We start from the raw sequence: 54102 nt of genomic DNA, 5'->3' as shown, positions 1-54102 counted from the left end.
TCGACCCACAGCTCACCGTACCCCACCGCGGCGACGTGGATTCTGGCCGACGCGACCGGCCCGTCGAGGTCGAACTCCCCGCGGAGGAGCGGGGAGGAAGAGGCCATCCGCGACTCGGGCGTGCCGTTCACGAGGTGGTCGCACCCCCAGGTATCAGTCTCGACCGTCGACGAGGCCGAGACGGGTCGCCCCCGGGCGATGTCCGCCCCCTCGTCGTCCCGCACCGAGAGCGCGGCCAGCGCGAAACACGCCCACTCGTCGTGTGACTCGGTCAGTCTGTCGACCTCGCCGACGAACGACGGGGGGTCGGTCGCCGGCGCGACGGTGGCGAGGTCCGTCGCGGTCACCCGGACGTAGCGGCCACTCGCGGCCAGCCCCTCGTGGGTCCGCGCGGTCACCGATTCGTCCGGCTGGCCGTCGGGAGCCTCGCCCTCGCCCGTAGATTCGCCGGTCGCCGTCGCGACGACGGTCGACGTTTCGAACGCGGGGTCGTCCGCCACCTCGACGCGGTAGGCGTCCGGGAACCCGAACTCGGTGAGCGGGTCGTCGGAGAACGACGGCGTGACCGCGTAGTCGTCGGGCGTCCTGACGACGGTGACGGGGTCTGCGGGGTGGAGGGAGATCTCCTCGATAGCTCGGGATTCGTCCAGGTCGACCTGGACCCACGGGTCGCCGTCCGCGTCCGGATCGCGCCACCGGCTCCGCCAGCCGTTCGTGTCGCCCCCCTCGGGCTGGTGGGCGATCCACTCGCCGCGCCAGTCCTCGGGCGCGAGCGCCGTCGAGAACTCGGCGGGGTCGGCCCACGACGATTCGCCCTCGTCGGTCCAGACCTTTACCGACCAGTAGTACGTCTCGTCGGCGGCGAGGTCGGGACCGTCGTACCGCACGTCCGTCGCGCGGTCGCTCTCGACGACGCCGGAGTCCCACAGGGCGCCGCGACCCGCGGCGACCGCCGCCCGGTCGCGGCCGACGACCACGCGGTACGCCGTCTGCCGCGCGCCGCGCCGGCCCGTCGCGACTCGCCACGAGAACCGCGGCGCGTCCGTCGGGTCGACGTTCTCGGGGGCGCGCTCGTACCCGACCGCGAGGTCCGTCGGCGTCGAGTCACCGTCTCCGTCGGGAGATCCGCTCATGCACACTACCGCGCGAGATGGCCCCTAAAACCTGCTGGAGGCGGCAGTCGGGCTCCCGTTCGTGGTGACGGCGCCGTCAGTCGCTTCGACGTCGGCGAGGGGACCACCTCGTCACCCTCCCCGGCGAGGAACCGGAGAACGCGTCGTCGACGCTGTCCGACGAGTGACTCCGATACGGCCGCGGCCGGGGATCGGACCTGTCGTCGGGCGGTCGGTCGCGGCAGACAGGGCCGGGGTTTTGTCCCGTGACCGCGTACGTCCCACTATGTTCGACGACCGATCCGCCGCCGAGCGCCTCGGCGACGCGCTCGAATCGCGCGGCGAGACGCTGGCCGTCGCTGAGTCCTGTACCGGCGGCCTGCTGGGGTCGACGATCACCGGCGTCCCGGGGTCGAGCGCCTACTTCGTCGGCGGTGTCCTCGCCTACACCGACCGGACGAAACGCCAGTTGCTCGCGGTCTCGCGGGAGTCACTGGAGCGCCACGGCGCGGTGAGCGAGACGGTCGCGAGCGCGATGGCCCGCCACGTCCGCGACGAGACCGGGGCGGACTGGGGCGTCTCGACGACCGGCTACGCCGGCCCGACCACCGACGATCCCGAGACCCCCGTCGGCACCGTCTTCATCGGTATCGCCTACGCGGGTCGCGACAGCACCGACGCGAGCGAGGGGGCCGCCGAACCGTTCGCCGTCGTCGAGCACCACCAGTTCGACGGGACCCGGGAAGAAGTGAAAGAGCGCATCGTCGAACAGGCGGTCGCGTCGCTGCTGGAGCGAGTGTAGTCACAGTTCACGGTTCGTTCGACACGAGCGATCCAAGAGAGGATCCTTCCCTCCCCAGAGTTCCGGAGTATCAGACCGAGATACGGACTGAGGCGCGTGATTTTCGTGATTTTGATAGCACCGGAAGATGTGGATCCGGTCGGGATTCGCCCCCCTCCACTGTTTCCGAAGCTTTCTGCGGGAGATGGCAGGGGCGGTCCTACGGAGGAGGTTCGGATCGCGAAGAGAATTTCATTCTGTACTTCTCCCCCGACCTCCAGAGAGAATAGAGCGGTTTTCGATTGGTAAACCACCTCCCCCACACACTCGTCTGAGGTCGTTTGTGCTCTTCGTAATTATCCCTCATCCCGGCAAATCAAACAGTGTCCGACGAGACGAAACGAGGGAAAAGGCCTGTGACACCGCGCTAGCGACGAGAGCTTTCACACCGCCGTTCACTCCGCCTCCGACGACCCCTCGACCGACTCGCCCCGCCGGTGACACGCCGCGTGGTGTCCCGCGGCGGTCGGTTCGAGCGCCGGGTCCGTCCGCTCGCAGACGGTATCGAACGCCCCGAGTCGGTCGGCCGCGGCGTCGAGCTCTCCAGCGGAGACTGCTTCGGCCGCCTCGGTGAGGACCCGCTCGGCGTCGGCATCGGAGAGTTCGTCGACCAGACCGTACTCGGTGCGGACCGCCGAGGAGTCGTCGAACTCGTCGGGGGAGAGGTCCCCGTTCTCGACGGCGAGTCGGAGGTCGAGGACCCGGCGGAAGCGCCCGTCGGCGAACGCGAACGACTCGGGCGGGACGACGCGGTGACAGCGAGGGTGGAACGAACAGCCCGACGGCGGGTTCGACGGGTCGGGCACGTCACCGGTCAGTTCGACGGGAGCCGTCCCGTCCGCGTCGTCACGACCTCGGGGGTCCGGTTCGGGGATCGACGACAGGAGCGCCTCTGTGTAGGGGTGTTGGGGGTCGTCGAACAGCCGGTCGGTCGGTCCGCGCTCGACGATCTCGCCGAGGTACATCACGCAGACGCGGTCACACACCTGCCGGACGACACCCAGGTCGTGGCTGATGAGTACCATCGCCAGCCCCAGATCAGTCTGTAACTCCGCGAGCAGGGAGAGGATCTCTGCCTGGACGCTCACGTCGAGCGCGCTGACGGGTTCGTCGACCACCAGCAGGTCGGGGTCGAGGACGAGCGCGCGAGCGAGGGCGACGCGCTGTTTCTGGCCGCCGGAGAACTCGCGGGGGTACCGGTCGGCGTCGGCCGCCGAGAGCCCGACGCGTTCGAGCGCGTCGACGGCCACCTCCCGGCGGCGGTCCGGGTCGCGGAGGCCGTGGATCGCGAGCGGTTCGGCGACCGATTCGCCGACGGTCAGCCGCGGATCGAACGCCGAGTTCGGGTCCTGAAAGACGATCTGGGCCCGCCGGCGGAACCGCTCGCGCTCGTCGCCGTCGAACGCGGTGATCGGCTCGCCGTCGAATCGAATCTCGCCGCTCGTCGACTCCTCCAGCCCGAGCATCGTCGTCGCGGTCGTCGACTTCCCGCTGCCCGACTCGCCGACGAGTCCGACGGTCTCGCCCTCGTGGACGTCGAAACTCACGCCGTCGACGGCCTCCACGTGACCGGTGACGCGCCGGAGGAGTCCCGACCGAACCGGGTAGTGTTTCTCCAGATCACGGACAATGAGGAGGGGGTCGTCACTCATCGGCCACCCTCCAGATCGCTCGGGACGCCGTGTGTGTCGTCGTACAGAACGCACGACACCCGGTGTTCGACTGGACCGGTTTCGTTCGCACCGTCTCCGTCTGCCTCACCGTCGGCCGGCCCGACCGGCCTGAACCCGGGCTGGTCGCCCCCCTCGCACTCGGGAATCGCGTGGGGGCAGCGAGGACGGAACCGGCAGCCAGCGGGGGGATCGGTCGGGTCCGGGATCGCTCCGCCGATGGTCTCGAACCCCTCGCCGCGACCCGGAAGACAGTCCAGCAGCGCTCGCGTGTAGGGGTGTGCGGGAGCGTCGAACAGTTCGTACACGTCGGCGGTCTCCATCACGTTCCCGGCGTACATGACGACGACGCGGTCGGCGACCTCGGCGACCACGCCGAGGTCGTGAGTGACGAACAGCAGCGCCATCTCGCGCTCTTCCTGCAGGTCGGCGAGGAGTTCGAGCACCTGTCGCTGGATGGTCACGTCGAGCGCGGTGGTCGGTTCGTCGGCGATCAGGATGTCGGGGTCGCAGGCCAGCGCCATCGCGACGACCGCCCGCTGTTTCATCCCGCCGGAGAACTGGTGGGGGTAGTCGTCGAATCGCTCCGTGACGTCCCCGATGCCGACGCGGTCGAGGAGTTCGATCGCCTCCGCGCGGGCCGCCGACTTCGAGACGTCGCGGTGGATCCGGATCGCCTCGACCACCTGCGCGCCGACGGTGTAGACCGGGTCGAGCGCGTCCTGCGGGTTCTGGAACACGTGTCCGATCCGCCCGCCGCGGTACGATTCCAGCGCCGACTCGGAGAGCGCCGTCAGGTCCGTCCCGTCGAAGCGGACCTCGCCGGTGATCTCGGCCGACTCCGTCGAGATCAGGCGCGTGATGGACTCGCAGGCGACGGTCTTCCCGGACCCGGACTCGCCGACGAGACAGACCGTCTCGCCCGTCCGCACGTCGAAGTCGACGCCGTCGACCGCGCGGACGGTCCCGTCGTCGCCGTCGAACCGGACGTGCAGGTCCCGCACGGAGAGCAGCGGGTCGGCCATCTACCGCACCTCCTCGCGGGGGTCGAGCACGTCGCGGACCGTGTCGCCGAAGACGTTGAACGCGACGACGAGCCCGACGAGGATGAGCACCGCCGGGAGCGTCGTCCACCACTTGGCGTGCCAGGGCATGTAGCGCTCGCGGAGGCCGAACCGGATGACGCCGCCCAGCGAGACCGGGCGCGTGCGGTTGAGTTCGAGGTACGCCAGACCGACCTGTGCGAGGATGATCAACGGGATGCGCCGGGTGAGTGCGGTGACGATGGTCGCCGTCGAGTTGGGGACGACGTGGCGGCGGATCACGTGGAGATCGCTGGCGCCGGCGGCCCTGGCGGCGCGGACGTAGCCGGCGGTGCGCCGCTGGATCGCCTCGCCGCGAACGAGCCTCGCGATGCCGCCCCAGTCGAGCAGGCCGAACACGAGCACGAACGCGAACAGGCCGCCGTCGGAGATGTTCTCGACGTTCCCGAGGTACAGCGTCGCGAGGACGATGTAGACGACGATCGCGGGGACCGTCTGCTGGACGTCGACGTAGCGCATCAGCACGTCGTCGACCCAGCCGCCGTAGTAGCCGGCCGTCGTCCCGACGACGACCGCGACGACGGCCATGATGACCCCCGCGGAGACCCCGGCCTTGAACGCGACGTGGATCCCCGAGACGAAGTGTTCGATCACGTTCTCGCCGATGTAGTTGGTCCCGAGCGGGTACTGCCAGGTGCCCTGGCAGTGGCCGTCGACGACGGGGCCGACGCAGGAGTAGCCGTCGGTGACGCTCATGTTCACGCTCGCGAACACCGGCGGCTGGAGGTTGTGCGCGGGCTTCGCGTAGGTGAACTCGAAGGCGTCCGGCCCGAACAGGCCCAGTACCGCGAACGCGGCGAGGTACGCGAGCGCCAGCACGCCGGCCGGTCGCCGCAGAAACGCCTCGACGTGGCGAGCGGTCCGCTCGCGGTCCGCGACCAGCGGAACGAGGACGTACCTGCCCAGGACCACGAGCGAGACGAGCACGAGCCACCCCTCCTTCCGAACGTCCCATTCGAGGGGCGGGATCGTCTTCGCCGGTGCGACGAGCAGATCGTAGGTGAGCAGGGCGCCGATCGCCGCGAGTGCGAGAGCGAACCCGACCGTCCGGGCGGCCGGGCGTCGCCGACCCCCTGCCTCCGTATCCCAGTCGACCCTGGTGAACTCGGGCGAGTCGGAATCGCTGGAGGGCATGACCCCCATTGGAACGGCCGGCCAAATGAAACTTTATTATCTGTTATGACATACCCGGGAACGACCGATGGTTCCCGACGGCACACCGCCGAACCGATCGCGACGGGATCACGGGAGGTCCTCGACGGAGGGGTTACCCCCGACAGACAGATGAGTTACCTCCGTTTTCTCGCCAGGCGCGCGGCCTTCGCCGTCCTGTCCGTGTACGCGGTCGTGACGGCGACGTTCCTGATCGTCAACAGTGTCGCCCTGCTCCCGATGAAGCGACAGGTCGCTCTCGCGGAGTGGGGCGGCGCGTCCGAGGAGCGACTGGAGGAGATCCGACAGGGGTACCTCCAGGCGCGTGACCTCGAAGTCCCGATCCACGAGCGCTACGTCGGGTGGCTCGTCGACGTGACGACGCTCGACTGGGGGTACTCCTTCGCCTATCGCCAGCCAGTCGTCGCCGTCCTCGACGGGCGCGTCCAGGCGACGCTCGGCTACGTGATCCCCGGGGTCGCGCTCGCGGTCGTCCTCGGCGTGACGCTCGGATTGTTCGCCGCCCTCGCGAAGGACAGCGGCTTCGACTGGTCGGTCCGGATCGCGGCCTACGCGCTGTTCGGGGTCCCAGTCTTCATGTTCGTCATCTACCTCCGCCACCTGGGGGAGACGAACGGGGCCGTTCCGGCGCTCGGCGAGCACGCGCTCGCGACCCTCGCCGTCGCCGTGAGTCTCCTCGCGGGACAGGTGCGGTTCGCTCGCGCCTCTGCGCTCGAACAGACCGGCCGGTCGTTCGTGAAGATGCTCCGCGCGAAGGGGGCGAACAGGCTCCGACTCGCCAGACACGTCCTCCGCAACGCGGCGATCCCGATCGTCTCGCTGTCGATGACGGAGCTGCTGGCGGTGCTCGTGCTGAACATCTACATCGTCGAGGCGGTCGTCGGCATCCAGGGACTGGCCGCCGCGAGCCTCCGGGCTATCCGTACCAGCGACACCGCGCTAGTTATCTGGACGACGATGGTCCTCGTCGTCTTCGGCGTCATCGGCAACTTCCTGCAGGACGTACTCTACGGGTCGCTCGACCCGCGGATCCGCTCTGAGACGGAGTCGCGCTGACTGCGATGACGGCTCGTCGTCCGAGTTCACACCGTGCCCTCGAAGGTCGCGTCGGCCGACGTTCCGCCCTCGTTGAACGAGAGCACCGTCGCGCGGATAGCGTCACCCTCCGACAGCGAGTCGGGCACGCCGCTCGTGAAGAGGACGAACCCCTCGACCTTGCCGACCGCGACCCGGTCGCCGGAGTGGTGGTCCGTGAACTCGACGACGCCGAACTCGTAGGCTTCGCCGATATCGACCGGCGGGTCCCGCTCCTGTGCCGCCTCGTGAGCGCGCGCAGACTGACGGCGGTCCGACGATCCTCGCCAACGAACGATCCCGACGAGTAGCACGACCGCGACGACGCCCGCTGCGACCGCGATCCAGACTCGTTCCATACCCGAGGGACACTTCGAAGGAGCAAGAGCGCTGTGGAGTCTCGGTAACGCCCCCGACGACCGAGTATCCACACGTCGAGAACCGTTCGACCACCCGTCTGTAGTATCCAACCCGCACGCGCCGTACTGCGCCCCGCCGACCGAACCGGCGATTGCTTATCTCCCAAAACACCATTTTTCATATTATCTAATTTATAATATTATTCCGATCGAATCGGTTGTGGCAGAACCCCATATCACCCACAGATTTTCTATAAAACGTCTATATTCGCAATTTTTACCATATACTACTAGGTTTTTCGTCTGATTTCTTAATTTCCCTGATGGAACCCCGGTCAGATTCAGGACAGTACTCGAATAAGAGTCGAGAAATGATATGTCTTTGATTGCTGTGTGAGTGGGTGGTTCGGCGCGTACCGTCGGCTACCCACGCGGACCCAGTCGAAGTATCGTGCCGGGACGAACCGGAGCGACGTCGGGACGTTCTGTCCTCGTTCGTTCGGTCGTGTCGATACCGTCGTAGACGCTGCTTACAGTCATAGCCGTGTAATCGCACGAACGGGATCGCTCGACGTACTCGAGTCGCTCCCGGGACACCGTCGAGTAGCCGGGGTCGTGGACCGGATAGTGTGGCGTACTCGGGCCCCGTCGGCGGGGACGAGCGGCGCGACGGGACGCACAAGGACGACTTACTGCTCGGTTCCCAACTGTTTCGGGGGTTCACGCTGGTCACTAACAACTCGCTACCGCAGTGAACTACCCCACCCTATCGCTCGCCTGACGACTCGCGCTTGAGGGTGGGGCTTCCTGCTTCCACGACGCGCTTTGCAGACACCGAATCGGTATCCACAGGAAGCGCAGTCTCCACAGGCGTTAATTCGGAGCGTCCCACTCCTAACTGCTTAATGCCGCGAGAACGGATGTTCCACGCCGCGTTCGCGTCCCTGTCAGCCTCAAACCCACAGGCAGGACAGGAGTGGTCACGGACCCACAGCGGTTTGTCTGTCGAAACGCCGCAGGACGCGCACTCCGTGGTCGTCCCACTCGGATCCACGGCGACGAAATACGTTCCTTCGCGCTCGCACTTGTATTCGAGCATCTGTAGGAACGTTCCCCACGCCGCGCCTGCTCGGTTCCGTGAGTTGCCCGGCAGTTCGACCAAGCCTTTCGCGTCCAAGTCCTCCACAGCCACCAAGTCGTATTCGGTAGCGTAGTAATTCGACAACTTGTGGAGGAGATCCCGCCGCTTTCGCTTGAGGTCGGCATGACGTTCAGCCACGATTCGGCGTTGCTTCTCCCAATTTGCAGACCCGTGTTCCTTCCGCGAGAGGTTGCGCTGTGCGCGTTCTAATCGTTCGCGTTCATCCAAGAGGTCGGGAGATTCGACGGCTGTGCCGTCAGTGTCGTGAGCGTACTTGCAAATCCCCACGTCGATACCGACAGACTTCTCGGGATTTTCCGGTTTCGCGGGCGGGTCTTTCGGGGTTTCGACGCCGAGGATAGCGTACCACTTGCCGGTGGGTTCCTGCTTGACTGTGACGGTCTTGATGTCGGCGTCGTCGGGGAGGTCGCGGTGGAATGTAAGCGGAATTTCACCAAGTTTCGAGAGCCACAGTTTGGTCCGACCGCTCGTGTTTTTGAGCTTGAAGCCGGATTGACTGTAGGTGAAACTGCGGTACTCGCCCGGAGCCTTCCAGTTGAGTGTGCCGACACAGTAGCCGTTCTCTTTGCGACCACGAAGCGTTGCGAGGTTGTCGTACAACCGCTGAACGGCTTTTTGTAGGACTTTCGAATGAACGCTTTTCAGGTCACTCCACCACTTCTTGAGACTCGGCAAGAGTTTCTGCTCGGAATACGCCGATGTGTCGTCGTTCCGATTGAGCCGGTGGAGGAAATGGTTGTAGACCTGTCTACAGGTATCGACAGTCCACGCTAACTGGTCTTTGAGAGAGTCGGACGGGCGAAGCCGATACCTGTAGTTGTAGTTCATCTGCCGGGGCTATTCGTCAACGGGTTCACTTGTTCTGACGATTTTCACGTCCGCGCCACGCCAGTCCTTCGGGACGAGGACGTGAGCACCGTTACCAGTCGCTTTCACCGTCCCGGTGATGACTTCGTGGCCTTCTATTTCGTGTCTGTCCATCACCTGAGTATATACGATGTTGAAACATAAAGGTGGCGGTGGGCCCGTGAGACTGCACCCGAGCAGTGTAGGAGAACTGTGCGGCGTTGACGAGACGCGAAGCGTCTCGTTCGCCCACTAGAAATCTCCGATTTCTGGGGACGCTATATCCCCTCCCTACTCGCTCCCTTCGGTCACTCCTTGAGGAAGGGACCTTAGCGCCTCAATTCAGGTAATTTTTCCGCGAATCGGTGGTCGGCCGGTAACGGATACCTTCGAGAGATCGACTGTATCGAACGATATCGACCCTTTATACCTCTCAACGGAATACGTACAGTCGCGAGTGACACGCGGAGCGACCCAGCGAACTCACATCATGAGTCTACACGAAATGCCGCACGGCCGTCGCCAGTCCGAGAACTACGATACAACGCGGACGACACGACGAGACCCAGTCCGGCGCCCGCAGCTATCGAGCGATTCGAACCGACCATCAGACCACGAGGGCGGAGACAGCTACCGACCAGCGGGGACGGTGGTATCCGACCTCCGGTTTGCCGGCCGTTCGGTCGTCAGCAGCACTACCGTCCGACAGACTGACGACCGAGTACCGGAGGAACCGGACACCGGAGATCGGGACGACACCGAGTCGAAGCGGTACCGGAGCGGCCCGTGCCAGACCCTGTCCGAGATGGGTCAGCGCTCCGAAGAACGGGAGTACCACTGCTACGGGATGCAGTCGCGACTCGGCCGCCGCGAGTCCGGGGGGTCCGCATCGTGCTCGACCGGTTCGACGTCCGAACTCGCGCTCCGAGCGAGCCGCGAGTCGGGCCAGAGCTCCGCGACGGCCAGCGGAGGCCGGAGTTTCAGACTCGAACGGACGTCCGCCTCCCCGGACTCCGACGAGTAAGTCGATTTTTCGCCGCCGATCGTCGACCGCCTCGAGACGAGCGTCGTCGCTCGCCGGGATGGTCTTATGTAACAACAGGCGCGAATACTCGCGGCTATCATTACATAAGACTCGTGACGGGGCGTTCGTCACGCGCCCGGGAGAAACACACCTTGTTTCCGGTGAATTCACGCTCGAAACGCCAGATGCGTCCCGAATTCCCGGACACGAACACACCACGTTTCCAGTGAAACGGGCAGTAACGCCGTGGTACCGCGGGACGGCGGACACACCGGGTTTCTGGTGAAACGGCGGTAACGCGAAATTACTGTTCCACGGACGGCGATTCACGAGTGTGAAACCGACGGGGTGTGAACGAAGAGGGCGGTGCTCACTCGATGGTGTCGGCGAGGACGTCGCGGACGACTTCGGGGTCTTCGAGCAGTTTGTGGTTCGTGTAGCTCCCCTCCGCGCTCCCGCCGCTGTGACGGGACTGCTCGATGATGTCGAGGAACGCGTGTTCCTTGAGGAGGTCTCGGACGCGCCGGAGCGAGAGCGTGTCGGAGCTCTCCTGGCGGCAGATCTCCTTGTACACGTCGTACACCTCTGTGGTGCGGAAGCCGTTCTGGTTGTTCTCGTTGAGCGAGAGGACGGTGAGCGCCTGGAGGACGTACCGGGAGTGGGGAGTCGAACCGCGGATGAGCTCGCGGAACCGGTCGGTCTCGGCTCGTTCGCGAGCGTCGACGACGAACTCCTCGGTGACCCGGTCGGCGCCGCGAGACTGAGCGATCTCGCCGGCGTAGCGGAGGATGTCGATCGCCTGTCGCGCGTCTCCGTGTTCGCGAGCGGCGAGTGCAGCGGCCTTCGGGATGACACCGTCCTCCAGGACGCCGTCGCGGAACGCGTCTCGGCGCGCCTCCATGATGTGGTTGAGCTGCGTGCCGTCGTAGGGCGGGAAGACGAACTCCCGCTCGCAGAGGCTCGATTTCACTCGTTCGTTGAGCTGTTCCTCCTTGTACTTGATCTTGTTACTGATCCCGATGACACCGATCTTGCAGCTGTCCACTTTCCCCGCCTCCCCCGCGCGGGAGAGTTGCATCAGGATGTCGTCGTCTTCGAGTTTGTCGATCTCGTCGAGGATCACGAGGACGACGTCGTGAAGCTCGTCGAGGATCGTCCACAGTCGCTTGTAGTACGTCGAGGTCGCGATCCCTTTGTCGGGGATCTTGACGTCGGTCCGGGAGCGGTCGTTGAGCGTCGCCGCGATGGTCTGGACGGCCTGGGTCTCCGTGGAGTCCTGCGCACAGTCGACGTACGCGAACGTCGCAGCGACCCCCTCGTCGTGAGCCGTCGAGGTGAGTCGACGCGAGACGTGTTTCGCACAGAGTGATTTCCCCGTTCCAGTCTTTCCGTAGATGAGGACGTTGCTCGGGCTCTGGCCGAAGATCGCGGGGTTGACCGCGTTCGCGAGGTTCTGGATCTCCTCGTCGCGTCCGACGATCCGCCCCTCGTCGGGGAGATGGTTGATCTCGAGGAGCTCCTTCTGCACGAATATCGGGTCTTCCCGTATGAACAGATCGTCGGAGCCTGACATGCGATGTTGACACCACGTTTCCGGTGAAATCACTTTATTCTTTCCTAGGAGGCGTGATTACGGACGGTGTGGACTGAGAGGGGGGTGAGACACACACACCACGTTTCCGGTGAAACGGGGGGAGAGTGGGGGAGGGGGTCCAGATGAAACGGGGGTCGACGGGGTGGTGGCAGTCTCGACTGACGAGCGCGAGTCGGACGATTCCGATTCTATCGAGGGGCTACATTCGCGAACAGGCACGGCAATCGACACAGTCGAGCGACTGCAACGGCCCGCAGTCCAGGATGTGTCGCAGGATGTGTCGCAGGATACCTCGGGGGATCTGCCGGGGAATTGCCGGGGAATTGCCGGGGAATTGCCGGGAAACTGCCGGGGGATCCGCCGGAGGGCCTGCTGTCGAATCCGGCCAGAGGGAAGAGGTCAGAACTACGATTTCACCGGAAACCCGGTGTGTGAGTGTCCAGATCGGTCGTGTAGACGTGTCGAACAGTTCAACGACGATAGCGTACACCGTCTGTCGAGAGGGTCTGACCGGCAATGGACGGTCTCTTCCCGATCCCCTATAAAGACACATAAAAGGAGGACAGCACAAGACCCGACAGATCGAGCGAGAGACCTGTCCTTTTCTCTCTGTGAGACGGAGTACAGGGAGGAGTATCCCGCAGTGAGATTCGGATACTCGCTCCTCCTGATCGATACTGTCACCCCCTCAACAGAAGCCGTCGAGGCGCTCTCTGTGGATTCTTTCCAGTGGAGCTATACACCCACTCCCCCTCTATTATTATATTATTATAACTGTTCCTCTAGTAGTAGTAAAGGTTGTAGTTCAGGCACTCTCCCATACGTTCTAGATAGGTAGATACTGACATCGGATCTATTTATATACTATTCTCTTACGTTCCAGACTGTGTCGATGCGGTCCCCGTCTCCATCCCTCCTCGGAGACACCATCAAACTCAACCCCCACCCACTCTCGATCCCCGTTTCACCGGAAACGTGGTGTGTGTGTCTCCCCATCCTGATCCGGTTCGTCCAACATCGAGATGCTCTCACAGTCCCCGACCAGACAACAGACCGTCGTTCAGATTTTCGTCTCCGTTTATCGGATTCGACTGCTCGCTCTGGGACGGCTCACTCGTTCTCCGCGTACTTCTTCTGGAGGTTGCCGTTCTCGTCGCGGTAGTACCTGTACCTGTACGGTCCGTGGAGGTCTTCATCCGCACCGGAGGCACAGCGACACCCATCTTTCCCGCAACTCACGAGCTCTTCGACGACGTATCCTTCCGGGGCCTCCTCGATCGGTTCGGCGGCTTCGGGGAGTTCGTCGACGTCGACGGGTCGCTCTCTCGTCGCGATCAACTCGTCGATGTACTCCCGAGCGGCCTTCAGCGTCGACACGTCCTGTTTCGGGATCCCTTCGGCGAGATACTTCGGTAACTCCTCCGGTGGTGGTCCGTTCGTCCCCATCTTATGTAACGATCTGGCTCGATAATCAAGTATTTTGTTACATAAGACGACGTGCGACCGGCTCGGATCTCCGCTCCGCCGTTCGACGGGAATCCGGGTGGTAGGGCGGTACATCACCGTCGAAGAGAGTCCGAAACCGGAGTAGCAGGTTTCTAGTCGGGCGAACTATCGGTTCTGTATATGGGGGCGCTGTGGCAAGGGTGGAACGGGTTCACGCCCAGTGAGTCACATGTCACAGCAAACTACACCGATGGAGCAGACACAGCACGGACAGATGGGACAGCAGGGGATGCAGTCGGGCGGGACACTCCCCCAGCAGTATCGAGCGTCTCTGGCGAGCGTCGCCCAGGCGATCGCGGTGTGTGGCTGGTGCGCGGACCAGTGTATCCAGTCAGCGGACCCGCACATGATCGAGTGTATCCGGCTCTGTGAGGACGTCGTCGAGCTCGGGGAGACGGTGCTCGCGACGGTGCCGCGGTCGTCCCGCTCCACGCCGCAGATAGTGCAGGCGTTCCAGCAGGCGGCACAGGCGTGTGCACAGGAGTGCGGACAACACGAGGACGCGCACTGCCAGGACTGTGCGAGCGTCCTCCCGGAGGCGATCTCGGCCGCCAGCCAGCTGACGAGCGCCGGCCAGCAGACCGCCGGGATGGCCCAGCAGACGGGCACACCGACTCAGCAGATGGGCGGGCAGGCACAGCAGATGGGCGGGCAGGCACAGCAGATGGGTGGAACGGGTCAGCAGATGGGCGCCGCCAACCCCCGTCAGACCTGGTGAAGCCGATACCGACGTCTTTCGGCGCCGGCGATCACGTCTCCGGTCGGGTTCGCGTCCCCACCCACGCGCCGAGGGTGATCCCGTAGAGGACGTGACCGACGTGGAAGACGAACCGGTCGTCCGGATCCGTGCGGAGTAGCGCGCCGAGAACGACGTACTCGCCGACGACGGAGAGAACGGCGCCGTACAGCAGTCCGGCGACGGTCGTCGACACTTCGCGAGAGCGATCGGGTGTGCCGTACTCCGCCTCGTCGACGTGGACGGAGGAACGGCGGGGGAACAGCGCGGCGAAGACGCCGCCGGCCGCGATCCCGTACGCGAAGTGAAGCACCAGCGCGGCGACGGGGTGATCTCTCGGGGTACCGCCGACGACCATCGACCAGAACTCCGCAGTCGGCGGAAGCGAACGGGTTACGGGAAGCCGATGGGCGGTCATGACGAACGTCGCGAGCGCGCCGCCCTCGAGACCGCGACGGAGTCGACCGACGGTCTCGGTGGCCTCGTCCGCTCGGTTCGTCCGCTCGTCGGTTCGCGACCCTGCATCTCGCTGCCGTGTCTCTGCCGTCATGGAATCACTGCCCGAGTAGTCGGCGGCGGCGACCGTAAGTAGCCGGGGCGCAGTATCCGGGCGGACGGGTGGACTCCCGGGATCGGGAGACACGGACATCGGGACGGTCACAACAGACGTAACGATCTCGCAATTCGTGTAGCCGAGCATGAACGACCGAGTAGACGGCTCCTTTCCGGGGTAGCAGTCCCATATCCGACTAAACCGACGCAATAGCTTTACTACCCCCCATCCACGCATCGAACGGGATCAGGGTCGCTGGTCCCGTACGAACGGGGAGTCACACGACAGTCGGCCGGCGTATCCGGTCACGTGCGGACTCGATGAGAGCGAAACGACCGACGCGATCAGTGACAACCACACCATGAGTTACCGAGAAACCCAGTCGAGAGGACAGCAGCGACAGCCGAGTACCCAACAGCAGATCCCGGAGAGTCGGCAGCTGGAATCAATCATTCCCCAGCAGGAACGACAGGCCGGCCAGTCCACACAGCAGGGATCACAGTTCCAGCAACCGACCGAACCAGCGCAACAGGCGGGCCAGCAGCCCGAACCGGCCATCCAGGCTCAGCCCATCGCGAGTCAACCTCAGTCCGGCCAGCAGGGAGCGACACAGCGCCCGCAGCAACAGGGGATGCAGCAACGCCCACAGGAACAGCCGCCTCAGTCCCAGCAGATGCAGCCGCCGCAGTCTCAGCAGATGCAGCCACCGCAGTCTCAGCAGATGCAGCCACCGCAGTCTCAGCAGATGCAGCCACCGCAGTCTCAGCAGATGCAGCCACCGCAGTCCCAGCAGATGCAGTCGCCACAGTCCCAGCAGACACAGCCACCGCAGTCGTTCCAGGAGCCACAGTCTCAACAGAACCAGCCGCCGCAGTCGTTCCAGGGAGCGCAGTCCCAGCAGACTCGGCAACCGCAGACGCAGCAGATGCAGTCCCCGAAGTCCCAGCAATCGCAGACGCAGAAGATGCAGCCGCAATCGTACCAGCAGCCACAGTCCCAGCAGACGCAGCCACAGTCCCAGCAGATGCAGTCGCCGCAGTCTCAGCAGATGCAACCGCCCCAGCAGATACAGCCGCCCCAGCAACTCGGTGAGCAGACGCCGGGACCGAGTCAGCAGTCGAAGCCGAGTGAGCAGACCGGCGGGAAGTCGACCGGGAGCCAGGCCGGACTCCAGCTACAGCAGCGGCCCCAGGAGCAACAGCACACACAGACCGAGCAGTACCTGTAGCCGAGCCGAACGCAGTCGGCTCACCGGGGGTCTCGGAGCCGTCGACCGGCTGAACCAGACACGTCTCGTTCTGTTCGACGCTGACGGGACGCGGCCGTGCCGGTGGCCCACGGACGTTCGCGACCGGCCGTCAGTTCGCGACTGTTCACAGACACAATTTCGACCGTAAACCGTCTAGGGCGGCCTTTCCTGACGGTAGCTGATTGGACGGAGTTGGTGATATTTACGTGTCCAGCCCGAATCTAAAGCCGGCGAAACACTATGAGCAATAGCGATCCTTACGACGACGAGGAGTACAGAGAGGAGGAGTACGACGACCGAGAAGTCGACACGAACCCGACAGAGAGCGGGAAGTGGATCTCGATCGCGGTGGCAGTCCTCGGGCTGTGGCTGCTCGTCCAGTCGTTCCTCTTCGATCCGATCGCCGGGAACTTCTGGAGCGACGTCATCGTCGGCGCGGCGCTGGTCGTGCTCGGCGCGTACAACTACTACCGGCGAGCGAACGACAGGCTCGGGAGCGTCGGCGTCGGCGCGTTCGTCGCCCTGCTCGGCCTGTGGCTGATCGCCACGCCGTTCATCCTCGGGTCGACCGAGGCGGGCGCCGGTATCGAGTCGGACATCGAGTTCTGGAACGACATCGTCGTCGGACTGCTCACGTTCGTCCTCGGCGCGTACAGCGCCTACCAGGCCCGTAGAACGGGCGTCGCGAAACCCGCGGCACGAACCTGAGAACGCCGAACGACCCCGGATCGTGCGGTTCCGGAATCGTGCGGTTCCGACATTTTTCAGCGGTCGCGTGAGGTGGACAACTCGACAGTGTCGAGGTCGTCGATCGCCGGCGTGTCGAGGACGGACCCGTCCACGTCGAACCGCGACCCGTGACAGGGGCAGTCCCACGACGATTCGCCGTCGTTCCAGGAGACGAGACACCCCATGTGCGGGCAGACGGCCGAGACCGCGTGGACCGCGCCGTCCTCGTCACGATACGCGGCGACGGGGTCGTCGCGCTCGTCGGCGACGGTGGCCTCTCCCGGTTCGAGGTCCGAAAGGTCGAGGTCGGGTCGCCCCTTCACGTACCCCTCGAAGAGGTGGGTCATCGCGTGTTTGTTGTGCGAGACGAGGTCGGACTTCGAGGCGCCGAAGTCGAAGCGGGTCGGGTCGTAACACGACGCCCAGGGGGAGTCGCGGCCGCGGACCAGGTCCGAGAGGACCATCGCGGCGGCGACCCCGTTCGTCATGCCCCAGCCTCCGAAGCCGGTGGCGACGTACACGTCGGAGAGATGGGGGGCGGCTTCGCCGACGAAGGGGACCTTGTCGACGGAGACGTAGTCCTGTGTCGCCCAGCGGTACTCGATGGATTCGACGTCGAAGCGCTCACGGGCCTGCGCTTCGAGGGCCCGATAGCGGTCGGCCGTGCTGTCGGCGTGGCCGGTACGGTGGTTCTGACCGCCGATCAGCACGAGCGAGTCCTCGCCCGCGTGTGACCGCACCGAGAAGTACGGCTCCCGTGGGTCGTAGTAGAGGCCGTCGGGCGCGTCGGCGGCGAGCCGCGCTGCGAGGACGTACGACCGCTTGGGTGAGAGCCGCGAGAAGTACAGCGCGTCGTCGGAGACTGGGAAGTGCGAGGCGACGACGACGGCGTCGGCGACGACGTCCCCGCGGTCTGTCTCGACGCGACAGGGATCGCCGTGGTCGACGTCGCGGACGGTCGTCCGCTCGTAGATGCCGCCGTCGCCGCTCTCGTCGCCGTGAGCGCCGGCGACCTGCTCGGCGAGTGCGAGGAGGAACTTCCGCGGGTGAAAGTACGCCTGGTCGTCGAAGCGGACGGCGGCGCCCACGTCGTAGGGGAGGTCGGTCGATTCGACGTAGGAGGCGGGGAGGTCGAGGCGGCGCGCGGCCTCGACCTCGGCGCGCACGTCCCGGCGGTCTTCCCCGGGACCGACGTACGTGTACGCCGGTGCACGGCCGAACTCGCAGTCGATATCGAGGGCGTCGACCGTCTCGGCGACGTGCTCGATAGCGGCCTCGTTGGCGTCCGCGTACTGCCGGGCGGTCTCGACGCCGAAGTGGTCGATCAGGTGGTCGTAGACGAGGCCGTGCAGCGACGTGACTTTGGCGGTCGTGCGTCCGGTGACGCCGTCGAGGATCCGGTCGCGTTCGAGGACGGCGACGGACTGGCCGGCCTCGACGAGCTCGTACGCCGTCGCGACGCCGGCGATACCGCCGCCGACGACGGCGGTGTCGACCCGGAGCGACTCGTCGAGCGCGCCGTAGTCCGTCCGGTCGGACGTGTCCATCCACAGCGATTCGTGTCGGCCCGCGGGCGAGTCGGTCGCTGAGTCGTCTGATGACATCGTCTCTGGAGCTCCGTGGATGGAGTGGTACTCGGCCGGGGCGCGCATGAACGTTCGCCCGGGACGTGCGCGGGGGAGGACGAGCGTCGACGGGCAGAGTCTGATTCGACGTCGTCCACCGCGGCAGCGATCGGATTTGCGGGGGGACCGCACATCGGCGGCGAGACCGTGTCTCGCCCGTGAGAGCGCGGCCCACCCACGAAAATATATGTCTCGCGGCCCTAGGACGGCCATGTCCCGACTCGGGACCGATACGAATGCGAGTGGTGAGTCCGACGGATGAGTCTCGCCGCCCGCCGGCCGGTCGGTCGGGCCGTCACGTTCACGCGGAGTCTCGTCTCGGTGTACCGAGACCGCGACGTCGGGTTCATGGCCGGGAGCGTCGCCTTCTCGGCGTTCGTGTCGCTCATCCCGCTAGTCGTGTTGCTGGTCATCGCGGCGTCGGTCGTCGGCGGCGAGGGATTCCGCCAGTCCGTCGTCGACACGACTTCCGGGTACCTCACCCCGGCGTCGCAGGGGGTCGTCGAGGAGTCCATCGAACAGGCGCGCGGGAGCGTCGAACTGTCGGTGATCGGTATCGTCGCGCTCCTGTGGGCGGTGATGAAGGTGTTCAGGTCGCTGGACACGGCGTTCTCGGACCTGTACGCCGTCGAGACGGACGAGGGCTTCGTCGACCACTTCCGTGACGGGGTCATCGTCCTCGGTGCGATGGGCATCGCGGTGCTGACGATGACCGCGGTGGGCGCGATCGTCGCCGTCGCGCCGACGTTCTCGCCGGGCGGCGAGGCCGCGCTTCCCCTGATACGGGTCGCCGGGTTCGTCGTCCTCATCGTCGGACTGATCGTCGCGTTCCTGCCGATGTACTACGTGTTCCCGGACGTCGAGATGACGATACGCCGGGCGCTCCCGGGCGCGGTCGTCGCCGCGGTCGGCTGGACGATCCTGCAGGCGCTCTTTCAGGTGTACGTCTCGATGACCGCTGGCGGCGAGCTCTACGGGGTCATCGGCGGGGCCGTCCTGCTCGTGATCTGGCTCTACTTCGGGGCGGTGGTCGTTCTGGTGGGCGGTGCGACGAACGTCGTGTTGACCGGGAGCCACAGTTCGGCCGATCTGAGTGCCACGAAATGACTCGAACTCGTCTCGATCTTCGGCGAGCGTACCGTCGCAATCGGCGAGACCGCCGTCTCACTGGCCCCGATCGACCGCTCGACCTCGCCACGGGCGTCGAGTGATGGCGGACGACAGCAGTCTCCTGGTCGGACTCGTGACCGCCCCGTTCGACGCAGTCTCGGCGTTCAGGGCTCGTGTGCGGCGGAGCGGCCTCGTCCAGTGGTTGCTGTTCACCGGGAACCGGTCGGTCGTGACGCTCGTCCTGCTGCTGGCCGTGTTCACCGCGTTCGTCGGGCTGGCGCTCGCGCGGCCGGTGGACATGGCGCAACTGCTCTCCGAGACGACGACGCTCCAGACGCTGTTCCAGGTGCTGTTGCGGGGCGCGATCCTGGTCGTCTCGATCGTCACGTCGATCAGTTCGATCGTCCTCTCGGCCGAGATCGCGGACATCATGACCGAAGAGGAACGCGTCGACTCGTCGCTGGAGTTTCGCCGCCGGGTGGAGGGGCTTATCGACGCGGACGTCAGCCCCGGCCGCCCGGCGGATTTCCTGCAGGCGATCCTCCATACGGTGTACCAGGAGACCGGTGAACTGCGGTCCGTGGCCGGCGAGGGCGGAAACGAGGCGTTCGAGCAGGAGGTGCAGGCGTTCGCGGACGACGTGGCAGCGGACGCGAGAGACGCCGCCGAGACGCTCGACGGGGCGCAGTTCGGGACGTTCCGGGTCCTCTCGGCCGGGCTCCACTACGACTACTCCTGGCAACTCAACACGGCGCGTCGGCTCGAACAGCAGTTCGGCGATTCGCTGACGGAGTCACAGGCGTCGGCGCTGTCGGACCTAATAGACACGCTGAAGTTCTTCGGGACCGGCCGGGAACACTTCCAGTCGCTGTACTACAAACGGGAGATGGCCCGGCTCTCGGCGACGCTGCTGTACGTCTCGCTCCCGGTGATCGTCTTCATCTCGTATCTCATCCTCGCGCTCGACGGGAACATCATCCCGACAGTGCAGGTCGGACCGCTCTCGTCACTGTCGGTGTTCGTCCTGTTCGCGTACACCGTGTCGCTGGCGCCGTACGTCGTGCTGACAGCTCACGTCATCCGGATCGCGGCCGTCACGCTCCGGACGCTCTCGGCGGGGCCCTTCGTCCTCCGATCCCGGCGCGACCACGCCGTCTCGGACGTCCGAGTCGAGTTCGATCCGGAGGAGTGGGCCGAGTGGGACGACGGTGAGGAGCCGGTGGACTCGGGCGGCGGCGACGAGTCGATGGACTCGGACGACGACTGACCGCCGAGGCGGGGGTCGGCGCTCGGTCGGGACCCGAACGGACAGAATACACGGTCGAATCGGCGAGAACACGGCAAAAGCCCCTTTCGTCGTCGCGCCCAACAGAGGGGTATGGCAGTGTACGAATGGTCGCTGATAGTCGTCAGTCTGGCCATCCTCGGCGCCGTCGTGTTGCCGCGGTTCTTCGCGGACAAACCGATGTCGTTCCCGCTGGTCTACGTCATCGCGGGGTTCGCGATCTTCTCGCTCCCGGTCGGCGTCCCCGCGCCCGACCCGGTCCAGTTTCCCAGGGTCACCGAGCGGCTCACCGAACTGGTGGTGATCATCGCGCTGATGGGTGCCGGGCTGAAACTCGACCGACCGTTCGACTGGCGGGCCTGGTCGACGACGTGGCGCCTGCTCGGCATCACGATGCCGCTGACGATCGCCGCGGCCGCGATACTCGGCTGGTGGGTCCTCGATCTCAACCTCGCGACTGCGGTCCTGCTGGGCGCAGTCGTCGCGCCGACGGACCCGGTGCTGGCCTCGACGGTCGAGGCGACGCCGCCGACCGCGGAGACCGACGAGGAGGTCGACCCGACCGACCAGGAGGGCGCGATCCGGTTCGCGCTCACCTCCGAGGCCGGACTCAACGACGGGCTCGCGTTCCCCTTCACGAACCTCGCTATCGTGATGGCCGGCGTGAGTCTGGCGTCGGCCGACGCGTCGTCGCTCGCGTCGCTCGGCTGGCTCGGCGAGTGGTTCCTCTTTCACGTCCTCTACAAGATCGTCGTCGGGGTGATCGGCGGCGTCGTCGTCGGCTACCTGATCGCGCGGTTCATCTTCGGCCGCCCGTCGAGCACGGACCTGGCCCGCGTCATGGAGGGCGCCGAAGCGCTAGCGGCGACGCTCCTCGCCTACGCGGCGACGGAGCTCGTCCACGGCTACGGGTTCATCGCCGTCTTCGTCGCCGCCCTCGTCCTGCGTCACTACGAGTGGGAACACGCCTACTACGAGAAGCTCCACGACTTCGCGGTGTTGATAGAGCGACTGCTGATGGCGGCCGTGCTGGTGCTGTTCGGCGGGACGATCGCGGGCGGACTGCTGGGCCCCCTGACGGTGATGGACGCGGTCGTCGGACTGGTACTCATCGTTCTCGTCCGGCCGCTGGCCGGACTGCTGGGGATGGTCGGCACCCCCGAAATCTGGCAGGAGCGAGCGATCATCGCCTCCTACGGCGTCCGCGGTATCGGGTCGTTCTACTACCTCTCGCACGCGCTGAACGCGGCGACGTTCCAGGAGTTCGAACTCGTCGTCGCGACCAATCAGCTGTGGGCGTTCCTCGGGTTCGTCGTCGTGGCGTCGCTGGTGCTCCACGGGATCACGGCCGCACCGGTGATGAACACGATCGACGAGTGGCGGAGCGAGCACAAGGAGGACTTCTCCGTGCCGGCCGAGGAGGCCGATTGACGTGCCGACCGCCGTTCCAGCGGGCTGGCGTCGACCGCCGATCCTGCGCGGGGTGAACTAACGACATGGCAACGAACGACTACGAGGAGATACCGTCAGACAGGTGCGGGTACACGTACGACGAGAGCACGGTCCGGGACATCGGGGCGACGACGTGCTGGCGGGAGGTCTGGGAGGACGAGGACCGGTGTCTCTGGCACGCGGACGTCGACGTGAAGCCGCGGGCGGCGCTCGAGGACGCGGACCCCGGCGACCAGGAGCGACTCGACGGCGCCGTCCTGAGACGGGTGAGTCTGAACGGGGTCGACTGGTTCGAGGGGTGTACGCTCGTCGGTGCGGAGCTGACGGCGGTGGACCTCCACGACGCCTCCCTCGCCAGGGTCGACCTGCGGGAGGCCTCGCTGGAACACGTCGCGGCCCGCCGGGCCGACTTCTCGGAGGCGAACCTCGAAGACGCCTCGCTGAACGTCTGTGACCTCCGGGGGACCGACCTGACGGGTGCGCGCTTCGACCAGGCGGTGTTCTCGAACGTCCGCATCAGCCGCTCGACGACGTTCGGCGAGACGGTGGTGTACGAGGACGAACTCGACGGTCTCGAGGAGGACTCGTACCTCCGGTCGGCGCAGGCGGCGATCTGGAGCTATCGGGAGATCCGCGACCTCCACGAGGGGAACGCCCTGCCGATCGAAGCGCGCAGCTACTACCTCGACGAGAAGGACATGCGCCGCCGCCTCGCCTGGCACGAGGGCAAGTACGGGACCGCGCTCAAAGCCGAAGGGTCCCGCTGGGTGACGGGGTACGGCATGAGCCACTGGCGGGTGCTCGGCGCGTCGGCGGCGCTGATCGTCGCCTGTGCGATCATGTATCCGCTGACGGGGGGCATCCAGGAGACGGCCGGAAACGATACGACCACGTGGTCGCTCGAGAGCCCGGAGGACGCGCCGCCGTACTACGTCGCGCTCATCCTCGTCAAGAGCCTCTATTTCAGCGCGATCACCTTCTCGACGCTGGGATACGGCGACATCAGACCCGTCGGCGCCGCCGCGCGGGGGGTCGCCGGCGTCGAATCGCTGCTGGGGTCGATCCTGATGGCGCTGCTCGTGTTCGTCCTGTCACGACGGATCTCGTGACCGTGACGGCCGCTCAGATGTCTTCGACCAGTTCGCTCAGGCGGTCGATCGGGAACAGCTGCATGCTCGTGGTGTCCATCCCGTACCGCTCCGCAGCGATGGCGACCTGCATCGCGTCGGCCGAGTCGTCGACCTCGTAGATGAGGACGAAGTCGTGAGCGCCCATCACGGCGTACGAGTGGCGCAACTCGCCGCCGATCTCCTCGATGTCCGCGGCGACGTCGCCCCAGACGGTCGCGAGTTCCTGCGGGTTCTGAAACTCCTGTTCGTGGACGTCCGCGAGCGTCATGTACGTGGGCATACGACCGATCGGCGTCGCTACGGGCCCCACTCGCAAGTCGGACTGGCCTGCGACTTCCGGGTGCGCCGACTCGACGGCCCTGCTTGCAGACGAAGGCCGGACGGACGCGTGTGAGATGCCGGCTCAACGTTTTTGTCCGGCCCTCCCGAAGCCCGGGTGGTATGACCGCAGTCAAGATCGTCAAAGTCCTCGGTACGTCGGACGAGTCGTGGAACGACGCGGCCGACGAGGCCGTCGCGCAGGCGAGTCGAACGATAGACGACATCCGCGGCGTCGAGGTCGAAGACTGGACCGCCGACGTCGAGAACGGAAGCGTGACGGAGTACCGGGCGACGGTCGAAGTCGCGTTCCCCGTCCACGAGGATCAGCGCGGGTCGCAGTAGCGCGGTTCGGCGGTTGCCGCTGGCTCACAGGGACACACGACAATGTGCGCACAGACCGAACTGGTCGGCGTCGCCGAGGACGGCGACGTCGACGTCGACGAACTGGCGGAACTGATCGGTGACCGCGTGATCGGGCGCGAGCACCACGTCAACGCGCCCGGATTCGTCGTCCGCCCGGACGACGTGCAGTCGGTGCTGTTCGACCTCCGGGACGAGGCGGACTTCGACCACCTGAGCTGCCTCACCGCCCAGGAGTATCAGGACCGGTACGAGTCTATCTACCACCTGACGAAGTACGACGAGCGGACGCACGAGGTCGACATCGTCGTCCCGATGCCGAAAGACGACCCCCGTCAGGAGTCCGCGGCGCCGGTCTACAGCACCGCTGGGTGGCACGAGCGCGAGGCGTACGACCTCGTCGGGATCGAGTTCGAGGACCACCCCGACCTGCGCCGGATCCTCCTGCCCGAGACGTGGCAGGGCCATCCGCTCTCGCTGGACTACGACCAGACCGAGCCACAGGTCGTCCCGTTCAGGGAGAACCAGCCGCTCCAGTCGGCGACCGCCTCGCCCGAGTCGATGGACGCCGGGGGCGAGGGGAGTTCGGAGACGATGTTCATCAACATCGGGCCGCACCACCCGGCGACCCACGGCGTGCTCCACCTCAAGACCGTGCTCGACGGCGAGCAGGTACAGGACGTCGACCCCGACATCGGCTACCTGCACCGCTGTGAGGAGCAGATGTGCCAGCAGGGCACCTACCGGCACAAGATCATCCCCTACGCCGACCGGTGGGACTACACGGCGAACCTGCCCAACGAGTGGGCCGTCGCCCGCGCCATCGAGGCGCTGGCCGACGTCGAGGTGCCCGACTACGCGCAGGTGCTGCGGACGATGTCGACCGAGCTAGCGCGGATGTACGGTCACTTCCTCGCCGTCGCGACGTTCTCGCTGGACATCAACGGCGACTTCACCGCCGCGTTCCAGTACGGTTTCCGCGACCGCGAGGTCGTCCAGAACATCATGGAGGACCTGACCGGCCAGCGGATGATGTTCTACTACTTCCGAGTGGGCGGCGTCGCGTGGGACGTCCCGACGCCGCGCGGGGAGTGGTTCGACAAGGTCCGCGAGTTCCTCGACGACCTGCCCCAGCGGGTCGGCGAGTATCACGACCTCCTCTCGAACAACGAGCTGTTCCAGATGCGCTGTGTCGACACGGGGTACCTCGGCCCCGAGGTCGCCAGGTCCTACGGCGCGACCGGTCCGGTCGCTCGCGGCTCGGGCATCGACTACGACCTGCGCCGCGACGACCCCTACGGCTACTACGACGAACTCGACTGGGAAGTAGCGGTTCAGGAGGGGTGTGACAACTACGCCCGGGTGCTCGTGCGGCTCCAGGAGGTCGAGGAGTCCGCACGGATCGTCTCGCAGTGTCTCGATCTGCTCGAGGACTGGCCCGAGGACGAGCGGACGGTCCAGGCGAACGTCCCCCGGACGCTCCGCCCGGACCCGGACACCGAAGTGTACCGGGCGGTCGAGTCGGCGAAGGGGGAGATGGGCGTCTACCTCCGGAGCGACGGCACGGACTCGCCGGCCCGCTTCAAGATCCGCAGCCCCTGCTTCCACAACCTCTCGACCCTGCCGGAGATGGCGAACGGGGAGCTCGTCGCGGACCTCGTCGCCGCCGTCGGAAGCCTGGACATCGTCCTCGGGAGCGTCGACCGCTGACACGGGGCGCGCGACCGACACGGTGCGCCCGATGCCACACGTCCGATACCGCGCGCCCCACACCCTGCGCCGGCTACCGCCCGCGCCACCGCTCGTTCCATCGCCCGCTCTGTCGGCCGCGCCGACGCCCGTCGGCGCCGTCGGAGTAGTCGCATCGCTCTTCGCCCACTGTAACCGACCGATACTCGCGACAAGTCCGGCTTAACAACGATATCAGTGTTATCCGAGGGCGATGCCGTCGCTCGCGGACGGCGAACTCGCTCGGTTCGGCGGGCCGGCCGCGCGCGAACAGAACCGCTCCGAGGGGCGGTGGCAATCCCGAATTACCGCTCCGGGAGAGCCGGGAGGGTCGAAACTGTCGTCAGGAGAGGCGGATCTCGTCGTCGGTGACGGTGGCGATCTCGCTGTCGTCGAGCGGGAAGTCGTCGGCGTCCGCGTCGCTCCAGCCGAGTCGCGACTTGACGGTGTCCGTGATGCCAGGGTCGGGGTCGACGTAGGCGGTCCCGGCGCGGACCTCGGAGACGACGCCGATCTTCTCCCCGCTGGAGTCGAGGACGGGCTTCCCCTGGTCGTCGTCGGAGATAGTGGTGTCGTGAGACATCGTCATCGCCCCCCCGAGCTGTAGTGCTGGCTCTGGCGCTCGTGGCTGTCGCCCTCCTGGCGCTGCTGGTAGAGACTCTGCTGCCCGCCCTGCTGGTGGGTCTGCTGGCCACCCGTCTCCTGACCTCGCTGCCGCTGCTGGCCCTGGTGCTGGGCGCCCTGTCGCTGTTGGCCCTGTTGACCTTGCTGGTGGTGTTGCTGGCCTTGCTGGTGGTGTTGCTGGCCTTGCTGGTGGTGTTGCTGGCCTTGCTGGTGGTGCTGCCCCTGCTGATGATGAGGCTGTTGGCCTTGCTGCTGGTGCTGCTGGCCTCCGGGCTGCTGATGTCGTTGCTGGTGGCCCTGTTGTTGGTGGCCTTGCTGGTGTCGCTGGCCGTGTTGTTGCTGTTGACCACCGAACTGTCCCGACTGCTGGCCCTGCTGGTGATGTTGCTGGCCCTGCTGACCCTGCTGGTGATGCTGTTGCCCTTGCTGGTGTCGCTGACCTTGCTGCCCCTGCTGACCGACCTGATGTTGTCGGCCTCGTTCGCCGAACTCGCCGGGGCCGCGTCCGCCGCCCTGGTTCTGCTGACCTCCGTAGGGCCCCTGATCGGGGGACTGCTGGCCGTGCTGGCTCTGCCGACCCTGCTGGTGGTGCTGGCTCTGTCGGCCCTGGCCGCCTGTCTGTTGCTGGCCTCGCTGCTGGTGTTGGCCCTGCTGGTGATGGGACTGTTGGCCCTGCCGCTGTTGGCCTTGCTGGTGGTGCTGCTGGCCCTGCGGCTGCTGTCGCTGTTGGCCTTGCTGGTGGTGCTGCTGGCCCTGCGGCTGCTGTCGCTGTTGGCCTTGCTGGTGGTGCTGCTGGCCCTGCGGCTGCTGTCGCTGTTGGCCTTGCTGGTGGTGCTGCTGGCCCTGCGGCTGCTGTCGCTGTTGGCCTTGCTGGTGGTGCTGCTGGCCCTGCGGCTGCTGTCGCTGTTGGCCTTGCTGGTGGTGCTGCTGGCCCTGCTGCTGGTGGCCCTGCTGGATGCGGTTTCCGCCCTGCGATCGGTTCGACTGTCGGCTGTGCTGGTCGCTCTGGTTCGGATTGTGTCGGTTCATACTAGTGATGGGCGACCGCGCCGCCTGGCACACTGGCGGCGCTCGCTTCGGCCCGATATCCACAAGACGCTATCGAGGCATAGTTACACACACCTTAGCGGTCCGGGTGTTTCGTACGTTGTCACTGGGCAAGTCGGGGCCCGAGATCCGGCGGTCGGCCGTCTCTTCGGGGGCTACCAACCGGAACTGTCGCTCGCTCGGACGCGGAGAATCGGGTTGTAGCGCTCGGGTCCGGGGCCACTCGCGCAGCGAGTCCGCGCCTACCGCTCGGCGTCGGGGTCGTCGGCGAGGCGGACGGTCCCGGAGTCCGGGTCGAAGTCGATCACGCCGTAGTCGTCGAGCATCGGGAGCTGACCGTGGTAGAACCAGGTCTGGACGCGCCGCTCCACGTCGGTCGAGATGTCGTCGGGGTCGGTGTCCGTGATCTGGCCGACGACGTACGTCGCCACCTCCGAGACCGTGACGCGACCGCCGGTGTCACGGAGGTACTTCAGCAGGTACCGACAGTGGGGGTCGTCGAGCATATCAGCGAGTCGGTCTGCGCGCGCGTCCTGGTCGGCGTCCTGTCCGTCGACTATCGCTGATTCGTTGGCCCCGTGGGTCATGGAAAAAACGTTTCTCCCCTATCCACATGAGAACGGTGCCTAAAGGAATAGACTGTCGTGCGCTGGATCGGTCGAGCGGATCGGCCACGAAGCCGCCGCTCGGGCCCGCTCTCTCGACCAGACACCTTTCCGGCTCGACGGCGTACGACGCACATGGACCGAAGGCTCGCCGAGGCAAGAGACGCAGTCGACTCAGCGAAGCGACTCACGGACGACTCGAACGCAGAGGAACAGCTCGCGTCGATCCGCCTGGGACTGGAGTCCGTCGACGACGAGCAACTGGACGAGACCGAGGTCGGGGACCGTCTCGAGGAGCTCGAACGCCAGATCGTGACGCTCGGGAACGACGTCGAGGACCTCGCGAGGTCGCATCTCGAGACCGCGCGGGACCAGATCGACGCCTACCGCCGCGAGTCCGCCCCCGAGTGGGACGACGACGGGGAGTGACGGGACCGGCCGGTGCCACGAGCGACGAGCTACCCGGTCAGACCGCGAGGAGGAGCGCGGAGTAGGCGGCGACGCCGGCGGCGAAGGCCCAGAACGTCCCGACTCGCTTCGCCGGGAGCTCCTCGTGGACGACGCGCAACACGATCGCGCCGGCGAGGAAGGCGAAGAGCAGGCCGAGGTGGAGCCTGTGCAGTTCGGTCACGGCGCCGACGGCCGCGCCGACGAGGACGGCCCCCGCGAGCACCCAGCGCCCGGTCGTGTGGTAGACCTCCTTGTGTCGGTTCTGGAGCGACACGTCGTTGAGCAGGAAGTGCAGGGCGAGTGCGACGGCGAACAGGAGGAGGTTCCCGACGCCCGGCGTCTCCTGGTGGAAGAGCAGGTAGCCGACGACGCCGTTGTACGCCGCGTACGACCCGATGTGGACGAGGAAGACGGACCGACTGGGCATGTCGTCTCCGGAGTCCTCGGCCGACCGACTGGCGAGCCGTTCCAGCCCGTAGTAGACGACGAACCCGGCCATCGTCACGAAGTAGACCTGACTCTCCGTCACGAGTACCTCCGTCGCGTCGGTCGCGCTCGACCGGCCGATGGCGTCGACCTCCGGGAGCACGTGGACGAACACGTAGGCGACGGAGACGCCGCCGCCGAAGGAGAGAAACCGGTTACACGCCACGCGGTCGAACAGCGGTTCGCTCCGGGCGACGACGTGGATCGTCGCGAGTCCGACCGCGAGGAGTCCGGGGAGGAGTCGTTCGGCGAGCAGTGCGGTCGACTGGAGCATCGGCGGAGCCTCACCTAGATCCACCGGGGCGGAGCGAGGCGGTGCCGTCGTCGGAACCGGGCGGTCCCGCGGCTGGCGAGGTGTGGACTCGGGCGGGAGCGAGTCCGGTCATCCGGTCGACTCAGTCGTCATCGTCGGTGCCGCCGTCGGTCGCCGCGGCGCCGCTGGGTTCGGGCGTGGCCGACCTGGCCGACCCCATCCAGCGTTCGATGTTCTCGGCGACGTAGGAGTGGCCGCCCCAGCCGAGTGCGATACCCGCGCCGAGCGCGATGGCGGCCGCGAGCCCCCACGCGAAGGCCTCGGCGAACGTGTAGAGGATACTGACGTCGATCCCCATCGTGTCGAGGCCGATGACGATGGCGGTGAAGTACAGGAACATGCGGGTGCCCGTCGCGAACCAGGACGTGTAGGCCGTCTGGGTGGCGGCGCGCGTCCGCATGATCGCGTCGCCGATGAAGTCGGCGACGACGAACCCGACGATGATCACCAGCAGGCCGGCGATGAACGCCGGCAGGTACGAGACGGCGGTCCCGACCCACTCCGAGAGCAGGTCGACGGCGAGGACGTTCGCGGCCGCGAGGACGGCCACTGCGAAGACGAACCACTTGGCCAGTTTGCCGAACGTCGCCGACACCGCCTGTTCGGACCCGCCCATGATCCGTCCGAGCGGCGTCTCCATCGTCATCCTGTCGAGTTCGATCGTGTCCGTCAGCCGCTGAACGGCCCTTCCGACGGCGATGCCGATCAGCCAGCCGACGAGCAGGACGACGATCGCACCGACCAGTCTGGGCAGGAACGCGATGATTTCGCCCAGCGTCTGCTGGATGCTGTTCGAGATGTCGGTCTGGAGTATCGTCGCTGTGTACGTTGCGGTCATAGGTGACAGCAGTGGACGTACGAGCGCTCGCGCGGAAAACCGACACGTTGCGCTTGCAACCCCGCGACGGAAAAAATCGACGCAGGGCCGGTATGGAGACGATACTCGCCGCGCCGTCTCGAAAACGTCTCGCGGCCTTATGAGACAGCGGGACGAACGGCCGATGATGTCGGGAGAACGAAACACACCGAGAGAGAGTCAGATCACGAGCGACACGGATACGATCAGGGACTGGGGGAAGACACACGAGGTGTCTCCGGTCCGCTACGAGGAGGAAGGTGAGACGCGCCACTCGCTCGTCCGGGAGTCGGACATCGACGACCGGCACGAGCGCCTCGACTGGGACGAGTTCGACACCCACATGCGCGACAACGACATGGTCGTCGTCCGCCACGAGGAAGGCGATGGCGAGTTCGACGTGATCGACCGGACAGAGGTGGTCGGACACGCCGCGATCACCGACGAGGACGTCGAGGAGCGCCTGCTCGAAGGGGAGACGGTCCGGTCGGAGTTCACCGAGCGGTCGGTCGTCGAGCGAACGATCGTCGAGGAGATGACCGTCGAGAGCGAGGTGACCGACCGCGAGCTCGTCGAGTCCGACACCGTCGACGTCGAGCTGATCTCGCGCGACGTCGAGGACTGCCGGGTCACGGACGTCGACACGACCGACCCCGGACTCGAGGCGCTCGACACCTTCGGGACCAGCGCGCGCTCCGAGGTGGACTGCGACGTGGAGGTCACCATCGACGAGGCGTGGACGGTCACCAAGGAGAACATCGAGCGGGTCACCATCGAGAGCCGGATCGTCGAGTCGAACGTCGAGGAGACGGACACGCTCGAGACGGACACCATCCGCGAGACGGTGGACCTGGAGGGCGTCGAGCGAACGGTGCTGGAGGGGGAACTCGTCGACTCGCCGCACACGGCCGAGCAGGCCGTCGAGAGGGGCCACGTCGAGAGCCAGTTCGGCGAGGACGACACGATCTTCACCCACCTGATGAGGACCCAGGTCGTCGAGGAGGAGCTGTCCGTCCGGCGTCTGGTCACGGGCGAGGTGTCCGACGCCGAGACGCTCACGTCCGAGACCATCTCGCACGTGGCCGTCGAGAGCGACATCGTCGACCCCGACGAGCACGACGTCGACCTCGCCGCCGAGGACCTGACGACGACGAGCGAAGCGAGGCCCGCCAGCGGCGAGGAGTCGGCGGCCGACGTGGACTACGAGACGGCCGAGACGAGCGAGACGGTCCGGCCGACGGAAGACGAGAAGGGGAAGACCGTCGTCAACGCGAGCGGCGACGAGGTCGGGATGGTGACGGCCGTCGAAGGCGGGCAGATGTACGTCGACCCGCACCCCTCGATCACCGACCGGATCCGGACCGCACTCGGTTGGGGTGCCGGCGACGACGACGATACGTACCCGGTCGACAACGACCACGTCGCCCGCATCGAGGAGGACCAGGTCGTCCTCGGCGTCGACCGGGAGGGATAGTCGCTCGACTGGACGGATAGTCGCTCGATTAGACGGGTAGTCCCCCCGAGAAGGAGGGATAGTCCCCGTCGGCGGGGACGGACAGTCCCGTTCGACAGGGACTGATAGCCCCGATCGGCGGGAACGGGCTGTCCCGTCGGGCGGGGACAGACAGTCCCGTCCGGGACGGAGAATCGCGCCCGAACGAGGCGGCGGTGCTCACCGGCGCTCGCGCCGGTAGCGCCCGCGGATCCGTGCGGCCACCAGTGGTTGCTCGGGAAACGCGCCGGTCGGGCTGTCGGTCAGTCCTCCCACACGAGTTCGAGCGACAGCTCCGCCGTACAGCCGCCGGACCGGACCTGATCGCCGCCCTGCGCGTCCATCTCGTCGTCTTCGACGTACCCCGAGCAGTGCCCCTCCTCGACGATCTGCTGGATAGAGGCCGTCGACCCGCAGGCCGGGCAGTCGAGGGCGAGTTCGCCGGGTCGCTCGTGGATCGTGTCGGGGTCGAGCATCATACGGGCGCCGGAGGGCGCGTCGTCACTGTCGGCGCCGGAGTCGTGTTCTGACATGCGTTCACCCTTCGAGCCCTCGCCGGAAAAGTGACCGGTCCCCGAGGTTTACGGTCGCTGCACGCGTACGGGGTGCATGGAGATCAGAGAGGCTCGGACGAGCGACGCGGACGAAATCGCGACGACCGCCGCCGACTCACTCGAGGCGTCGTACGGGCACGTGTTCGAGGCGGAAACGATCGACGAGGTCGTCGCAGACTGGTACGCCGAGGACCGCGTGGCGGAACTGCTGGACGACGAGGCGTCCGCGTGGCTCGTCGCCGAAGACGGCGGCGAGGTTGTCGGGTTCGTCCAGGGGGCGCTCCTCGACGCGTCGCCGCCGGTCGGCGAGATCGACTGGCTCCACGTCGCGCCCGACGCCCGCGAGTCGGGCCTCGCGCGCCAGCTCCTCGGGCAGATACAGGAGACCTTCGAGAAGCGAGGCGCGGGCACCATTCAGGGAGACGTGCTCGCCGAGAACGAGGAGGGCTGGTCGTTCTACGAGAACTACGGCTTCGACCGCGTCGACGAGCGCGAGGTGACCATCGCCGACGAGACGTTCACCGAGTACGTCTACGAGCACTCGATCGGTGACTCGGCCGACGACGCGGTCGTCGAGCGGATCGATAGCTCGGAGGGCGAACTGTTCGTGAACTACGGCGAGGGGGAACGCGGGTCGACGGCGCCGTTCTACGCCAGTTACCGGAGCCGAGACCTGAGCGACCGGTTCGGCTGGTACTGTAGCAACTGCGAGTCGATCGCCACCGCCATGGACTCGATGGGCCACATCGAGTGCAACGACTGCGGCAATCGGCGCAAGGCAACCCGGTGGGACGCCTCGTACCTGTAGGACTCCCGAACGAACGGCGAATCGACCGTCGAGCGGCCGGTACGCCGATCATACCCCCGAAGGGTTTAGGAGGGCGAAGGGCATACGCTCGCGGGACGGAATCACCCGACTGCGGCAGTCTCCCGGTCCGATCGCCCGGACCGCGGCGGTCGGGGTGTGACGAGCGCCCCGCGGCCGGAGACGGGTGTCCGCCGAGCCATGACGCGTCCAGGAAACACACAAGCGTCACTGTCGGAATCGCCGCTGGTACCGGCCGACCGAGCGGACGGTACGCGACTCGACGAGGCGTCCCGCAGAGCGTGGACGGCAGCGATGACCGTGCGCCCGTTCGGGGACGGGTACCTCGTGGACTGCGAGTCGGGGACCCACTACGTCTCGCTCGCGCCGAGCGACTGCTCATGCGGCGATTCGCCGGCGGAGGACCGCTGTGAGCACGTCCGCCGGGTCGCCATCGAGATAAATCTCGGCCGGGTGCCGCCGCCCGCCGAGCGGACGGTCGCCTGCGGGAGTTGCGGCCGTCAGGTCGCCGTCTCCGTGGCGGACTCCCCGCCCGCGCTCTGCGGGGAGTGCCGACTCGAACCCGGCGACCTGGTCGTCGACACGGAGGGCGACGAGGAGACGCCGCTGCTGGTCGTCTCGGAACCCGGTCGACCCGCCGACGTGGTCTCGCTCCCGGACGACGACCGCGCCGTGGCCGAGTACCCGGGGAACGAGGCGTATCCACCGGACGAACCGGTCGTGGAGGCGGTGTACCCCCAGGCCGTCTCGGTCGAGCGGCCACCGCGACGGTACCTGTTCCCGCTCGCCCGCCTCCGCAGGCCGGACGCCGACCGCGGCCGTCCGCCGGAACTCGGTGACGGTTCGAAGCACGGGAGCGACTCAGAGCGAGGCGACGCTTCGGAGTACGGGAGCGACTCGAAACGAGGGGATAGGGACTGACCGCCGAACTTCGGCACGAGAGGTCGCCTTGCGACAGCAAGGGGGCGTTTTTACGCACTCGATCTCGCAGTAACCCGACCCTTGTGCAGCGTAACCCGGCATTTGCAACGGTGGGCGGCGTATACTATTGGGTGTCGGCGGCGAAGCGTCGAGCACTCGAATGAGTACGATCGTAAAAGCCACGCTGCCGGCCGAGCAGTTCGCACTCGCCGAGACGTTCGAGACGGTCCCGGACGTGGAGTTCGACGCGGTCCGCCTCGTCACGCACGGCACCGACCGGGTGGTCCCGCTCCTGTGGGCGACCGACGGTGACTCGACGGAGGTCGAGGCGGCGCTCGAAGCGGACGGGTCGACCGACGACGTCGCGCTCGTCTCCCGGCGCAACCACGACTCGCTGTTCAAGATGCGCTGGACCGCGCGCGTCCGTTTCGTCACGCACGTCCTGGTCGAGGCCCAGGGGGCCGTCGTCAGCGCCCGCGGGACGACCGACGGCTGGACGTTCAGAGTCCTCTTCCCGGAACACGACGCGGTCTCGACGACGTACGACGCCTGCGAGGAACAGGGGATCGACCTCGACGTGACCCAGATCTACCACCTCGACGACGCCCCCTCGCTCGGCGGGTTCCACCTCACCGACCAGCAGTTCAAGACGGTCAGGACGGCGCTCGAACGGGGGTACTACGAGGTGCCCCGGGAGACGACGCTGGAGGAACTGGCGACGGAGCTCGACGTCTCACACCAGGCGCTCTCCGAACGCCTGCGACGGGGACACCTCGCCCTCATCGAGAACGTCGTCGGGCCGTAGGTGTCGGCCGCTGCGACCCGGAGTCGCCTCACTCGCCGGCCGTGGCGTCCGGCGAACTCGTCGACGTCGGCCCCGTCTCGTGGGTCTCACCGCCCTCGTCGAACTCGGACCACGTGGACTGTTTCGACTCGCTCCCGCGCTTGCGGAAGGCGTAGACCGCGCCGAGAGTGGCGAGGAGGCCCAGGAAGAGCAGACCGATGCCGGGTCCGCCGGAGTCGTCTCCGCGCTGGTCGGACCGGTCGTCTGTCTCGGCCCGCCCGCCGGCGGAGTTCCACTCCGAGGAGTCGACGGTCGCTCCCTCCCGGGCCTTGACGTCGGCCTCTTCACGGAGCGCTTCCCTGACGGCGTCTTTGACCGGTTCGCGGACGAGTTCCCGGACGGCGTATTTGGCGCCGGCTCTGACCGCGGCTGTGCTCGTGGCCGTATCGGACTGTCGTAATGGCATGCGTTCCTCTGGTCTCGCGGCGGTCCCGAGTCGATTCGGCTTGCGAATACAAGGCCGGCGAGGAAATACGTCGGAGCGAACGCGACAGAGGGTGCCGGGTGAAACCGACGCTCGACCGAGCGGGGCGTCTCGACCGACTCGGCCGTCCCGGTCGAGTCGTAGTCGACGGTCGGCCCGTTGCCGTGGAGCCGATCCGGGGTACGACGGACCTATCCGACGATAGGGTCGCGTTACCGTGGACGGAACGGGTCTGGAGATCGGGCGGCTCTGGGCGTTCACTCGCCCACGTCCCGGATTTGGCACTGTATAACGGAAATCGTCGGAGGAGAAAGGCTTTTAGTATTCGATGAGCAATGAGAGGTTGTCACAACCAATGTATCGCAACCAATCGTACGTCGAACCGGCCGCACAGCAGCAGTCCCAGGCCGGTAGCGCGTCGACGTACTACGTCAAACACGACTTCGACGGGTCGGCGGAGCTGACGACGACACTTGCACACGCAATCTCCGACGTAACTGGTATCGACGTGACGGACACGGGGTTCACGCTGAACGAGCACGTCGACCCGGAAGCGCTCGACATGCTGTTCAAGCCCAAATCCGACGGCACCCGCCGGATCAACGGTCACCTCTCGTTCACGATCTGGGGGTACCAGGTGACGGTGTACAGCGACGGACAGATAGCGATCGTCCCGCCGCAACAGCCGGCCGGGGCCCAGCAGCCGGCCGGTACCCAGCGCTCGCCGGGCCGACAGCGGTAACTGAGCGTCGGTTCTCACCGCCCGAACTCGTTTCCGCCACAGGAACCACCTACCGAGGAGCGGCGCGCAGGCGAGCGGTACGGTCCGACTGGGTCGGCGGGTATTTCGCCTGTTCGGTATCGAAGACGGCGGTTTCTCCCGCGTAGCGGCGTCGAAGACCGGCTTACCGGCTGAACAGTACGCTCGATTTATACCGCCTGCGAGGGTCGACTCCCGTGGGGACGACGGGGTCCACGGACGAGCGGAGCCAGCGCCCGCTTCGGGCCGCAGGCAACCCCGTGACGCCGTCGGCGTCGTATCGCCCGCTCACCGTCAGGTTTCGAAATCACACACATGAGTCAGACAAACCAACTCGTCAGTAAAGCGATCGAGCTGCAACGGAACACACTCGAGAACAGCCAGCGAGCGATGGAGCAGGCCGTCGAGGTTCCGCTCCAGCAGACCGTCGCCCTCCAGCGTAACGTCGCCCAGATGATGCTCAACGGGCTGGAGATATCCGACTGGATGGGGACACAGGGCGTCGAGCTCACCCGCAACGCGCTCGACACGTACCTCGACACCGTCGAGAGCGCCGCCCGTGACACCTCCGAACTGACCGAACAGGGGATGCAGGGGGCGACCTCGCTCGGCCAGCAGAGCCTCGATACGGGCCAGCAGTTCGCGTCGGCCGTCTCCGGCGACGGCGCGATGGCCGGACAACCGCCCGCACAGTCACAGGGCCAGCCTCCACAGACACAGGGTCAGACTCCACAGCCTCAGGCGCAACCTCCGCAACCGCAGGCGCAACCTTCGCAGCCACAGACCCAGCCCCCACAGTCACAGGGTCAGCCCCCGCAACCACAGGCCCAGCCCCCACAGCCGCAGGATCAGCCTCCACAGCCACAGACCCAGCCCCACCCCTCGCAACCACAGGCACAACCTCCACAGCCGCAGGCCCAGCCCCCGCAGCAACCGATCCCGCAAGGTCCCTTCCCGCAGGCCCCTCCACAGCCACAGATTCAGGGCCAGGAGCTGCCGCAGCCTCCACAGTCACAGCAGCAGGCGCACCACCCTCGACAGCTGTCAGCGCCACCTATCCAGGGAGCGCAGACCGGCCAGCCGCCGACGCAGTCGCCGGGGAACGGGCAGTACCGTCCAGCGGACGCACAGCGGCCGACGCCGCCGATTCGACAGGAAGTGGGCAGCGAGCAGGCCCCTTCTCAGTCGCGGGCTGACAGCCAGCGTCCCGCCGCACAGGTGACTGGCGTCGGCGAGAGCGAGTCGACGGCGGCCGAGACGCCGACCGAGAACAGCTAAGCCGTCCGGGCAATCCGACGGCCGCATCGTTCGGTACACCCGGATCGAGCGACCGCGGTTCTCTGGAGTAACCCGACGATACCTGTCGGTTCCGTCCGTGATAGTTCGCCGATACTTATCCCACCGGGCGGCCAATCGCCGGTGGTGTTTCACGATGCAAGTTGTCTGTAAAGACGGCACTTCGATCCAGTGTACCGACTTCGAGGCGTTAGACTCCGGCGTGTTGCTCTACCAGGACACCGGCCGTCGCGAGACACGGACGGACGACGAGGAGGAAGAGGAGTCCGAGGAACGGAGAGCGACCGGCTTCGTTCCGATCACGGAGCTCCGGTTCGTCGTCCCGGACGAGATGGTCCAGACCGGCGGGCCCGGGAGTCGGGCCGCGACACCCGAGCCCGGTCGGGGAGGCGCGCCGCCGTCCCCTCCGGCCGGTCCACAGGGCCAGATGGCTCAGCAACAGCAGGCCCAGCAGTTCCCCGGCGGTCCGGCTCAGAACCCCTACGATACCGGCGGACAGTAGCGGCCACCGGCTCACAGCCGTCGCGGACGAACGGACGCGGCCGGTGTCTCGACGCTCGCGACTCGCCGCCAGCGGGCGCCGACTCGCTTCGACCGAGCCGTCTGCACACTTCTCACAGCGATAGCAGCGCGGACGCTCACCGCGTCGACGGCGAGTCGCCGATCCGTGATTAACCGAGATAATATGTGGTTTGATACCGATGCACATGTATTGTCCACCCGGGGAGACGTTGCTGTTCCGTCAGCGCACTGACCCCGTCGGAATCACTCCGACCCCACCCCACCCACCCGACCCACCCCACTCTCACCTCACAGTCTCCCCTCTCTTCCCTGTCGCTTTCTCACGATCTGGACGAAAAATGGCGGACGCCCGGGGGACCCCTCGTGTCGTCGGCCGGTCCGAGCGGCGGCGTCGTCTCGGTGGCTCCGCGCCAGGGGCGGTCTCAGTCCTCGGTCCAGTACATCAGGTCTTCCTTCTCGGTGCCACAGCCCGGACAGGTGTCGGGGAGCCCGTCCTGTATCTCGCCCATCTCGCCGCAGTTCGTGCAGCGCCACATCAGTTCGGCCTCGCCGAAGGAGTGGCCCGACCGGGCGTGTTCGACGCTAAGCGACTCGACGCCCTCGCGCGTCGTCACGAAGACGCCGCCCTCCTCGATCCCGCGGATCGTCCCCACGGGGCGGCCGGCGTCGTCGAAGAGCGTTTGGCCGAACGACAGCGACTCGACGTCGTCGGTGGCTTGCTGGTCCGATTCCTCGTCGGGCGTCTCGCCTCTTCCGCTCATACTCTCAGTTGGGGTCCCGGGTGGAAAACTCTGTTTGCGGGTTCGTTCGCGCCACTCCGAACGAGACCGCCGACCGAGGCCGCCGGCCGGTCGCGGTCTACCGCATCGGGCCCTGCGAGTTCATCGACTGCTGGATGCCCGTCTCGGTGGTCGACAGCCCCCCCGCGGGCTGTCCGCCGCCCGCACCGCCGGCCGGCTGCGCGGGGAGTGCGGACTGGAGGTGAGCTTCGAGGAACCACAGCGACTTGGCGACCGCCCGCGACACCTCGTTGATGAGGTCGGCGGTGTCGAGGTCGTTCTCCTGGGTGACGGTCTCGAGTTGCTCGTAGAGGTTCGCGTCGAGGATAGCGAGTCGGTCGGCCATCTCCGACACGAGCGCCATTCCCTCGACGGTCTGGGGCGCCAGCGCCGGGATCGTGGTGTTCTGTGCGACCTCCCGGGCCGTTCCCGGTGGACGGCCTCCGAGGGCGCTGGCTCGCTCGGCGACCTCGTCGACGAAGCCCTCGAACTCCTCGATCATGTCCTCGAAGAGCGCGTGAAGCTGGTAGAACTCCTGGCCCTTGACGTTCCAGTGGGCCGATTTGAGCTGCATCTGGATGGCCGTGAGGTCCGCGAGACACTGGTTGAGTACGCCGATGCTCCTCGCCCTGACCGGCTCGGGCAGGTAACTGCGGGTCGGGAACAGCTGGCCGACCGGCGCGGTCGGAGCGCCGGCCTGCCCCTGCGCCATCCCGGCCTGGCTCTGTGGCATCTCGGCCTGTGTCTGGGGCGCGGGGGCCTGGCTGCCGCTCGCCCCTGACTGAGTGTCGCCCGAGAACTGCTGGGGAGTGTGCTGGCTGTTCCGCTGCGGGGTCGGGGTCGTTTCGTACATCTGGCTCATAGGAGTGCTCTCCGAGCGCCCGGTTAGCGGGGTGCTCCTATCAAACTTGACGGTGGATTCGCAAGTCTGCGACGGCGATAGCGACCGTCTCGGCGATCCCGGGGTCCGGATCGACGTACGCGTCGCCGTCTTCGAAGTCGACGATCCCCGTTCGCTCGTTGCGGCGCTCGTTCGCGGAGCGCCGGACGCGTTCCGGGTCCGGGTCGTACGAATCACCGTCGTCCGGCATCGTTCCGGCCAGGCCGACGACCCGGAAAGGTCTGCTCCCGGCGCAGGCGGGGTGAACTGCGCGGACTCGCTCCCCGTTTCGCCCTCACTCGCCGGCGAAAGCCCGTTCAGCGTCCGCGCCCAACCGTGAACATGACCGAGTTCGACTTCCAGGAGCGATTCGCGGCGGAACTCGACGCGGTCCCCGAGACGTTCGTCGACAGCGAGCGGTTCGTGCCTGCGAGCGGGCCGCTGGACGCGTCGATCGCGTTCGTGGGAGAGGCGCCGGGCGCGACCGAGGTCGAGCAGGGCGCGCCGTTCGTCGGTCAGGCGGGGCGGCGCCTCGACGCGCTCCTCGAGACGACCGGGATCGACCGGGCGGACGTGTACATCACGAACCTCGTCAAGGTCCGACCGCCGGAGAACCGGGGCCCGACGGCCGACGAGCGACGGGCCTGGAAGCCGGTTCTGGAGGCGGAACTGGCCCTCGTGGACCCGGACGTCGTCGTCACGCTCGGCGCCGTCGCGGGCGGGGCGCTGCTCGACAGCGACGAGCCGATCGGCGACCTCCGCGACGAGACCTACGAGGTCGACGGCCGGCTGATCCTGCCGACCTACCACCCCGCGGCGACGTTCTACGACGACGCTATCGAGCCGATGCTCGAACGGGACCTGCGGGTAGCCAGGAAGATCGCCGAAGGGGAGTGAGCGGTCGACGGTGCGGGGCGGTACCGAGCGGGGGTGAGCGGTCGACGGTGCGGGGCGGTACCGAGCGGGGGTGAGCGGTCGACGGTACAGGCCGGTATCGAGCGGGCCGGCCGGATTCAGTAATCGGACTCGCGTCCGCCACCGGTGATCTTGTCGACGACGTAGTACACTACGAAGACGGGCAACAGCGGGAGCAACCCGACGAAGAGGATGGCAGCGATCGCGTAGCCGATCATGCTCATCTCGCCGTTCGGGCGCAGGCCCTGTGATTTGGAAATCGAGTTCATGGTAAGCGGTCTCCGGGTCGGTCGGGGTGTCGAGCGATTCGAGCGTGAGCGGCGGCCGGACTCCGACGGCGGTCAGGCTTCGAGCCACCAGCCGAGGAGTCGCTCGGCGTCCTCCTGGCTCCGCCGACCGCGGCGGTCCTTCATCGTGCGCCCCTTGTCGTCGAGCACCGTGCGTTCGAGGTTGTCGCGGGCGCTCCGGATCGCCGGCGCGTCGCCGTACTCCTCGCCGGTGCCGGCGAAGCGGCCGCGGTCGGTGAACAGCCGGATCGTCGCCTGGATGAGCGGCGACCCGCGCTGGCGCTCCTTGTGCTTGTGGAGGATCACGTAGGCCTCGATGACGTCCATCTCGTCGTACTTCCCCTCGACCTTGTCGATGAGGTCGGCGATCTCCTCCCTGCTCATGCTGGTGAGATACCGGGCGCCGAACACCTGCAGGCGCGTCGCGCCCTCGTCGGGGGTCCACGTGAGCGACCGGAGCACGTCGGTCAGCGTGACGATGCCGTCGACGCCCTCGCCGGGGATCTCGACGACCAGCGACGAGTAGTCGTTCTCCAGCATCTCGTGGACGGCCTCGCCGAGGCCGGTCGTCGGGCCGGTGGTCTCGACGGGGGAGTTCATCACGTCCCGGGCGGGCAGGTCGAGCATCCGCGAGGCGACGCCGGCGCGCTCGCCGAACCCGCCGTGGGACTTCGCGGTGTCTCCCGACCCCGTCCCTTCGCCGAAGCCGCTGGCGTTCCCGCCCTGTTCCTGCTTGGTCGCGCGGACGGTGAAATCCAGCAGGTCGAAGGTGCTGATGATCCCGACGGCGTCGCCGGACTCGTCGATGACCGGCACGCGCGAGATGCTGTTGGTGCGGAGCAGGTTGATCACCTCGCCGAGGGTCGTGTCGGGTTGGACCGAGCGCAGGTCGCGGCTGTACACGTCGCTCACGTCGAGCGCGTCGAGGAACGGTTCGGTCGCGGCGGCGACGCTCTCGTTGGTGGCGACGCCCTCGAACTGCTCGCCGTCGTAGACGGGGAGGATGGGGAACTCGCTCTCGACCATCCGGCGTGACACCTCGCGGATGTCGTCGCGGCGGTCGACGCGCGGCACGTCGTCGCGCATGACCGACTTCGCCTTCTGATCGGGGTCGTGCTGGGAGTTGATCAGCACGTCGCGCGTGACGATGCCGACGATCCCGTCGCCGGAGCCGACTAACAGCCCGGGATCGCGGTGGGTATGGAACGCGCCCAGGAGCTTCGACACCGTCGTGTTGGGGTCGAACTCGCGATACTCGGTCGTGAGAGCCTCCGCGATATCCATTCGAACGCTGTTCGGGCGCTCGGCTGATATGGCGCGGGCTTGCAAGCGCCAGTATTCGGGCCGCGTCGCGGTCCGAACCACTCGATTCGGGTGCCGACCCGTCGTCCGCCGGGCGGGGATTTTTTCCGCGGCGACCGTAACTCCGGGTATGGCCGCCGACCTGCCCAGTCGCGACGGCCTCCGGCCGGGAATGGCCGTCGAGGTCGTCCGGGACCAGCAAACCGACGAGAGCGAACCGATCGTCGGCGACGTCAAGGTGATCGTCACCGACGAACGGACCCACTCGGACGGAATCGGAGTCAAACTCGAGTCGGGCGTCACCGGCCGCGTGAAGCGGATCGCGCCCGAGGTGTGACCGAGGGCGGGACCGTCGTCGCGCGGGTCTCGCAGCGGGTCACTGCGGCGCTGTCGTCGCCTCTGGCTCGCCCGGTGCCACTGCGCCACGACCGTCGCCCGGCCCGCACCGGGACGCCGTGGCGCGGCCTCGCCGCGGCCCCGCACCGGGACATCGCGGCACGACCGTCGCCACGCCGGACACTGTTCCGGCGCGAGGGCGATCTCCCGTGCACGTTCCGGTACGACGGGCGTACCGCCGGTAAGCGGGTCCAAAGGTTGAAGTGTCGGCTGGCGATCCCCTCAATAGAGTGGATAATCGATGACGACGCCCGACGACGCCGTGACCGTCTCCGTTCGCAACCTCGGCGGTATCGAGGACCGGCAGGTGACGTTCGACCCCGGGGTGACGGTGCTCACGGGTCGGAACGCGACGAACCGCACGTCGCTGCTGCGGTCGATCGCGGCGGCGCTGGGCGGGTCCGCCGGCGAACTCAAGGCCGACGCCGACGAGGGGTCGGTCGAACTCGCGGTCGGCGGAGCGACCTACACGCGGCGCTTCGAACGGACAGAGGGAGGTGTCCGCACGAGCGGCGACCCGTACACGGACGAGTCGGCGCTCGCCGACCTGTTCAGTTGCGTGCTCGCGACGAACCGCGCGCGACAGGCCGCCGAGCGGGGCGACGGCGACGCCCTCCGCGAAGTCGTGATGGCCCCCGTCGACACCGGGGAGATCCGCGCCGAGATCGACCGTCGCGGGCGGGAAGTACGGACCCTCTCGGCGGAGCTCGCCGACGCGGAGCGCGAACTCGACCGCTTGCCCGACCTCCGGGAGCGCCTCGCGGCCCGCCGCGACGAGCGCGAGGCGGTCGTCGAGGAGCTGGAGACCGTCGAGACGGCGGTCGACGGCGAGGCCGACGCCCCGCCCGACGAGGCGGCCGGGGGCGTCGTCCAGCGGCTCAGAGACGCGCGTGAGGAGTATCAGGACGTGCGGGACCGACTGGAGACCCAGCGGGCGTCCGTGGAGTCGCTCGAGGACGAGCGCGAGTCCGTCGCAGAACGGCTCGAGCGTATCGACGCGCCGCGGGCCGAACTCGAGGCGGCGAGGGACGAACTCGACTCGCTCCAGGCGCGCCGCCGGTCGCTCGAGAACACGATCAACAACCTCGTGTCGATCGTCGAGTTCAACGAGGGCCTCGCCGACGGGACCGCCGACGTCGTCCCGGGGGTAGACGGCGCGGGCGACGGAGACGGCGGCGACGTGACTTCGGCGCTCGACCCGAGTGCGGAGCGGGTCGAGTGCTGGACCTGCGGGACGACGGTCGAGCGCGGCGAGATCGCCGAGCGCGTCGACGACTTGCGGTCGGTGATCGAGGAGAAACGGCGCGAACGCGACGACCTCCGCGACGGGCTCGGCGAACAGCGCGAACGCGTCGCCACCCTGCGAGAGGACGTGCAGGAACACGAGTCACTGGCTGCGGAACTCGAGGACCTCGACGAGGAGATCGACCGCCGCGAGTCGCGGATCGACGACCTGACGGACCGGGTCGACGACCTCCGGGAGCGCATCGACGACCTCGAACGCGAGGCCGAAGCGTCGGCCGCGGCGGCCGACAGCGACCTGGTGGAGCGGTACCGTCGCCTCTCGGAACTGGAGTACGAGCGCGGGCAGATCGACGAGGCGATCGGGTCGCTGGAGGGGGAGATCGACGCGGTCGAGGCGGAGCGAGACCGGCGCGACCGCCTCGAAACGGAGATCGAAGCCCACCGCGAGGCGCTGACAGACCTGCGCGACCGGATCGCAGACCTGGAGCGGGCGGCAGTCGAGACGTTCAACGACCACATGGCGACCGTGCTCGACCGACTGGGCTACGACAACGTCGAGCGGGTGTGGCTCGAACGCAAGACCGACGCGGACCCGGACGCGGTGGCCCCCGAGAGCGAGTTCGACCTGCACGTCGTGCGGTCGACGCCGGAGGGGTCCGTCTACGACGACACCGTCGACCACCTCTCGGAGTCCGAGCGCGAGGTCATCGGACTGGTCGTGGCGCTCGCGGGGTATCTCGTCCACGACGTGGCGGAGACGGTCCCGTTCGTCCTGCTGGACTCGCTGGAGGCGATCGACGCCGAGCGGATCGCCGACCTCGTCGAGTACTTCGCCGACCACGCGACGTATCTGGTCGTCGCCCTCCTCCCGGAGGACGCCCGGGCGCTCCCGGAGCACCACGAGCGCGTCCCGATGGACGAGACGGTCGCCTGACGCGCCGCGCGCCGTCACCACCGTCCGCACGCTCCTCTTCACGATGATATCACTGTTAAGCCGAGCTTATGGAACCCGGGTCGGGACGCCCTGACCCGGCCGCCCGGGCGAGACGCGCCGTCCGGGCCGGGATGGGAGGGTCGAAACACCTAGGGGGCACGTTCTTTTCCGGTGGGCACCGTAGATACAGGCGATGAGTACGATCGTCGAGGCGACAGTGCCAGCAGACCAGTTCGCGCTCGCGGAGGCGCTCTCGACGGTGCCTGACGCGGAGGTTCGGATGGTCCGGCTGGTCGCGCACGGGTCGGAGTACGTGATGCCGTTCCTCTGGGCGGGCTGTGAGGACACCGAACGACTGCACGACGCGCTCGTGAACGACCCCACGACCGAACGGGTCTCAGTGCTCGCCGACTTCGACGGCGAGTCGCTGTTCCGGGTGGACTGGGCGCCCCGCGTCCGGGTGCTCGTCTCCATCGTCGCCGAAGAGGACGCGACGATACTCGACGCCTCCGGGCAGGACGACACGTGGCACCTCCAGATCTTCTTCCCCGACCACGAACTCGTGTCGACGACCAGTGACTTCTGCGAGGAGTACGGGATCGACCTCGAACTCGAGCGGATCAACCGCCTCTCGGAGGCCTCGGAGTACGGCCACCTCGGACTCACCGAACGCCAGTACGAGACACTCGTCAGTGCCTACGAGGCGGGCTACTACGACGTACCGCGCACCGTCAACCAGGAGGAACTCGCGGAGTACTTCGACGTGTCCCACCAGGCGCTCTCCGAGCGGCTCCGCCGAGCTCACGAGACGATCATCACCAACGCGCTGTACCACAAGATCCACCGGCGCGACCACGACGTGTCCCCGCGGATGCGCCACGAGGTCGACACCTGACGCGCCGGCGGCGGACCGCGACCGGCGACTGACGGGGGCGCCGGGGCAACACGTAATCGTCGCCACCCCCAACGGAGCCCATGGCAAGCGTCACGACAGGCGAGGCGGAACCGACGGGCGAGAGCGACGACCGGGCGGCGCTGGAGCGGGCGCAGTCCGTCGCCCACCTGCTCGACGAGGCGGTCCGCATCCCGGGGACGCCAGTCCGGATCGGGGCGGACCCGATCCTCGGGATCGCGCCCGTCTCCGGCGACCTCGTCGCCGCGCTCGCGTCGCTGTACATCGTGTTCAAGGCCGTCGAAGTCGGCGTCCCGACGCGGAGCGTCGTCGCGATGCTCGGCCGGATCACGGTCGAGTTCGTCGTCGGTTCGGTCCCGGTCCTCGGGACGATCCTGGACGCCGGGTGGAAGGTCAACAAGCGGAACGTCGACGTGATGGAAGCCCACGTCGAAGGGACGGCGTGACCGCCCCGGTCACGTGACCGCTCGTCGGGACGATCCGGAGGGCGGCTTCGCTCACCCGGTAAGCTGGAGGAGCGCGAACGCGCCGATGGCGAAGGCGTAGAGCGGGATCAGGTACTCAAGCACCCGCCCCGGGAGGACGCGCACGAGATACGGCGCGACGATCGCAGCGAAGAACGCGCCGGTGAACAGCGAGGGAAACAGGCCGTACTCGATCGGAAAGCCGCCGAGGAACAGTCCGAAGTACGCCAACGCGCCGACGAGAGACACCATCCCCTCCGCGAGCGACGTGATCGCCGTCGCCGTCTTCTCGTAGACGCCGGCGTAGATCTGGCCGAGCGTCGCGATGGGCCCGTAGCCGCCGCCGGAGATCCCCTTGTTGATGCCCGCCAGCAGCGCGAACCCGGCGAGTCTGCGCGGGCGGTAGATCACGTCGCTCGGCAGGAACTGCCGGAGGAGGCCGATGACGCCCATGGCGATGACCAGCAGGGCGACGTAGATCTCGATGGCCCGCTCGGGCAACTCGACCACGAGGTACGCGAAGCCGATGGAAGCGAGCGTCCCGAGGATGCCGACGCCCGCCAGCAGCGCGACCGCCCTGGTGGCGTCGGTCAACGGCGGCGTCACCGAGAACTGGACGTTCTCGAACTCGTGGTGGAGCGCGCCGGCGAGCAGTCCGGTCACGGTCTCCGTGACGAACAGCACCGGCACCACTTCCAGCGGCGCGTACCCGAACGATAACAGCAGCGGCGTCAGCGACGTGCCGAACCCCATCCCGGAGGCGGAGTCCAGCGTCTCGAAGACGAACCCCGCGAGGAAGACGCCCGGGAGGAACAGGGCCCGAACCGACCGGGAGTCGGCGGGGCCGTCGTCGACGACGAGCACGCTCGCCGCGAGAACCACCAGATACCCCGTCACCAGCAGTGTCAGCCGTCGACGGGTTCGACGCCTGAGCCTGACCCTGTCGCCGATGGGCTTCTCGTCGAGCCGCCGGGCCGCTCTGTCGATCGCCGGCTCCGCGTAATCGACGGGTTCCGGGAACGCAGGGTCTGTCTCCGGGGATGGGTTCGACATCTGGATAGAACGGCGTGTCGTGCGATACGTCGCGCGACGGCTATTGTTCATGACCCGTTATTCCGCCGTTGCGTCGGATTACGCCCCCGGACGGCGACCGGATCGAGTCGGCGTCCGCTCGCTGTCCGTGGCCACTCGTCGCGGGGCTACGATCCGTCGCTGTCGGCCGTCGAGCAGTCACAGCCGCCGCGGTCGACGAACGCGTCGACCGGGTAGCTCGCACCGCAGTCGTCACAGGTCACGCGGACGACGTGCGAGACCGACACGTCGCCGGCCGTGAACCCGTCGGTCCGGGCGAGCCGGTCGAGCGTCCGCTCGACGATACCTTCGCTCCGCGAGCGCGCCCACTCGACGGTGCCGCGGGCGTCCTCAACGGACAGTGACGCCTGTCGGTCCGTGTCGACGTCGAGACACTCTCTGAAGTGGGTGCGAACGGTCTGGTAGGAGACGAAGTCGGCTTCGAGTTCGTCGACGTCGACGCCCGCACGGGCGAGTCGGTCGCGGAGTTCGGCCCGTTCACCCGCGCTGGCCTCGTCGCCCGCGAGCCCCTCGTAGACGCTCGACACGTCGCCGATCACGTCGGCGTCGGCCTCGCGCAGCGCCGCCCGCAGGACGGCCTCGTTGACGACGGTCTCCAGGTCGCGGAGGCTCGCGCCGTCCCGCCGTCTATCGATCAGCGTCCTGTCGAACGCGCCGAGGTCGTACGTTCGAACCGCCCGACCGATCTTGCAGGAACACTCACCTTCGCTCTCCCCGTCGGCCGGTCCCGGGTCCTCCATCGTCCACGTTCTAGTGAAAACGGACACTTAGTGGCTTCGCGTCGGTCGCCGAACCGCGCTGGCACGCCACGCGCACGTCGGCGCCGACCGGCGAACTGTACACCGTCGGTCAGGCGCCGGCAGTCCGCGCTACTGCAGCGGCCCGCCGGTGTCTCGGTGTCGGGCGCCGGGAGCCGGGCCGGTGTCGGCGGGCTGTCGGTCGCGGCCCCGTTCCCCGCGCTGTGGGTGGCCGGCCGACTGCGTCGAGGCCGGGGGGACGGCGAACGCACGGCGTCCGGGCTCGACCCGACCGGGCTGGACCAGTTCACCGGTCAGTCCGACCTGCATGGGAACGAGGTCCAGCGCCGGAGAGAGCGCGGACAGGTCGTCGCGCTCCCGGGGGCGCGACGGCTGGAGACGCCCGGCGTGGAGTGCCGACACCTGCCCGCCGGGTGATTGGGCCTTCGCGCTCGGGGCCAGCGCGCGGCGGCTTTGACCGCTCGGCGGTGCCCGGGCCGTGCCCGGCGACGGCTGGAGCTGTCCCGTCTCGGGGGACTGGCTGGGCTGTCCCGCGGACGATTGCATACTCGACGATCGGGGCGGGACCGATTGGGGGTGTGACTGTCGCCGGTCGGGCGGCCCCGACGGTGGCTGCCCGCCCCGTGTGGATTTGGGCTCCGGTGGCGGTCTCGTCCCCGGTGTCGGTTCCGTTCTTGGTGGCGGTCTCGTCCCTGGTGACGGTTCCGTTCCCGGTGCCGGTCCCCTCGACGCCCCGGCACCGGACGACAGCCTGGGTGATTCGCCGCGCTGCGGGGCGCCGGCACCGGTGGAGCTCCGCTCGACCGCTCCGCTCGGTGTGTCTGCTTTCGTCGTCCGGGCTCCGTCGTCGGCCGGTCGGGCGTCCTCGTCCGTCGAGTCGGGGTCGTCGGCGGCCGACCCCTCGTCGGCCGATTCGGACCCGCGATCGTCTTTCGGGAGGAACTGTCCGGTCTCCGGGTCGCGGGCCTGTTCGTTCGTGTCCGATCCGGTCGACGCCTCGTCGGCCGGGTCGTCGCCGTGGTCGGAGTCGGTGTCTTCGGGGCTCATGAGTACTCCGCCAGCCACGCCGCGTGCTGACACGGGCCGTTCCCGGCGGCGACGGTTAAATCCGCCTGATGATTCGACGGGTTTCCGCCCCCTTCTACGGATAAGCTCTCCTTTTCGGCGTCGCTCGACGACCGGGGGCGGTCGCCGCGGTGGCGACGGCGGCTCGCGGCGAACTGACGGTCGAAATTGGTTCTCGCCGGCGTCCGGTCACCGGCGGTCGGTCGTCACGACCGGGCGGAACACTCCTCGGGGAGATCTGCCGTCGAGAGGCGCTCGGCACCGCACCTGATACAGCGGTAGTAGGACTCCCGGTAGCCGCGCTGGTCGGCGAAGCCGCGATGTGATTCGGGGTGCCGACCGGGGACCCACTCCGTCTTGTCGATGACGAGGTGCGGGCCGACCGGTTCGGCGTCGGGGTAGGACGGTGCGACGGATCTGACGGTGCTGTTGTGGGTGCTCATGTTTCTCGTTCCCACGGCGATGACCCGCCTGTCGGGGGCGCCGACAGGGGTCGACTACGGTAGGGGATACACGTCTATAAGCGACTCCCCTGGCAGGGATGTGACCTGTCTCGGTACGGTGGTTTCGCTGGCGGATCGGCCGGGGTCGACCGGGCGTTCGGCACCGGCGAGCACCGGCGGGTCCCGGAGGGCCGCTAACCTTTATTGGTTGGTGGAGCGAACGGTTGCTCGTCGGCCACCCAGCGAAGCGTCCGCGCCGACCGAGTTACCATGACACCGAATCAGGGACGAGACCCGTCAGACCCACGGGCACGACAGCACCGAGGCACCGGACAGCAACCGCCCCAGCAGGGACAGGGCGGCCCGCAGGGCCAACCGCCACAGGGCCAACCACCGCAGGGCCAGCCGACTCCCCAGGGGGGCCAATCGCCGCCACAGCAGGGGCAACCACCCCAGCAGCGAGGGCAACCCGCTCAGCAGGGTCACCACCCACAGGCCGGGGCGCCCCAGCAACAGTATCAGCCACCCCAGCAGTCGCCAGCGATCCCACAGCAACCCCACCAGCAGACGGGTGCGCAGTCGCCGACGGCGACAGGCGCTCAGCAGTCACAGCCACGACCGACACGAGGCACGCCGCAGATGGGCGGCCGACAGCAGCAACAGGCGGGTAGCGGTATTCAGGGTGGCCCGCAGGCCACGGGCGCTCGCCCGGCCGGGGGGATGGGGCGTGCCCCCTCCTCCCGGGAGCGCTCGCTCCTCAGACCGGTCTCGGTCGACGACGTGGTGGCCGAGGACGTGGTGACCGCCGAGCGGGACACGCCCATCCGTACGGCTGTCGCGAAGATGGCAGAGCGCGACGTCGGGTCCGTGGTCGTCGTCGAGGACGACCGCCCCATCGGGATCCTCACCGACCGGAAGATCGCGCTCACGCTGGAGGAGAATCCGAACGTGGCGGACGAGACGGCGGAGGAACTGATCGACGGCGACCTGATCAGCGTCGACGCGTCGACGAGCATCTTCGACGCGCTCCAGCTGATGAGCGACGAGACGATCCGACGGCTCCCGGTCGTCGACGACGAGGGGCGACTCCGGGGGATCGTCACACTCGACGACGCGCTCGTGTTGCTCGCGAGCGAACTCGACAAACTGGCGACGACCGTCGAACGACAATCACCGCGCCTCTGAGGTCGCTGACACCGAAAAATTCATAACTGTCTCCCCGAAAGCCCGCCTTAATGGCGTCGCGACAGCAGCCGTCCTTCGGGAAGATGTGTCGTCACTTCCCGATCCGGACCGCGCTTTTCACTCTCGGACCGCTCGTGATCGGTGCAGCACAGTTCCTGAACGCCGCAGTTCACGGCTCTAACCTGTGGCTCGTCGCGGCCGTCGCGGCGATGATGGTAGCCTACTCGGTGCTCGTGACGCGCTACCAGCTCGCGACGTTCCGGCGCCAAACCGTCTCCGGTAGTTTGTGACCGACGGCGGTCACAACACCAGCGAGACGACTGCCAGCACCAGGAATATCAGGACGAGCCACTTCGCTATCTCCATGCTCAACCCGGCGACGCCGCGCGCGCCGAGGAGTGCGGCGACGATCGCGAGGACGAAAAACGCGATCGCGAGTGTGAGGAAGTCCCCCGAGAAGAACTGCAGGGGGATCGTACTCAGCGCGCCTACCGATTCGAACGTCGGAGCAGCTGTGGTGAGTGTACCGAACATGCGACTTCACCGATGACTACTCGGCTCTCCTCCTTTGTAATAGAGCTGATATCGAGCATAACACCGTCCTATCCGCCCATAATCCCGGTATAGAGTGGCTACCACCGTCTGGACGGTCGCGCGCCCGTCCGCCGACCGGTGACCATCGATCACCGTCCTCGCTCGAAACCACTGAGTCCTCGCCTGTATACGCTGTCTCTTTTCGTATCCGCATAGTACCGTCTACGTGTATTGGAACTAATTGGTATGTATCTCGGTAGCGAACGGCATTTACCGGGTAGTGATCCGGGCATTGAGTGCCGTCGTATCTGATTTCTTATTATTACTCGTTTCCCGGATCGAGCGCAACACTATTACCTTCGGCTTACAGAGAGTAGCCTGATCGTACCGACGATGGTGTGTCACGCATGAGAGACGAGGGGGCGACGGACCCGCGACTGGAGACGAGGTATCTGCACACGTTCGACGACGAGCGGCCGGGATCCGTGACGCTCGTCGGCGTCGTCCACGACCACCCGGCGACCGTCTTCCGGGTCCGGCGGGCGGTCGAACAGCTGTCGCCAGCGGTGCTCGCGCTCGAACTGCCGCCGCTCGCGGTCCCGCTGTACGAGGCGCACGCGGCGGACGGGACGGACCCGCTGACGTTCGGTGGAGAGATGGGTGCGGCCATCCAGGCGGCCGACACCGACGACGTGGTCGGGATCGACGGCCCGTCACTGGCGTTCTACCGTAGACTCACGGCTCGATTCGCCACGGAACGACCGTCCGCCGCGACGGCGGAGAAGTTCCTCAGGGGGCTGGGGTCTGTCACCTCCACCGCGGTCAGCTGTCGCCTCGCCGCGACCGTGACGCGACTGACGCCGTTCTCCCCGACCGTGGGGTCGAAAACAACCTACGACGTGTCGGCTTCGGACCCGCCCGCTCGACAGGCGGCGGACGAGGACCGACAGATCGACGCGGCGACCGCCGTGCTCGACGCCTTCGAGTCGCCGCCGGCGTCTCGGCTCCGCTCCGAGACGCGCGAAGCGCACATGGCCGACCGGATCCGCGACCTCCGCCGGCGGGGTGACGTGGTCGCCGTCGTCGGCCTCGGCCACTTCGACCCGCTCTGCGAGCGACTGGAGCGCTGAGCCGTCCGCCGGTCCCCCGAACGCCGGTGACTCACTCCGAGGGGTGTCTCACGTCCGCCAGCGCTTCGGTCGCCACGTCGCCGAGTTCGCCCGCCTCGATGTGCGAGTAGCGTTCGCGGACCATCTGTTCCGAGTTGTCGAGGTAGCGCGCGGCGACGGTGTACCCGAACGCGCGGACGAGCACCTCGCCCATCCCGCGCCGACCGCCGTGTGGCGCGAGGTAGTCGTGTTTCGGGTGGTCGACGGTGAGGCCGGCCTCGTCGGAGAGGCGTCGCAGGACCGACCGGGCGCCGTCGGTCGTCATCGACGGCGGGCGGACGTCCGCTTCGAGCGCGAGCAACAGGTCGCGAGCGTGCTCGTCCCGCCGGGCGGCGATCGCCTCCGGGTCGAGTCCGCGGTCGGCCAGTTCCTCGTCGACCAGACTCGCGAGCGACCGGCGGTCGAAGGTCGGGAACACCGGCCACCGCTCGCTCGGCGGGTCGACGAGTCTGCGGTAGCTCCGGATCGGGTGTCCCACCGGGTCCGGGAGGCTGGCCGCGTCCCACTGCTGTTTCTTTCGATAGACGTCCATCCGCCCCTCGTCGACGTCGACCTCTCCCCAGCGGACGCCGCGCCGTCGCGGGTCGTTCGGGTCGCGGAGGAGTTCGCCAACCCGGACAGCCGTGTACGCGAGAACGAAGACGAGTGCCCTGTCACGTGCCGCTTTCAGCGCCGCGTAGCGCGCTCGCTGTCTCTCGAGCGCGTTCGTGTCTTCGGGCAGCGTCGTGAACGCCTCGATGGCGCTCCGGGCCTCGTCGTCCACGTAGCGCGTGAGGGCGTGTCGCTGCTCCGGCGTCCAGGCCTGCTGGTCGCCCGGCTTGCGACCGTCGTCCTCGGGGAGGGGCGACATCGCGCTGGCCCGTTGCGCGTAGTGGGCCTCCAGGTATCCCTCGTTGACACACCAGCCACACCACGCCGAAACGTACGCGTAGTAGGTCTTGACGGTGTTCTGCTTGAGGCCGCGGTCGCCGGCGAGGTGACGGGCGTACGCGCGGAACACCCGTTCGTCGAGGTCGGTGAAGGCCGGCGGTCGGTCGGTGTCGGCAGGTGTGATCCCGGTCCAGTCGTCGCTCCCCCGGTCTCCGGCCGCCCACGCTTCGAAGCGCCGGAGCTCGCGAGCGGCGTTCCGGCGGTAGTTCCCGCCGTCGCCGGCGCGACCCTTCCCCTTGTCCTGGAGGTACCGATCGAACGAACTCGCCAGCGGCCGATCGCCGCCGTCCCGAACGGGGTCGTCGTCGATCATACCGAATCGGTCCGCCGACTGTCCACGGACGAGGTCGCGGCGTCGGTTCTCTGTCCGGTTGCCCCAACAGAAACACCCCGTCGCGTTCCGACGACGGCGTCTCGGTCAGTCATCGGGGGTTACCGCTCCTCGCCGCCGTGACTGGATCCGTCGTCGACGGGAGCGACCACCGACTCCGTCGAGCCGTCGGCGACCGCCCAGAACCGGTCGCGATGCTCGACGAGCCCGTGTCGCTCGAGCCGGTGCAACGTGGGCCCGACACTCCCCGCCGGGACGTCGACGCGGTCGACGATCTCCCGTTGCCGGAACGCCCGGTCCCCGTGCTCGACGAGGAAGCGATACACCGTCCCCTGCGTAGTCTCCGCCGACAGGTCCGGGACCGGGGGCCCGTCCTCGTCGACGCGCTGGAACTCGTCCCTCGAGATCGGCATTTCGAGTATTCGTTTGTATCAGAAGGTATTAGCTCTTGTCGTCGGCCGTCTCCCACCTGCCGAGCCGGTCGGTGGTGGCCCGTGGACGCCCCTCACGATCCTCTCGGGCCCGGTACGACTGGTGTGCGAAGAGAGCGAGAGTCGTCTCGAGAGCGTCCACACCGGTCCGGTGAAAGCTGTGTACACAGCGAGATGACGGATCCGGCGGATATAACGATCTACGACACGAGGGAGTTCCGACCGCAGAAAGACCGTCGTAGCCACCGGAACCGTGGCCGCTGTCGAAAGTGACAAACCCCGATCTC

At 67.2% G+C, this 54102-nt stretch carries 59 protein-coding genes (1 of these 59 only partly in view); 28 read left to right on the top strand and 31 right to left on the bottom strand.

The annotated features are described in order from the left end of the window. Window positions 1–1133, bottom strand: part of the annotated coding region (locus D1409_RS19010) for an alpha-L-rhamnosidase N-terminal domain-containing protein (RefSeq protein WP_206425127.1) (this coding region is incomplete at its 3' end). The annotated region extends 455 nt beyond the left edge of the window; 1133 of its 1588 annotated nt are in view. 265 nt (window positions 1134–1398) lie between these two features. Between D1409_RS19010 and D1409_RS19005 the strand changes: the two genes are divergently transcribed. After that, entirely contained in the window at window positions 1399–1914 is a 516-nt protein-coding gene (locus D1409_RS19005) for a CinA family protein (protein WP_123538571.1), read from the top strand. A gap of 434 nt (window positions 1915–2348) precedes the next feature. Here D1409_RS19005 and D1409_RS19000 read toward each other — a convergent pair whose 3' ends face one another. The 3 genes from D1409_RS19000 to D1409_RS18990 are packed head-to-tail and all read right to left on the bottom strand — an operon-like array spanning window position 2349 to window position 5860. Further along, window positions 2349–3605: an ABC transporter ATP-binding protein gene (locus tag D1409_RS19000; RefSeq protein WP_123538570.1), complete on the bottom strand. Its 1257-nt coding sequence runs from the start codon at window positions 3603–3605 to the stop codon at window positions 2349–2351. After that, window positions 3602–4648 (bottom strand): ABC transporter ATP-binding protein, encoded by a 1047-nt coding sequence (locus tag D1409_RS18995; protein WP_123538569.1) that lies wholly within the window; start codon window positions 4646–4648, stop codon window positions 3602–3604. The genes D1409_RS19000 and D1409_RS18995 overlap by 4 nt, the downstream gene beginning before the upstream one ends. After that, entirely contained in the window at window positions 4649–5860 is a 1212-nt protein-coding gene (locus D1409_RS18990) for an ABC transporter permease (RefSeq protein WP_123538568.1), read from the bottom strand. 150 nt (window positions 5861–6010) lie between these two features. On the opposite strand from D1409_RS18990, the gene D1409_RS18985 reads away from it, so the two are divergent. After that, on the top strand, window positions 6011–6955 hold the full coding sequence (locus tag D1409_RS18985) for an ABC transporter permease (RefSeq protein WP_164471786.1): 945 nt from the start codon (window positions 6011–6013) through the stop codon (window positions 6953–6955). 26 nt (window positions 6956–6981) lie between these two features. Here the strand turns inward: D1409_RS18985 and D1409_RS18980 are convergent, their stop codons facing one another. The 5 genes from D1409_RS18980 to D1409_RS18955 form a co-directional block, all read right to left on the bottom strand. Further along, on the bottom strand, window positions 6982–7332 hold the full coding sequence (locus tag D1409_RS18980) for a hypothetical protein (RefSeq protein ID WP_123538566.1): 351 nt from the start codon (window positions 7330–7332) through the stop codon (window positions 6982–6984). A 766-nt stretch (window positions 7333–8098) separates the two neighbouring features. Next, window positions 8099–9322: an RNA-guided endonuclease InsQ/TnpB family protein gene (locus tag D1409_RS18975; RefSeq protein ID WP_123538565.1), complete on the bottom strand. Its 1224-nt coding sequence runs from the start codon at window positions 9320–9322 to the stop codon at window positions 8099–8101. 9 nt (window positions 9323–9331) lie between these two features. Then, window positions 9332–9475, bottom strand: a complete 144-nt coding sequence (locus D1409_RS18970) for a DUF2080 family transposase-associated protein (RefSeq protein WP_123538564.1) — start codon at window positions 9473–9475, stop codon at window positions 9332–9334. Between the two features lie 1259 nt (window positions 9476–10734). Then, complete coding sequence (locus D1409_RS18960) at window positions 10735–11937, bottom strand: orc1/cdc6 family replication initiation protein (protein ID WP_123538562.1); 1203 nt, start codon at window positions 11935–11937, stop codon at window positions 10735–10737. 1131 nt (window positions 11938–13068) lie between these two features. Then, complete coding sequence (locus D1409_RS18955) at window positions 13069–13404, bottom strand: DUF6788 family protein (protein ID WP_123538561.1); 336 nt, start codon at window positions 13402–13404, stop codon at window positions 13069–13071. A 229-nt stretch (window positions 13405–13633) separates the two neighbouring features. On the opposite strand from D1409_RS18955, the gene D1409_RS18950 reads away from it, so the two are divergent. Further along, window positions 13634–14182 (top strand): four-helix bundle copper-binding protein, encoded by a 549-nt coding sequence (locus D1409_RS18950; RefSeq protein WP_164471785.1) that lies wholly within the window; start codon window positions 13634–13636, stop codon window positions 14180–14182. 31 nt (window positions 14183–14213) lie between these two features. On the opposite strand, the gene D1409_RS18945 is transcribed toward D1409_RS18950, so the two are convergent. Together D1409_RS18945 and D1409_RS24755 are read right to left on the bottom strand one after the other, a co-directional pair. Continuing rightward, window positions 14214–14750 (bottom strand): hypothetical protein, encoded by a 537-nt coding sequence (locus D1409_RS18945; RefSeq protein WP_206425126.1) that lies wholly within the window; start codon window positions 14748–14750, stop codon window positions 14214–14216. A gap of 499 nt (window positions 14751–15249) precedes the next feature. After that, window positions 15250–15702, bottom strand: a complete 453-nt coding sequence (locus D1409_RS24755; RefSeq protein ID WP_164471784.1) for a hypothetical protein — start codon at window positions 15700–15702, stop codon at window positions 15250–15252. Between the two features lie 15 nt (window positions 15703–15717). Between D1409_RS24755 and D1409_RS24750 the strand changes: the two genes are divergently transcribed. Continuing rightward, entirely contained in the window at window positions 15718–15981 is a 264-nt protein-coding gene (locus tag D1409_RS24750; protein WP_164471783.1) for a hypothetical protein, read from the top strand. 261 nt (window positions 15982–16242) lie between these two features. After that, window positions 16243–16710, top strand: a complete 468-nt coding sequence (locus D1409_RS18935) for an SPW repeat protein (protein WP_123538558.1) — start codon at window positions 16243–16245, stop codon at window positions 16708–16710. 56 nt (window positions 16711–16766) lie between these two features. On the opposite strand, the gene D1409_RS18930 is transcribed toward D1409_RS18935, so the two are convergent. Next, complete coding sequence (locus tag D1409_RS18930) at window positions 16767–18335, bottom strand: FAD-dependent oxidoreductase (protein ID WP_123538580.1); 1569 nt, start codon at window positions 18333–18335, stop codon at window positions 16767–16769. 279 nt (window positions 18336–18614) lie between these two features. On the opposite strand from D1409_RS18930, the gene D1409_RS18925 reads away from it, so the two are divergent. From D1409_RS18925 to D1409_RS18910, 4 genes are all read left to right on the top strand, one after another. Next, window positions 18615–19463 carry a YihY/virulence factor BrkB family protein gene (locus tag D1409_RS18925; protein ID WP_123538557.1) on the top strand — a complete coding sequence of 283 codons (849 nt, stop codon included), beginning with the start codon at window positions 18615–18617 and terminating at the stop codon, window positions 19461–19463. Window positions 19464–19566: 103 nt separating this feature from the next. Then, complete coding sequence (locus D1409_RS18920; RefSeq protein WP_123538556.1) at window positions 19567–20733, top strand: hypothetical protein; 1167 nt, start codon at window positions 19567–19569, stop codon at window positions 20731–20733. Between the two features lie 111 nt (window positions 20734–20844). After that, window positions 20845–22182 carry a cation:proton antiporter gene (locus D1409_RS18915; protein ID WP_123538555.1) on the top strand — a complete coding sequence of 446 codons (1338 nt, stop codon included), beginning with the start codon at window positions 20845–20847 and terminating at the stop codon, window positions 22180–22182. Window positions 22183–22247: 65 nt separating this feature from the next. Continuing rightward, the gene (locus tag D1409_RS18910; protein ID WP_123538554.1) at window positions 22248–23312 is read left to right on the top strand and encodes a pentapeptide repeat-containing protein; all 1065 of its coding nucleotides are present in this window, start codon (window positions 22248–22250) and stop codon (window positions 23310–23312) included. A gap of 13 nt (window positions 23313–23325) precedes the next feature. Here the strand turns inward: D1409_RS18910 and D1409_RS18905 are convergent, their stop codons facing one another. Then, the gene (locus tag D1409_RS18905; RefSeq protein WP_123538553.1) at window positions 23326–23613 is read right to left on the bottom strand and encodes a GYD domain-containing protein; all 288 of its coding nucleotides are present in this window, start codon (window positions 23611–23613) and stop codon (window positions 23326–23328) included. 161 nt (window positions 23614–23774) lie between these two features. Here D1409_RS18905 and D1409_RS18900 point away from each other — a divergent pair, with 161 nt between their 5' ends. Beyond that, window positions 23775–23996, top strand: coding sequence for a dodecin family protein (locus tag D1409_RS18900; RefSeq protein ID WP_123538552.1), 222 nt, complete (start codon window positions 23775–23777; stop codon window positions 23994–23996). Window positions 23997–24038: 42 nt separating this feature from the next. After that, on the top strand, window positions 24039–25724 hold the full coding sequence (locus D1409_RS18895; protein ID WP_123538551.1) for an NADH-quinone oxidoreductase subunit D: 1686 nt from the start codon (window positions 24039–24041) through the stop codon (window positions 25722–25724). 361 nt (window positions 25725–26085) lie between these two features. On the opposite strand, the gene D1409_RS18890 is transcribed toward D1409_RS18895, so the two are convergent. After that, the gene (locus tag D1409_RS18890; RefSeq protein ID WP_328587671.1) at window positions 26086–26325 is read right to left on the bottom strand and encodes a PRC-barrel domain containing protein; all 240 of its coding nucleotides are present in this window, start codon (window positions 26323–26325) and stop codon (window positions 26086–26088) included. A gap of 23 nt (window positions 26326–26348) precedes the next feature. On the opposite strand from D1409_RS18890, the gene D1409_RS24745 reads away from it, so the two are divergent. After that, the gene (locus D1409_RS24745) at window positions 26349–27617 is read left to right on the top strand and encodes a hypothetical protein (protein WP_164471782.1); all 1269 of its coding nucleotides are present in this window, start codon (window positions 26349–26351) and stop codon (window positions 27615–27617) included. 38 nt (window positions 27618–27655) lie between these two features. Here D1409_RS24745 and D1409_RS18880 read toward each other — a convergent pair whose 3' ends face one another. Then, the gene (locus D1409_RS18880; RefSeq protein WP_123538549.1) at window positions 27656–28000 is read right to left on the bottom strand and encodes a DUF7344 domain-containing protein; all 345 of its coding nucleotides are present in this window, start codon (window positions 27998–28000) and stop codon (window positions 27656–27658) included. Window positions 28001–28153: 153 nt separating this feature from the next. Between D1409_RS18880 and D1409_RS18875 the strand changes: the two genes are divergently transcribed. After that, on the top strand, window positions 28154–28447 hold the full coding sequence (locus tag D1409_RS18875; RefSeq protein ID WP_123538548.1) for a DUF7553 family protein: 294 nt from the start codon (window positions 28154–28156) through the stop codon (window positions 28445–28447). A 37-nt stretch (window positions 28448–28484) separates the two neighbouring features. On the opposite strand, the gene D1409_RS18870 is transcribed toward D1409_RS18875, so the two are convergent. Both D1409_RS18870 and D1409_RS18865 read right to left on the bottom strand, forming a co-directional pair. After that, window positions 28485–29228 carry a hypothetical protein gene (locus D1409_RS18870; protein WP_123538547.1) on the bottom strand — a complete coding sequence of 248 codons (744 nt, stop codon included), beginning with the start codon at window positions 29226–29228 and terminating at the stop codon, window positions 28485–28487. Window positions 29229–29349: 121 nt separating this feature from the next. Then, a complete protein-coding gene (locus D1409_RS18865) occupies window positions 29350–30105 on the bottom strand; it encodes a mechanosensitive ion channel family protein (RefSeq protein WP_123538546.1) in 756 nt (251 codons plus the stop codon). Window positions 30106–30271: 166 nt separating this feature from the next. Between D1409_RS18865 and D1409_RS18860 the strand changes: the two genes are divergently transcribed. Further along, window positions 30272–31597 carry a hypothetical protein gene (locus tag D1409_RS18860; RefSeq protein WP_123538545.1) on the top strand — a complete coding sequence of 442 codons (1326 nt, stop codon included), beginning with the start codon at window positions 30272–30274 and terminating at the stop codon, window positions 31595–31597. A 281-nt stretch (window positions 31598–31878) separates the two neighbouring features. On the opposite strand, the gene D1409_RS18855 is transcribed toward D1409_RS18860, so the two are convergent. Continuing rightward, window positions 31879–32148: a hypothetical protein gene (locus tag D1409_RS18855; RefSeq protein ID WP_206425124.1), complete on the bottom strand. Its 270-nt coding sequence runs from the start codon at window positions 32146–32148 to the stop codon at window positions 31879–31881. Between the two features lie 76 nt (window positions 32149–32224). Between D1409_RS18855 and D1409_RS18850 the strand changes: the two genes are divergently transcribed. The 3 genes from D1409_RS18850 (at window position 32225) to D1409_RS18840 (ending at window position 34721) form a co-directional block, all read left to right on the top strand. Further along, window positions 32225–32977: a GNAT family N-acetyltransferase gene (locus D1409_RS18850; protein WP_123538544.1), complete on the top strand. Its 753-nt coding sequence runs from the start codon at window positions 32225–32227 to the stop codon at window positions 32975–32977. 312 nt (window positions 32978–33289) lie between these two features. Beyond that, entirely contained in the window at window positions 33290–33916 is a 627-nt protein-coding gene (locus D1409_RS18845) for an SWIM zinc finger family protein (RefSeq protein WP_206425123.1), read from the top strand. A 160-nt stretch (window positions 33917–34076) separates the two neighbouring features. Further along, on the top strand, window positions 34077–34721 hold the full coding sequence (locus tag D1409_RS18840) for a helix-turn-helix domain-containing protein (protein WP_123538543.1): 645 nt from the start codon (window positions 34077–34079) through the stop codon (window positions 34719–34721). Between the two features lie 28 nt (window positions 34722–34749). Here D1409_RS18840 and D1409_RS18835 read toward each other — a convergent pair whose 3' ends face one another. Next, the gene (locus D1409_RS18835) at window positions 34750–35166 is read right to left on the bottom strand and encodes a hypothetical protein (RefSeq protein ID WP_123538542.1); all 417 of its coding nucleotides are present in this window, start codon (window positions 35164–35166) and stop codon (window positions 34750–34752) included. Window positions 35167–35539: 373 nt separating this feature from the next. On the opposite strand from D1409_RS18835, the gene D1409_RS18830 reads away from it, so the two are divergent. From D1409_RS18830 to D1409_RS18820, 3 genes are all read left to right on the top strand, one after another. Beyond that, complete coding sequence (locus D1409_RS18830) at window positions 35540–35926, top strand: HalOD1 output domain-containing protein (protein ID WP_123538541.1); 387 nt, start codon at window positions 35540–35542, stop codon at window positions 35924–35926. Window positions 35927–36259: 333 nt separating this feature from the next. Then, on the top strand, window positions 36260–37222 hold the full coding sequence (locus D1409_RS18825) for a hypothetical protein (RefSeq protein WP_123538540.1): 963 nt from the start codon (window positions 36260–36262) through the stop codon (window positions 37220–37222). 154 nt (window positions 37223–37376) lie between these two features. Continuing rightward, window positions 37377–37742 (top strand): hypothetical protein, encoded by a 366-nt coding sequence (locus tag D1409_RS18820; protein ID WP_123538539.1) that lies wholly within the window; start codon window positions 37377–37379, stop codon window positions 37740–37742. 442 nt (window positions 37743–38184) lie between these two features. Here D1409_RS18820 and D1409_RS18815 read toward each other — a convergent pair whose 3' ends face one another. The 3 genes from D1409_RS18815 to D1409_RS18805 all read right to left on the bottom strand — a co-directional run bounded on the left by D1409_RS18815 (window position 38185) and on the right by D1409_RS18805 (window position 39632). After that, window positions 38185–38523 (bottom strand): DUF7130 family rubredoxin-like protein, encoded by a 339-nt coding sequence (locus D1409_RS18815; protein ID WP_123538538.1) that lies wholly within the window; start codon window positions 38521–38523, stop codon window positions 38185–38187. Between the two features lie 97 nt (window positions 38524–38620). Then, on the bottom strand, window positions 38621–39403 hold the full coding sequence (dps, locus tag D1409_RS18810) for a DNA starvation/stationary phase protection protein Dps (protein WP_123538537.1): 783 nt from the start codon (window positions 39401–39403) through the stop codon (window positions 38621–38623). A gap of 40 nt (window positions 39404–39443) precedes the next feature. Further along, entirely contained in the window at window positions 39444–39632 is a 189-nt protein-coding gene (locus D1409_RS18805; RefSeq protein WP_123538536.1) for a hypothetical protein, read from the bottom strand. Between the two features lie 131 nt (window positions 39633–39763). Between D1409_RS18805 and D1409_RS18800 the strand changes: the two genes are divergently transcribed. Beyond that, window positions 39764–40318: a uracil-DNA glycosylase gene (locus D1409_RS18800; protein ID WP_123538535.1), complete on the top strand. Its 555-nt coding sequence runs from the start codon at window positions 39764–39766 to the stop codon at window positions 40316–40318. Window positions 40319–40434: 116 nt separating this feature from the next. On the opposite strand, the gene D1409_RS24740 is transcribed toward D1409_RS18800, so the two are convergent. Then, window positions 40435–40605 carry a DUF7535 family protein gene (locus tag D1409_RS24740; protein ID WP_164471781.1) on the bottom strand — a complete coding sequence of 57 codons (171 nt, stop codon included), beginning with the start codon at window positions 40603–40605 and terminating at the stop codon, window positions 40435–40437. Window positions 40606–40677: 72 nt separating this feature from the next. After that, entirely contained in the window at window positions 40678–41907 is a 1230-nt protein-coding gene (locus tag D1409_RS18795) for a CBS domain-containing protein (protein WP_123538534.1), read from the bottom strand. A 148-nt stretch (window positions 41908–42055) separates the two neighbouring features. Here D1409_RS18795 and D1409_RS18790 point away from each other — a divergent pair, with 148 nt between their 5' ends. From D1409_RS18790 to D1409_RS18775, 4 genes are all read left to right on the top strand, one after another. Further along, window positions 42056–42262, top strand: a complete 207-nt coding sequence (locus D1409_RS18790; RefSeq protein WP_123538533.1) for a DUF2196 domain-containing protein — start codon at window positions 42056–42058, stop codon at window positions 42260–42262. A gap of 300 nt (window positions 42263–42562) precedes the next feature. After that, a complete protein-coding gene (locus D1409_RS18785; protein ID WP_123538532.1) occupies window positions 42563–44500 on the top strand; it encodes an archaea-specific SMC-related protein in 1938 nt (645 codons plus the stop codon). Window positions 44501–44693: 193 nt separating this feature from the next. Beyond that, window positions 44694–45395: a helix-turn-helix domain-containing protein gene (locus D1409_RS18780; RefSeq protein WP_123538531.1), complete on the top strand. Its 702-nt coding sequence runs from the start codon at window positions 44694–44696 to the stop codon at window positions 45393–45395. Between the two features lie 80 nt (window positions 45396–45475). After that, complete coding sequence (locus tag D1409_RS18775) at window positions 45476–45859, top strand: DUF4112 domain-containing protein (protein WP_123538530.1); 384 nt, start codon at window positions 45476–45478, stop codon at window positions 45857–45859. 51 nt (window positions 45860–45910) lie between these two features. Here D1409_RS18775 and D1409_RS18770 read toward each other — a convergent pair whose 3' ends face one another. From D1409_RS18770 to D1409_RS18755, 4 genes are all read right to left on the bottom strand, one after another. Then, a complete protein-coding gene (locus D1409_RS18770) occupies window positions 45911–46930 on the bottom strand; it encodes a sulfite exporter TauE/SafE family protein (protein ID WP_123538529.1) in 1020 nt (339 codons plus the stop codon). Between the two features lie 146 nt (window positions 46931–47076). Continuing rightward, a complete protein-coding gene (gene rdfA / locus D1409_RS18765) occupies window positions 47077–47709 on the bottom strand; it encodes a rod-determining factor RdfA (protein WP_123538528.1) in 633 nt (210 codons plus the stop codon). Between the two features lie 129 nt (window positions 47710–47838). Continuing rightward, a complete protein-coding gene (locus D1409_RS18760; RefSeq protein ID WP_123538527.1) occupies window positions 47839–48774 on the bottom strand; it encodes a hypothetical protein in 936 nt (311 codons plus the stop codon). Window positions 48775–48998: 224 nt separating this feature from the next. Next, entirely contained in the window at window positions 48999–49235 is a 237-nt protein-coding gene (locus D1409_RS18755) for a hypothetical protein (protein ID WP_123538526.1), read from the bottom strand. Window positions 49236–49874: 639 nt separating this feature from the next. Between D1409_RS18755 and D1409_RS24735 the strand changes: the two genes are divergently transcribed. Then, window positions 49875–50420 (top strand): CBS domain-containing protein, encoded by a 546-nt coding sequence (locus D1409_RS24735; protein WP_164471780.1) that lies wholly within the window; start codon window positions 49875–49877, stop codon window positions 50418–50420. 50 nt (window positions 50421–50470) lie between these two features. Then, window positions 50471–50710 (top strand): hypothetical protein, encoded by a 240-nt coding sequence (locus D1409_RS18745; protein WP_123538524.1) that lies wholly within the window; start codon window positions 50471–50473, stop codon window positions 50708–50710. 10 nt (window positions 50711–50720) lie between these two features. Here D1409_RS18745 and D1409_RS18740 read toward each other — a convergent pair whose 3' ends face one another. After that, the gene (locus D1409_RS18740; protein ID WP_123538523.1) at window positions 50721–50954 is read right to left on the bottom strand and encodes a DUF1328 domain-containing protein; all 234 of its coding nucleotides are present in this window, start codon (window positions 50952–50954) and stop codon (window positions 50721–50723) included. Between the two features lie 407 nt (window positions 50955–51361). On the opposite strand from D1409_RS18740, the gene D1409_RS18735 reads away from it, so the two are divergent. Then, complete coding sequence (locus D1409_RS18735) at window positions 51362–52084, top strand: hypothetical protein (protein WP_123538522.1); 723 nt, start codon at window positions 51362–51364, stop codon at window positions 52082–52084. A 31-nt stretch (window positions 52085–52115) separates the two neighbouring features. On the opposite strand, the gene D1409_RS18730 is transcribed toward D1409_RS18735, so the two are convergent. Together D1409_RS18730 and D1409_RS18725 are read right to left on the bottom strand one after the other, a co-directional pair. Beyond that, the gene (locus D1409_RS18730) at window positions 52116–53366 is read right to left on the bottom strand and encodes a tyrosine-type recombinase/integrase (RefSeq protein WP_123538521.1); all 1251 of its coding nucleotides are present in this window, start codon (window positions 53364–53366) and stop codon (window positions 52116–52118) included. Between the two features lie 119 nt (window positions 53367–53485). Beyond that, the gene (locus D1409_RS18725) at window positions 53486–53797 is read right to left on the bottom strand and encodes a helix-turn-helix transcriptional regulator (protein ID WP_206425122.1); all 312 of its coding nucleotides are present in this window, start codon (window positions 53795–53797) and stop codon (window positions 53486–53488) included. Window positions 53798–54102 lie beyond the last annotated feature (305 nt).

It is taken from the genome of Halosimplex salinum, from assembly GCF_003730195.1.
Lineage (GTDB): Archaea > Halobacteriota > Halobacteria > Halobacteriales > Haloarculaceae > Halosimplex > Halosimplex salinum.
Note: the sequence above shows the minus strand (reverse complement) of the source record. Positions and strands in the feature narration are given on the sequence as shown.

What these genes read in the sequence shown, in the direction of transcription:
- D1409_RS18880 (WP_123538549.1), bottom strand. Translation starts at nt 28,000, where the DNA reads ATGACCCACGGGGCCAACGAATCAGCGATAGTCGACGGACAGGACGCC.
- D1409_RS18865 (WP_123538546.1), bottom strand. Translation starts at nt 30,105, where the DNA reads ATGACCGCAACGTACACAGCGACGATACTCCAGACCGACATCTCGAAC.
- rdfA (WP_123538528.1), bottom strand. Translation starts at nt 47,709, where the DNA reads ATGGAGGACCCGGGACCGGCCGACGGGGAGAGCGAAGGTGAGTGTTCC.
- D1409_RS19000 (WP_123538570.1), bottom strand. Translation starts at nt 3,605, where the DNA reads ATGAGTGACGACCCCCTCCTCATTGTCCGTGATCTGGAGAAACACTAC.
- D1409_RS18955 (WP_123538561.1), bottom strand. Translation starts at nt 13,404, where the DNA reads ATGGGGACGAACGGACCACCACCGGAGGAGTTACCGAAGTATCTCGCC.
- D1409_RS18740 (WP_123538523.1), bottom strand. Translation starts at nt 50,954, where the DNA reads ATGTTCGGTACACTCACCACAGCTGCTCCGACGTTCGAATCGGTAGGC.
- D1409_RS18895 (WP_123538551.1), top strand. Translation starts at nt 24,039, where the DNA reads ATGTGCGCACAGACCGAACTGGTCGGCGTCGCCGAGGACGGCGACGTC.
- D1409_RS18830 (WP_123538541.1), top strand. Translation starts at nt 35,540, where the DNA reads ATGTATCGCAACCAATCGTACGTCGAACCGGCCGCACAGCAGCAGTCC.
- D1409_RS18825 (WP_123538540.1), top strand. Translation starts at nt 36,260, where the DNA reads ATGAGTCAGACAAACCAACTCGTCAGTAAAGCGATCGAGCTGCAACGG.
- D1409_RS18910 (WP_123538554.1), top strand. Translation starts at nt 22,248, where the DNA reads ATGGCAACGAACGACTACGAGGAGATACCGTCAGACAGGTGCGGGTAC.
- D1409_RS18845 (WP_206425123.1), top strand. Translation starts at nt 33,290, where the DNA reads ATGACCGTGCGCCCGTTCGGGGACGGGTACCTCGTGGACTGCGAGTCG.
- D1409_RS24735 (WP_164471780.1), top strand. Translation starts at nt 49,875, where the DNA reads ATGGGCGGCCGACAGCAGCAACAGGCGGGTAGCGGTATTCAGGGTGGC.
- D1409_RS18775 (WP_123538530.1), top strand. Translation starts at nt 45,476, where the DNA reads ATGGCAAGCGTCACGACAGGCGAGGCGGAACCGACGGGCGAGAGCGAC.
- D1409_RS18770 (WP_123538529.1), bottom strand. Translation starts at nt 46,930, where the DNA reads ATGTCGAACCCATCCCCGGAGACAGACCCTGCGTTCCCGGAACCCGTC.
- D1409_RS18735 (WP_123538522.1), top strand. Translation starts at nt 51,362, where the DNA reads ATGAGAGACGAGGGGGCGACGGACCCGCGACTGGAGACGAGGTATCTG.
- D1409_RS18795 (WP_123538534.1), bottom strand. Translation starts at nt 41,907, where the DNA reads ATGGATATCGCGGAGGCTCTCACGACCGAGTATCGCGAGTTCGACCCC.
- D1409_RS18800 (WP_123538535.1), top strand. Translation starts at nt 39,764, where the DNA reads ATGACCGAGTTCGACTTCCAGGAGCGATTCGCGGCGGAACTCGACGCG.
- D1409_RS18725 (WP_206425122.1), bottom strand. Translation starts at nt 53,797, where the DNA reads ATGCCGATCTCGAGGGACGAGTTCCAGCGCGTCGACGAGGACGGGCCC.
- D1409_RS18760 (WP_123538527.1), bottom strand. Translation starts at nt 48,774, where the DNA reads ATGAGCCCCGAAGACACCGACTCCGACCACGGCGACGACCCGGCCGAC.
- D1409_RS18820 (WP_123538539.1), top strand. Translation starts at nt 37,377, where the DNA reads ATGCAAGTTGTCTGTAAAGACGGCACTTCGATCCAGTGTACCGACTTC.
- D1409_RS24740 (WP_164471781.1), bottom strand. Translation starts at nt 40,605, where the DNA reads ATGAACTCGATTTCCAAATCACAGGGCCTGCGCCCGAACGGCGAGATG.
- D1409_RS18805 (WP_123538536.1), bottom strand. Translation starts at nt 39,632, where the DNA reads ATGCCGGACGACGGTGATTCGTACGACCCGGACCCGGAACGCGTCCGG.
- D1409_RS19005 (WP_123538571.1), top strand. Translation starts at nt 1,399, where the DNA reads ATGTTCGACGACCGATCCGCCGCCGAGCGCCTCGGCGACGCGCTCGAA.
- D1409_RS18840 (WP_123538543.1), top strand. Translation starts at nt 34,077, where the DNA reads ATGAGTACGATCGTAAAAGCCACGCTGCCGGCCGAGCAGTTCGCACTC.
- D1409_RS18730 (WP_123538521.1), bottom strand. Translation starts at nt 53,366, where the DNA reads ATGATCGACGACGACCCCGTTCGGGACGGCGGCGATCGGCCGCTGGCG.
- D1409_RS18985 (WP_164471786.1), top strand. Translation starts at nt 6,011, where the DNA reads ATGAGTTACCTCCGTTTTCTCGCCAGGCGCGCGGCCTTCGCCGTCCTG.
- D1409_RS18975 (WP_123538565.1), bottom strand. Translation starts at nt 9,322, where the DNA reads ATGAACTACAACTACAGGTATCGGCTTCGCCCGTCCGACTCTCTCAAA.
- D1409_RS18950 (WP_164471785.1), top strand. Translation starts at nt 13,634, where the DNA reads ATGTCACAGCAAACTACACCGATGGAGCAGACACAGCACGGACAGATG.
- D1409_RS18990 (WP_123538568.1), bottom strand. Translation starts at nt 5,860, where the DNA reads ATGCCCTCCAGCGATTCCGACTCGCCCGAGTTCACCAGGGTCGACTGG.
- D1409_RS18835 (WP_123538542.1), bottom strand. Translation starts at nt 35,166, where the DNA reads ATGCCATTACGACAGTCCGATACGGCCACGAGCACAGCCGCGGTCAGA.
- D1409_RS18900 (WP_123538552.1), top strand. Translation starts at nt 23,775, where the DNA reads ATGACCGCAGTCAAGATCGTCAAAGTCCTCGGTACGTCGGACGAGTCG.
- dps (WP_123538537.1), bottom strand. Translation starts at nt 39,403, where the DNA reads ATGAGCCAGATGTACGAAACGACCCCGACCCCGCAGCGGAACAGCCAG.
- D1409_RS18995 (WP_123538569.1), bottom strand. Translation starts at nt 4,648, where the DNA reads ATGGCCGACCCGCTGCTCTCCGTGCGGGACCTGCACGTCCGGTTCGAC.
- D1409_RS18945 (WP_206425126.1), bottom strand. Translation starts at nt 14,750, where the DNA reads ATGACGGCAGAGACACGGCAGCGAGATGCAGGGTCGCGAACCGACGAG.
- D1409_RS18960 (WP_123538562.1), bottom strand. Translation starts at nt 11,937, where the DNA reads ATGTCAGGCTCCGACGATCTGTTCATACGGGAAGACCCGATATTCGTG.
- D1409_RS18875 (WP_123538548.1), top strand. Translation starts at nt 28,154, where the DNA reads ATGGACCGAAGGCTCGCCGAGGCAAGAGACGCAGTCGACTCAGCGAAG.
- D1409_RS24750 (WP_164471783.1), top strand. Translation starts at nt 15,718, where the DNA reads ATGCAGCCGCAATCGTACCAGCAGCCACAGTCCCAGCAGACGCAGCCA.
- D1409_RS18860 (WP_123538545.1), top strand. Translation starts at nt 30,272, where the DNA reads ATGTCGGGAGAACGAAACACACCGAGAGAGAGTCAGATCACGAGCGAC.
- D1409_RS18815 (WP_123538538.1), bottom strand. Translation starts at nt 38,523, where the DNA reads ATGAGCGGAAGAGGCGAGACGCCCGACGAGGAATCGGACCAGCAAGCC.
- D1409_RS18980 (WP_123538566.1), bottom strand. Translation starts at nt 7,332, where the DNA reads ATGGAACGAGTCTGGATCGCGGTCGCAGCGGGCGTCGTCGCGGTCGTG.
- D1409_RS18850 (WP_123538544.1), top strand. Translation starts at nt 32,225, where the DNA reads ATGGAGATCAGAGAGGCTCGGACGAGCGACGCGGACGAAATCGCGACG.
- D1409_RS18870 (WP_123538547.1), bottom strand. Translation starts at nt 29,228, where the DNA reads ATGCTCCAGTCGACCGCACTGCTCGCCGAACGACTCCTCCCCGGACTC.
- D1409_RS18785 (WP_123538532.1), top strand. Translation starts at nt 42,563, where the DNA reads ATGACGACGCCCGACGACGCCGTGACCGTCTCCGTTCGCAACCTCGGC.
- D1409_RS18930 (WP_123538580.1), bottom strand. Translation starts at nt 18,335, where the DNA reads ATGTCATCAGACGACTCAGCGACCGACTCGCCCGCGGGCCGACACGAA.
- D1409_RS18745 (WP_123538524.1), top strand. Translation starts at nt 50,471, where the DNA reads ATGGCGTCGCGACAGCAGCCGTCCTTCGGGAAGATGTGTCGTCACTTC.
- D1409_RS18905 (WP_123538553.1), bottom strand. Translation starts at nt 23,613, where the DNA reads ATGCCCACGTACATGACGCTCGCGGACGTCCACGAACAGGAGTTTCAG.
- D1409_RS18935 (WP_123538558.1), top strand. Translation starts at nt 16,243, where the DNA reads ATGAGCAATAGCGATCCTTACGACGACGAGGAGTACAGAGAGGAGGAG.
- D1409_RS18755 (WP_123538526.1), bottom strand. Translation starts at nt 49,235, where the DNA reads ATGAGCACCCACAACAGCACCGTCAGATCCGTCGCACCGTCCTACCCC.
- D1409_RS18890 (WP_328587671.1), bottom strand. Translation starts at nt 26,325, where the DNA reads ATGTCTCACGACACCACTATCTCCGACGACGACCAGGGGAAGCCCGTC.
- D1409_RS18855 (WP_206425124.1), bottom strand. Translation starts at nt 32,148, where the DNA reads ATGTCAGAACACGACTCCGGCGCCGACAGTGACGACGCGCCCTCCGGC.
- D1409_RS18970 (WP_123538564.1), bottom strand. Translation starts at nt 9,475, where the DNA reads ATGGACAGACACGAAATAGAAGGCCACGAAGTCATCACCGGGACGGTG.
- D1409_RS18920 (WP_123538556.1), top strand. Translation starts at nt 19,567, where the DNA reads ATGGCGGACGACAGCAGTCTCCTGGTCGGACTCGTGACCGCCCCGTTC.
- D1409_RS18925 (WP_123538557.1), top strand. Translation starts at nt 18,615, where the DNA reads ATGAGTCTCGCCGCCCGCCGGCCGGTCGGTCGGGCCGTCACGTTCACG.
- D1409_RS18790 (WP_123538533.1), top strand. Translation starts at nt 42,056, where the DNA reads ATGGCCGCCGACCTGCCCAGTCGCGACGGCCTCCGGCCGGGAATGGCC.
- D1409_RS18780 (WP_123538531.1), top strand. Translation starts at nt 44,694, where the DNA reads ATGAGTACGATCGTCGAGGCGACAGTGCCAGCAGACCAGTTCGCGCTC.
- D1409_RS18915 (WP_123538555.1), top strand. Translation starts at nt 20,845, where the DNA reads ATGGCAGTGTACGAATGGTCGCTGATAGTCGTCAGTCTGGCCATCCTC.